This is a genomic window from Ochrobactrum sp. BTU2, assembly GCF_024539785.1.
Lineage (GTDB): Bacteria > Pseudomonadota > Alphaproteobacteria > Rhizobiales > Rhizobiaceae > Brucella > Brucella anthropi.
Genome location: NZ_JAHWRG010000002.1, coordinates 285,085 through 342,197 on the forward strand (window position 1 = coordinate 285,085; position 57,113 = coordinate 342,197).

Genomic DNA, 57,113 nt, shown 5'->3' on the forward strand with positions numbered 1-57,113 from the left:
AAATCGGTTTTGGCGGCGGTGAGCACCTGCACCATGAGACAGGCCGTTATCCGCAAACGGGTTTCATTGGCGTCGAGCCTTTCATCAACGGCATGGCCAAGATGCTGGCGGCATTGGATGGCGAACCGCGATCGAACCTGCGTCTCTACGACGAGGATGCAACAGCGGTTTTGGACTGGCTACCGGATGCTTCCTTGTCGGGTATCGATCTCTTCTATCCCGATCCATGGCACAAGCGTCGCCACTGGAAGCGCCGTTTCGTCAGCGATGCCAATCTCGACCGCTTCGCCCGTGTCCTGAAACCCGGCGCAAAATTCAGGTTTGCTTCCGACATTGAACATTATGTCAACTGGACGCTCCAGCATTGTCGCCGTCATCCTGCATTCGACTGGCAGGCAGAAGGCCCGTCCGACTGGAACCACGCCTATGAAGGCTGGCCTGGCACGCGCTATGAGGCAAAGGCTTTTCGCGAAGGACGCCGTGCAGCCTATCTGACCTTCATCCGTCGTTGAAGCTACCAGCAGCGAACGGAATGAATCGAACAGCAGAAGCGGTCTTGAAAAAATCCGCTTCCGCTGGTATATAAGTCTCAAATTCTTGGTCGTTTGAACAAGAGTGGGTCCACCCGGTCCCGCTCTTTTTTGTTACTTACGGCTAACTTGAAGAGGCTTTCCAGCCTTTTGAAAGGTTTTTAGGTTGACGGAACAGGTTCAGGCAAACGAAGCGGAAGTGCTCGCAACAGGCGCGGATGAGCGCATCATTCGCGAGACGGGTATCGATGCGAAAGTGGCTTCCATTATCGAGCCCGTCATCAATACGCTGGGCTTCCGGCTGGTGCGCGTGCGTCTCTCGGGACTGAACGGCCAGACCCTGCAGATCATGGCTGAACGCCCCGATGGCACGATGACCGTCGATGATTGCGAACTGGTCAGCCGTACAGTTGCGCCGGTTCTCGACGTGGAAGACCCGATCAACGGAAAATACCATCTGGAGATTTCGTCTCCCGGTATCGACCGCCCGTTGGTTCGCAAGTCGGACTTTGCCGATTGGGCCGGTCACATCGCAAAGGTGGAAACCTCCGTCGTGCACGAAGGCCGCAAGAAATTCCGCGGCCGCATCGTCCTGGGGGATGCGGAATCGGTCGTGATCGAAAGCGACCAGATTTCCTACGGCAGCGAACCTGTCGTGCGCATTCCATTCGATCTGATTTCTGATGCACGCCTCGTGCTGACCGATGACCTGATCCGCGATGCGTTGCGCAAGGACAAGGCTCTGCGCGAAGGCCGCATTCCCGGTGACGACCTCGGTAGCGAAGAAGCGGGCGAGCAGTCCGATGAAACCGCATCGGGCGAAGCTGAAGATAAAGAATAAGTTTCTGGCGTCCGGCATCTAGAGGAGCCGGGTGCGACACCAAGGAGAGTCCAATGGCAGTCAGTGCTAACAGGCTGGAGCTTCTGCAGATCGCCGATGCGGTCGCACGCGAGAAGTCGATCGACCGCGAGATCGTTCTTGCGGCCATGGCCGATGCGATCCAGAAGGCGGCGCGTTCGCGTTACGGCCAGGAAAGCAACATCCGCGCGGACATTAACGCGAAGTCCGGCGAGATCAAGCTGCAGCGCCTGCTCGAAGTCGTCGAGCATGTCGAGGATTATGCGACGCAGATTTCGCTCTTCACCGCACGCGATCGTAACCCGGACGCACAGGTCGGCGACTTCATCGCCGATCAGCTGCCGCCGATGGATTTCGGCCGTATTGCTGCCCAGTCGGCAAAGCAGGTCATCGTGCAGAAAGTGCGCGAAGCCGAGCGTGACCGCCAGTATGACGAATACAAGGATCGCGTTGGTGAGATCGTCAACGGCACCGTCAAGCGCGTCGAATATGGCAATGTGATTGTCGATCTCGGTCGTGGCGAAGCCATCGTGCGCCGCGATGAGCTGATCCCGCGTGAAGCTTTCCGTTATGGTGACCGCATCCGCGCCTATGTCTACGACGTGCGCCGCGAACAGCGCGGCCCGCAGATTTTCCTGTCGCGTACCCATCCGTCCTTCATGGCGAAGCTCTTCACCATGGAAGTGCCGGAAATCTATGACGGCATCATCGAAATCAAGTCGGTTGCCCGCGATCCGGGTTCCCGCGCCAAGATTGCCGTCGTGTCACGTGATGCGTCCATCGATCCGGTCGGCGCCTGCGTCGGTATGCGTGGCTCCCGCGTTCAGGCCGTTGTGGGCGAACTGCAGGGTGAAAAGATCGACATCATTCCGTGGTCGCCGGACGCTGCTTCCTTCATCGTCAACGCGCTTCAGCCAGCTGAAGTTGCCAAGGTTGTTCTCGATGAAGATGCTGAACGTATTGAAGTTGTCGTTCCGAATGACCAACTATCACTTGCAATCGGTCGTCGTGGTCAGAACGTGCGCCTTGCTTCCCAGCTCACTGGCTGGGACATTGACATCCTGACGGAAGACGAAGAATCCGAACGTCGCCAGAAGGAATTCACCGAGCGTTCGACGCTCTTCATGGATGCCCTCAACGTTGACGAGATGGTTGGTCAGGTTCTGGCCTCCGAAGGTTTCGCATCTGTTGAAGAACTGGCCTATGTCGAGCCGGGCGAAATCGCCTCCATCGATGGTTTCGATGAGGATACGGCTGGCGAAATCCAGGAACGTGCCCGCGAATATCTGGATCGCATCGAGAGCGAACAGGATGATCGCCGCAAGGAACTGGGCGTCGAAGACGAACTGCGCGAACTGCCGGGTATCACCACGGCAATGCTCGTGGCTGTCGGTGAAGACGGCGTCAAGACGATGGAAGACTTTGCCGGCTATGCCGTCGATGATCTGGTCGGCTGGCGTGAACGCAAGGACGGTGAAACCGTCGCTCATAGCGGTATCTTCTCTTCCTTCGATGTTTCGCGCGTCGATGCGGAACAGATGGTCCTGACTGCGCGTTTGAAGGCAGGATGGATCACGGAAGAAGAACTGGCATCGGCTCAGGAAGAAGAAGCCGAAGTCGGTGAAGAGGAAGCTGCTTCCTAAGAAGCGGCCGGAATAAAAAGAGCCGCATGGCTTCTTACGTCTGGTGTAATTCAGGCGTAAGCTATGCGGCTCTTGCAATTCATCCCTGAAAAATGGTCGTCATTCATTCGAATTGATTGGCCAGTTCAGGTTTCGGACATGTTCCGGGTTGTGGTGGGGCTTATGCTCTGGTACAGCGCCCGCGTTACGTCCGACGTGCGGGCAGACCGCAATATGGCAAGACTGGAGTTCGCGTGGAGCAGGATATGAATGACAGAACCTGTATCGTCACGCGCGAAAGCGGTTCTGCCGATGATCTGATCCGTTTCGTGGCCGGTCCCGACGGTTCCGTGGTGCCGGACTTGAAAAGAACTCTGCCGGGCAGGGGGTGCTGGGTCAAGGCCGAGCGCCGTCTGGTGGATGAAGCGGTCAAGCGCAAGCTTTTTGCGCGGGCGCTGAAGGAAGGTGTAACGCCGCAGGCGGATCTTGGCGCGCTGGTGGACCAGTTGCTGACGAAATCTGCCCTTGGCAGCCTCGCGCTGGCTCGCAAGGCCGGGGCTGTGGTATCTGGCTCGACCAAGGTGGATCAGGCGATCCGCACCGGGACAGCCGCCATGGTGTTGCACGCAAAGGAAGCCGCCGCCGATGGCGTACGCAAGCTCGATCAGGCTCGCCGTGCCGTGGTGCATCTGGATGGTCCGGAAATCCCTTCTTTCACTCTTTTTACGGGGGAAGAAATGGATTTGGCATTTGGGGGCGGAAATGTGATACATGCAGCCGTACTTGAAGGAAAGGCGGCGGCCGGGTTCGTAAAGCGGGCGCTTATGTTGCATCGCTATCGCGGTGAAAGCGCATCGGACCTGGATTAGAGCGCAACTCTGGAGGGGCCTGGCAGACCCCGGATCGGATTGTGCGTTGAGGCGGATGACTGGAGTTTTATCCAACATGACCCGGTCACGTTGGATAAAGCTCGAGTAGAGCGGCCGGAGCCGCGAAGGAAACGGAAACGTAATGAGCGATAAAACGAACGACGACAAGACGCTGAGCGTTAATACGAAGAAGACGCTGACCATGAAGCGGCCGGGCGTCGAGCAGAGCACCGTGCGCCAGAATTTCAGCCACGGCCGCACGAAGGCTGTCGTCGTTGAAACGAAAAAGCGCAAATTCTCGCGGCCTGACGAGAAGCCGGAAGTCGAGGCAGCGGCGCCGAAGCCAGCAGCTCCGGCACCTGCTGCTCCCGCGCCTGCGGCATCTACTCCTGCACCGGCACAAGCCGCGCAGCCGGCACAAGCCGCGCCGGTAGTGCGTGCGCCAGCACCAGCCGCCCCGGCACCGAAGCCAGCAGCCCCTGCTGCTCCGGTAACGAAGCCGCATGTCGCACAACAGCGCCCGGCACAGCAGCGTCCCGGCGGCCAGCAGGCACAGCGTCCGCGCCCGTCCGACCGCTCCGGCATGGTGTTGAACACGCTGTCGCGCTCCGAAATGGATGCACGTCGCCGTGCGCTCGAAGAAGCGCAGGTCCGTGAAGTTGAGGAACGCGCACGCGCTGTCGAGGAGGCCAAGCGTCGCGCCGAGGAAGATGCCCGCCGCGCCAAGGAACGTGAAGAATCTGCCCGTCGTCAGGCGGAAGAGGAAGCTCGCCTCAAGGCCGAGGCCGATGCCCGCCGCAAGGCCGAGGAAGAGGCTGCCAAGCGTATGCCGCAGCCGGAAGCCCGTACCGAGCGTCGCGACGATGCGCGCCCGGCACCGCAGGGCAATCGCCCGCAGCAGGCCGGTCGTCCTCAGGGCAATCGTCCGCCGCAAGGTGGCCGTCCGCAGCAGGGTGGTCCGCGCCCGGCTGCGCCAAGCCTTGCCGACGCTGCCCCGATCCCGGGCAAGCCGCTTCCGCAGAGCCAGCTTCGCAAGACTGTTGCATCTGATGATGACGACCGTCGTGGCGGTGGCCTGACTGCTGCCCGTCGCGGTGCTCCGGCCAAGCCGGAAGTTCGCGCGCCAAAAGTAGTCAAGACCGAAGATGATCGCCGTCGTGGCAAGCTGACCATCTCCAGCAATCTTGAGGATGAAGGTCGTTCGCGTTCGCTTTCGGCGATGCGTCGTCGTCAGGAAAAGTTCAAGCGTTCGCAGATGCAGGAAACACGCGAAAAAATTTCGCGTGAAGTGACCATTCCTGAAACCATTACGCTTCAGGAACTTGCACAGCGCATGACCGAACGTTCGGTCGATATCATCAAGTACCTGATGAAGCAGGGCCAGATGATGAAGCCGGGCGACGTGATTGATGCCGATATGGCGCAGCTCATTGCTGAAGAATTCGGCCATACCGTCAAGCGCGTTGCGGAATCGGACGTTGAAGAAGGCATCTTCGGTGTTGCCGACAACGAGGCTGCGCTGGTTTCCCGTCCTCCGGTCGTGACCATTATGGGTCACGTCGATCACGGCAAGACCTCGCTGCTTGATGCGATCCGTCACGCCAATGTTGTTTCGGGCGAAGCCGGTGGCATCACCCAGCATATCGGTGCTTATCAGGTCGAGCAGAACGGCCAGAAGATCACCTTCATCGATACGCCGGGCCACGCTGCCTTTACTGCAATGCGTGCCCGTGGTGCGCAGGCGACCGACATTGCCATCCTCGTGGTGGCTGCCGATGACAGCGTGATGCCGCAGACGATTGAATCGATCAATCATGCCAAGGCGGCAGGTGTTCCGATCATCGTGGCGATCAACAAGATCGACAAGCCGGCTGCCGATCCGCAGAAGGTTCGCACTGCTCTGTTGCAGCATGACGTCTTTGTGGAATCGATGGGCGGTGAAGTTCTCGACGTCGAAGTGTCGGCCAAGAACAAGCTCAACCTCGACAAACTGCTTGAAGCAATTCTGTTGCAGGCTGAAATTCTTGATCTCAAGGCTGATCCATCGCGTACGGCTGAAGGCGTTGTCGTCGAAGCCCAGCTCGATCGTGGCCGTGGTTCGGTTGCAACCGTTCTGGTTCAGACGGGTACGCTGCATCCGGGTGACATCCTCGTCGCCGGTAGCGAATGGGGCCGCGTGCGCGCACTGGTCAACGACCGTGGCGAGCATGTGAAGGAAGCCGGTCCTGCGATGCCAGTGGAAGTCCTCGGCCTTCAGGGCACGCCGCAGGCCGGTGACCGCTTTGCCGTGGTTGCCAACGAAGCCAAGGCACGCGAAATTGCCGAGTACCGTCAGCGTCTGGCACGCGACAAGGCTGTAGCCCGCCAGTCCGGCGCGCGCGGCTCGCTTGAGCAGATGATGAACCAGCTCCAGGTGTCGGGCACGAAGGAATTCCCACTCGTCATCAAGGGCGACGTGCAGGGTTCTATCGAAGCCATCACCAATGCACTGGACAAGCTCGGCACCGACGAAGTGCGTGCACGTATCGTGCATTCGGGCGCCGGTGGTATCACGGAAAGCGACGTGTCGCTGGCCGAAGCCTCCAACGCTGCGATCATCGGCTTCAACGTCCGCGCCAACAAGCAGGCACGTGACGCAGCCGATCAGCAGGGCATCGAAATCCGCTACTACAACATCATCTATGATTTGATTGATGACGTTAAGGCAGCGATGTCGGGTCTCCTGTCGCCGGAACGCCGCGAAACCTTCCTCGGCAATGCCGAGATTCTCGAAGTCTTCAACATCACCAAGGTCGGCAAGGTTGCCGGTTGCCGTGTCACCGAAGGCAAGGTCGAGCGTGGTGCAGGCGTCCGCCTCATCCGCGACAACGTGGTTATCCACGAAGGCAAGCTCAAGACGCTCAAGCGCTTCAAGGACGAAGTGTCGGAAGTTCCGGCCGGTCAGGAATGCGGTATGGCGTTCGAGAACTACGACGACATTCGCGCAGGCGACGTTATCGAAGCCTTCCGCGTCGAACACGTTTCGCGCACGCTTTAAGTACTATCCCGCCGGGCTGCCGAGAGGTGGCCCGGCTTTTCATTATCCGGTCCAGAGGGTCTGACTCCCAGCTGGATTGTGGTAAGTTGCGTATTATTACGCCTGCCAATTTGTAGTCATGTTGTCGGACAGTCCTTCGCGGCTGGATGCCGATTGGCGGCTGTTTATCGAGGATATAGCCATGGCACGTTCTCCAGATCCAAAAGGCTCAGGTGGCCTTTCCCAGCGCCAGCTTCGCGTGGGCGAGCAGGTGCGTCACGCATTGGCGCAGGTGCTTCAGCGCGGCGAAATTCGCGACGATCTTATCGCCCATACCGTGATTTCCGTCTCGGAAGTGCGTATGTCGCCCGATCTCAAGATTGCGACCTGTTTCATCACTCCGCTTGGTAACGCCGACACGCAAGCGGTTATCAAGGCGCTGGCTGCAAACGCAAAGTTCATTCGTGGTCGCATGGCGCCAAGCCTCAGCCAGATGAAATACATGCCGGAATTCCGCTTCCGGGCCGATACGAGCTTTGACAATTTTTCCAAGATCGATGCGCTGCTCCGCTCGCCGGAAGTCGCCCGCGATCTTGGGCATGACGATGAAGAAGACCGGGAGGCAGACAAGGCTTCCCGCAATGGAGACGAATAAAGCATGGCAAGACGGGGCAAGAAAAAAGGTCGTCCGATATCCGGCTGGGTTATTTTCGATAAGCCGAAAGGGATGGGATCGACCGAGGCGGTCTCGAAGATCAAGTGGCTGTTCAACGCCGAAAAAGCCGGTCATGCCGGTACACTTGATCCGCTTGCTTCCGGCATGTTGCCCATAGCGTTGGGTGAGGCCACCAAAACCGTGCCTTATGTCATGGATGGAACCAAGATCTACCGTTTCACGGTAAGCTGGGGCGAGGAACGCTCAACGGACGATCTGGAAGGTGTTGCCACCAAGACCTCGGATAATCGCCCGTCGCGCGCCGATGTCGAGGCATTGCTGCCGAACTACACCGGTGTCATTTCGCAGGTTCCACCGCAGTTTTCCGCCATCAAGATCGATGGCGAGCGCGCTTACGATCTTGCCCGCGAAGGCGAGACGGTCGAGATACCTTCCCGTGAAGTCGAGATTGACCGTCTGGAGATTGTTGGTATTCCGGATGCTGATCGCACCGAGTTTGAGGTCGAATGCTCCAAGGGCACCTATGTGCGCTCTCTCGCACGCGATATGGGCCGGGATCTCGGTTGCTACGGACACATTTCAGAGCTGCGCCGCATCGAAGTTGCGCCGTTCACGGAAGAAGACGCTGTAACACTGGCAGAACTTGAACAGGCTTGGCCGCCGCTTCCGCCCAAGGATGAGGATGGCAATGTCGTAGAGCCCACTCCGCGTCGCGACTTTTCGGCGATTGATGCATTGGTCATCGATACGGGAGCTGCTCTCGACTGTCTGCCGCAGGTGCCGCTTACCGACGATCAGGCGCAACGCGTGCGTCTTGGCAATCCGGTGATCCTGCGCGGACGTGATGCGCCTCTGGAAGCAGACGAAGCGTGTGTCACGACACGCGGAAAACTGCTCGCCATCGGTTACATCGAGCACGGACAGTTCAAACCGAAGCGCGTTTTCACAACGGGCTGACGTTTCGTCAGAAGACCGCGATAAGGCGGCAAATTGAATTGAGACTGGCGTTCCCGCCAATTTTGCACTATATGCCCCTTCATCGATCATGCGTAAAAGCATGTCAGATCGTGTAAATGGCCCGTGCTGGACGACATCCCGGCCCGGGCGTCTGGTTTTCCTCTCATCTAGAAAGGGTGTTACGATGTCGATTACTGCTGAGCGCAAGCAAGCACTTATCAAGGAATACGCCACCAAGGAAGGCGACACCGGTTCTCCTGAAGTACAGGTTGCCGTTCTTTCCGAGCGTATCGCCAACCTCACCGAACACTTCAAGGGCCACAAGAATGACAATCATTCGCGTCGCGGCCTCCTGAAGCTGGTTTCGCAGCGTCGTCGCCTTCTTGACTACGTCAAGGGCATCGACCAGGCACGTTACCAGGCGCTGATCGGCCGTCTCGGCCTGCGCCGCTAACGGTAAAATCGGGCGACGTCTCAAAACGTCGCCCATTTGATTTATTCGGCATTTTGTCGTGCGGATAGCCGCTTACAGATAAAATGCGACACTTGAACATGTCTCCCAAAAGTGGGAACCGGTTTTGGGACAAAGACATGTGTAAAACCAAACAGATAGAGCGGAAGCGCGAACATATGTGAGCGCATCCGTTCTATCGGGCGAATGCCCGCTGGCATGAAACGACGCACCGGGTGCATTCCGTCATGCCGATGAAGAGCCAAAAGGCTCATGACCTGGACCAGTCATGGGGCAGGATTGCAGGCAGTTCGTGTCAGAGGATATTCGGGAGCGAATGTTCTGACACATAACGAACTTCCCGTTGTCTTGCCCGTGGCCCGTCCGCCAACCGAGGCGATGCCTTCAGGCGCTTTTGCGCGGCATCACCACATGAGGACAAGATATGTTCAATACCCATAAAGTAGAAATCGAATGGGGCGGCCGTCCGCTCACACTCGAAACCGGCAAGATCGCCCGTCAGGCCGACGGTGCAGTTCTCGCAACCTATGGCGAAACCGTCGTTCTGGCGACTGTCGTTTCTGCCAAGGAGCCGAAGCCGGGTCAGGATTTCTTCCCGCTGACGGTCAATTATCAGGAAAAGACCTACGCTGCCGGCAAGATCCCTGGTGGCTACTTCAAGCGTGAAGGTCGCCCGAGCGAAAACGAAACCCTCGTTTCGCGTCTGATCGACCGTCCGATCCGTCCGCTCTTCGTTGAAGGCTACAAGAACGACACGCAGGTTGTCCTGACTGTTGTTCAGCACGACCTCGAAAACAACCCCGACGTTCTGTCGATGGTTGCAGCTTCCGCAGCGCTGACCATTTCCGGCGTTCCTTTCATGGGGCCGATCGGTGGTGCGCGCGTTGGTTACATCAACGGCGAATACGTCCTGAACCCGAATATCGACGAAATGCCGGAATCGAAGCTCGATCTGGTTGTTGCCGGTACCGCCGATGCTGTACTGATGGTTGAATCGGAAGCGCAGGAGCTTTCTGAAGAAGTCATGCTGGGCGCCGTCGTTTTCGGCCAGAAGGGCTTCCAGCCGGTCATCGACGCGATCATCAAGCTTGCTGAAGTTGCTGCCAAGGAACCGCGCGACTTCCAGCCGGAAGATCTTTCGGACCTCGAAGCCAAGATGCTGGCCGTTGTCGAAAGCGACCTGCGCGATGCATACAAGATCACCGAAAAGCAGGCTCGTTACGTTGCTGTTGACGCTGCAAAGGCCAAGGCGAAGGCTCACTTCTTCCCGGAAGGCGTGGAAGAGCCGGAATTCTCGGCTGAAAAATTTGCGACCGTCTTCAAGCATCTGCAGGCCAAGATCGTTCGCTGGAATATTCTCGACACCGGCAGCCGCATTGATGGCCGTGATCTGAAGACCGTTCGTGCAATCGTTTCGGAAGTTGGCCTTCTGCCGCGCACCCACGGTTCGGCGCTGTTCACCCGCGGCGAAACACAGGCGATCGTTGTTGCCACGCTGGGCACCGGCGAAGACGAGCAGATGATCGATGCCCTGACCGGCACGTACAAAGAATCCTTCATGCTGCATTACAACTTCCCGCCATATTCGGTCGGTGAAACCGGTCGTATGGGTTCGCCGGGCCGTCGTGAAGTTGGTCATGGCAAGCTCGCATGGCGCGCTATCCATCCGATGTTGCCTGCTGCCGACCAGTTCCCGTACACGATCCGTTCGGTTTCCGAGATCACCGAATCCAACGGTTCTTCCTCGATGGCGACCGTTTGCGGCACCTCGCTTGCTCTGATGGACGCAGGCGTTCCGCTTGCACGTCCGGTTGCCGGTATCGCCATGGGCCTGATCAAGGAAGGCGAACGCTTCGCCGTTCTCTCCGACATCCTTGGCGATGAAGATCACCTCGGCGACATGGACTTCAAGGTTGCCGGTACTGACAACGGCATCACCGCACTTCAGATGGACATCAAGATCGACGGTATCACCGAAGAGATCATGAAGGTCGCTCTGGAGCAGGCCAAGGGCGGTCGCGTTCACATCCTCGGCGAAATGGCGAAGGCTCTGTCCACGTCGCGTGAAGAACTCGGCGAATTCGCTCCGCGCATCGAAGTGATGAACATCCCGACGGACAAGATTCGTGATGTTATCGGTTCGGGCGGCAAGGTCATCCGCGAAATCGTGGAAAAGACCGGCGCCAAGATCAACATCGAAGACGACGGCACGGTGAAGATCGCTTCGTCGAACGGCAAGGAAATCGAAGCCGCCAAGAAGTGGATTCACTCGATTGTTGCCGAACCGGAAGTTGGCGAAATCTACGAAGGTACGGTCGTGAAGACTGCTGACTTCGGCGCTTTCGTAAACTTCTTTGGTCCACGAGACGGTCTGGTTCACATTTCGCAGCTGGCTTCCGACCGCGTTGCCAAGACTACCGATGTGGTCAAGGAAGGCCAGAAGGTCTGGGTCAAGCTCATGGGCTTTGACGAACGTGGCAAGGTTCGCCTGTCGATGAAGGTTGTCGATCAGGAAACCGGCAAGGAAGTTGTTGCTGAAAAGAAGGCAGAAGCCGACGCTGAATAAGCGTTTCTGCTACTGTAAATCAATCGAAAGCGCGCTCTTGTGGCGCGCTTTTTTGTTGCATGGGAATCAATTCAAGACCATGGATGAGTCATGATTACACCGGCACAACAGACACTCTTTCTCCCCTTCGATCAGGACATTCTGGATATGCCCGAAGAGGGGCAATCCTTTCTTGCGTGTGGTCTTTCTGCGGATCGGCGTCTTGAGGACGAATGGAAACAGGCGCTGACCTTCCTGCAGCCCTGGCGCCCCGATTGGCTGGTGCTGGAAAAGGAGGGCTTCAAGACAGTTCCCAGATTGGGCGAGGAGAAGCGTTTTTCCGGCGGGCTACTGCTGCTCGGAAAACATCGCGGGCGCAATGAGGCGTGGTTTGCGGAGCTTCTGGCGCGTGTTGAGCCGGGTGGGTGGATTGCCGTATCAGGCGACAAGAAGCTCGGCATTGACAGTTTTCGAAAATGGGCCAGCAATATCGCCGAGATGAGCGACCGCATGTCGAAGAACCACGCCGTGGCGTTCTGGCTCAGACGACCAGCCGACCTCACCGATGAATTCATCGCGGCTCTGAAGCCGCTTGCGACTGATATTGACGATGTGTTCCGCACAGAACCCGGCATGTTCTCGCACGGTGTTATCGATAAGGGTTCGGCGCTGCTCGTGCCGCATATGGAAAAGATTGTTTTCGGTAACGTCGCCGATCTTGGCGCCGGTTGGGGCTATCTTGCGGCGCAATGCTTGAAGTTTGCGGATCGCATCAAGTCTATCGATCTCTATGAAGCCGATTATGAGGCGCTGGAAGCGGCGCGCGGCAATCTGGAGCGGCTTGGTGCATCAGTGCCGATCAGCTTCAACTGGTTCGATGTGACGAGTGAAAAGATGGCAGGCATCTACGACACCGTGATTATGAACCCACCGTTCCATGAGGGGCGGGTGACGGATGTTTCGCTTGGTCAGGCGTTCATTGCCGCTGCCGCGTCACGCCTGAAGCCGGGCGGGCGTCTGCTTATGGTCGCAAACCGGCAATTGCCTTATGAGACGACGCTCAAAGGACTGTTCAAGAATGTGACTCTTCTCGAAGAGGCGAACGGTTTCAAAATCTTCGATGCGAAGAAATAAATAAAAAGGCCGCCCAGAAGGCGGCCTTTTTACAAAATGGCTTGGCTTATTCACCGCGCTCCGCGTCAGAGCTTTTCAGCTCTTCAAGCGTCGGCATGGAGACGATGTTGTAGCCGGAATCCACATAGTGGACTTCACCGGTGACACCGCTCGAAAGATCGGACAGCAGATAGACTGCCGATTTGCCGACATCATCAATGTCGACGGTGCGACGCAGCGGCGAGTTACGGCGCTGATAACTGAAGATTGCGCGTGCGTCGCCAATACCGGCACCGGCAAGCGTACGCACCGGACCGGCCGAAATGGCGTTGACGCGGATGCCCTGCGGACCGTAATCGGCAGCAAGATAACGCACCATGGCTTCAAGCGCGGCTTTGGCAACGCCCATGACGTTATAGTTCGGGATGGTGCGCGTGGAACCGCCATAGGTCAGCGTCAGGATCGAGCCGCCGTCCTTCATGAGTTTTTCAGCGCGCTGTGCCATTTCCGTGAAGGAGTAGGCGGAAATCACCATTGTGCGGCTGAAATTTTCGCGCGTGGTGACGTCTGCGTAGCGACCCTTCAGTTCGGTCTTGTCGGAGAAGCCGATGGCGTGAACGATGAAATCGAGCTTGCCCCACTTCTTTTCGACTTCGGCAAAGACCGCATCGACCGACTCGATATCTTCAACATCGCAAGGCAGTACGAAATCAGAGCCGACCTGTTCGGCCAGCGGCTTTACGCGCTTGCCGAGTGCATCACCTTGATAGGTGAAGGCCAGTTCAGCGCCCTGTGCTGCGAGTTGCTTTGAAATTCCCCAAGCGAGTGAGTGATTATTCGCGACCCCCATGATGAGGCCGCGTTTGCCTTTCATCAAACCTTCCATATTTTCCCTCTCCCTCAGCCCTGGTAACGCTGGAAAACCAGCGTCGCATTGGTGCCGCCAAATCCGAAGGAGTTGGAGAGCACGGTATTGAGCTGAGCGTTGTCAATGCGCTTGCGAACGATAGGCATGTCCGCGAAGGCAGGGTCCAGTTCTTCGATATGTGCGCTTTCGCAAATGAAATTGTTGTGCATCATCAAAAGCGAGTAGATCGCTTCCTGCACACCGGTTGCACCGAGCGAGTGGCCGGTCAGCGACTTGGTCGCAGCAATCGGCGGGCAGGCGTCGCCTGAGCCGAAGACCTGACGGATCGCATCGATTTCCGGGGCGTCGCCAGCTGGCGTCGAGGTGGCGTGTGGATTGATATAGTCGATTTTGCCCTTGACGGTCGAAAGGGCCATCTTCATGCAGCGGATTGCGCCTTCGCCGGATGGGGCGACCATGTCGTAACCGTCAGACGTCGCGCCATAGCCGACGATTTCGCCGTAAATCTTGGCGCCGCGGGCCAGTGCGGTTTCGAGGTCTTCCAGCACCAGCACGCCAGCACCGCCAGCAATGACGAAGCCGTCGCGGTTCTTGTCATAGGCACGCGATGCAGTGGATGGCGTGTCGTTATACTTGCTCGACATGGCGCCCATGGCGTCGAACAGGACCGAAAGCGTCCAGTCGAGGTCTTCGCAGCCGCCTGCGAACATGCGGTCCTGCTTGCCATACTGGATCATTTCGAACGCATTGCCGATGCAATGGTTGGAAGTCGCGCAGGCCGAAGAAATCGAATAGTTGATGCCCTTGATCTTGAAGAAGGTCGCAAGCGTCGCGGAAGCCGTCGAGCTCATGGCTTTTGGCACGGCAAACGGGCCGACGCGCTTTGGGCCTTTTTCGCGGGTGATGTCGGCAGAATCGACAATGGTGCGGGTCGAAGGACCGCCGGAACCCATGATGATGCCGGTGCGGTCGTTGGAGACTTCCTCTTCGGAAAGCCCCGCATCCGCAATGGCCTGATCCATCGCAATATGGTTCCAGGCCGTGCCACGGCCATGGAAGCGCATCGCGCGACGATCGACCAGTGCTTCGACGTCGATATTCGGAGCGCCGTGCACCTGACAACGGAAGCCGAGCTCGGCATATTCCTCAGCGCGGGAGATGCCGGACTTTGCTTCACGCAGCGAAGCCGTGACCTCTTCGGTGTTGTTACCAATCGAGGATACGATCCCCATACCCGTTACGACCACACGCCGCATCGCGTTCTCCTTTACACCTGATCCGTGAGCGACGTGTCCATCATGCGGACTGCCGCCTGTTCGCGGTTACATAGGTGCGATCTTCGCATGTTTTGAGCGCGGCCGCATGAAAACTGTTCACTTTTTGCAGTCGCGCTCGTGGATGATGGTGATTGAGGCGCCTTACTGGCCCTCGCTGTCCTTCGACAGGCCGACGCGCAGGTCAGACGCCCGGTAGATGGTTTCGCCATCGGCTTTCAGCCAGCCGTCAGCCGTGCCGAGCACGAGGCGGCCACGCATGACGCGCTTGAAATCGATGCCATATTCGAGAAGCTTGGTATGCGGACGCACCATGCCCTTGAACTTCACTTCACCGGTGGAGAGAGCCATACCGCGACCCGGCTCGCCGAGCCAGCCGAGGAAGAAACCGGTCAGCTGCCACATGCCATCAAGACCGAGGCAGCCCGGCATGATCGGATTGCCCATGAAATGACACGGGAAATACCAGTCATCGGGGCGCACATCATACTCGGCGCGGATATAGCCCTTGTCGAACTCACCACCGGTTTCGGAAATATCGGTGATGCGATGGACCATCAGCATCGGAGGCAGGGGAAGCTGAGCATTGCCGGGGCCGAACATCTCGCCGCGTGCGCAGGCCAGGAGTTCTTCATACCCATAGCTTGATTTCTGTTCTGCCATTACGCCTCCCTTGAGGTTCATTCTGTATCGACCGGCAATCCGGCCCGGTTGTAGGTTTCACCGGAACATCCCTACCACAGACTGTTTCCGGCAGTAAAATCATGCATTGAGTTATTTGGGGGTTTATCCGAAAAACCGGCCAATTCCCAAGCCTATTGATACTTATTTCGCAACGGCATATATCAATGTCAGTATGCAATGGGCAACAGCCCGTTTGACGATTGATGATTTTGCAACAAGCTTGTGACGGAACCAACGGTGAATATGCAGTCTTCACATACCCACTCGACGGTCTCGATGGAAGAGCAGCTCCGCCGCGCGGGTCTGCGTCCGACGCGGCAGCGCGTTGCGCTTGCGAGCCTGATCTTCGCCCAGGGCGATCGCCATCTGTCTGCAGAAGACCTGCACGAAGAGGCCGTGATGGCCGACGTGCCGGTGTCTCTGGCGACGGTTTACAACACGCTGCACCAGTTCACGGAAGCCGGTATGCTGCGTATCATCGCGGTTGAGGGCTCGAAGACCTATTTCGATACGAATATCTCGGATCACCAGCATTTCTTCCTCGAAGGGGAAAATGTCGTGTTCGATATTCCACACGGCGAAAGAGGTCAGCCTACGGTTGCCAACATGCCGGATGCGCCGCATGGCATGGAAATCGTGAACGTGGATATTATCGTTCGCCTGCGCCGCAAGAGCCAGTAACGAGCGCTTCTTTTAGTTGGACATGAAAAGAAAGCGGCCATGGCCGCTTTTTTGTTGCCTATTGGACCGTATGGGGCTGAAAAGGGATAAAGTTCTGCACCCCCGGCTGAATCGCCTCCCAAGCTTCAGCCGTACACATTCCAAGGAGATATCATGCGTAAGCTACTTGTCGCCGCGACCATTCTCGCCGTGTTCACCGCTGGCAGCGCCTTTGCAAAGACCGTCCGGATCGGAGTGACGCCGGGGCCGCACGCTCAGATCATGGAGAAGGTGAAGGAAGTCGCCGAGAAGAACGGTCTTGAAATCGATATTCAGGAATTCTCGGATTATGTCATCCCGAACATGGCGCTAGCGGATGGCGCACTGGAAGCCAACTCCTTCCAGCATAAGCCCTATCTCGATAATCAGGTTGCCGATCGTGGCTTCGACATTGTGAGCGTTGCCGAGACGGTCAACTTTCCGATGGGGCTGTATTCAAAGAAGCTGAAGAATATTTCGGAGTTGGCCGACGGCGCGACAATTGCGATCCCCAATGATCCGACCAATGGTGGTCGCGCTTTGCTGGTTCTTGCTGAAAACGGCATCATAAAAATCGACCCGGCCAAGGGGCTGAAGGTCAGTGCCCTCGATATCGTTGAAAACCCGAAGAACCTCAAATTCGTTGAACTCGATGCGGCACAGCTTCCGCGTTCGATGGAAGACGTCGATGCGGCCGTCATCAACACCAACTATGCCATGGAAGCTGGCTTGAACCCGGCAACCGATCCGCTGGTGCGGGAAGGCGAGAAAGCGCCTTACATCAATATTCTCGTCGTTCGCACCGCCGATAAGGATGCCGACTGGGTGAAAACCCTGATCTCATCCTACCACAGCGATGAAGTGAAGGAATTCATCGCCACGACGTTCAAGGGATCGGTGGCGCCTGCCTGGTGATATTCCGAGGTGGAGGCGGGGCGATTTTTCGCCCCGCTCGCTTATCAGCCTTTCAGTTCCATCCGGATGTTGCGAAAGGGAAGGCCTTCATCGTCTTCCGATCGCTGACTGGTTATCTTGAAGCCGAGACGGCTGTAGAAACGACATGCCCGCTCATTGTCGGCATAAACTTCAAGCGATAGCTCGCCTTTCAATGCCAAGGCATGGCGGATCAGAATTCGCCCTGTTCCGCAGCCTTGAACGTCAGGATCGACAAACAGCCCACCGATAAAGCTATCCAGCAGGCCGATAAAGCCAATGGGCCTGTCATTGATCGTGGCAACCCATGTTTCTGCCTTCTCGAGATAGACGTCTTCGATGAGTTTGCGCTGGTCTTGAAGTCGATCTCCTCCGAGAAAGGAATGGGCCTCCAGGGAGGCGCGATACCAGATGGACGATAAGGATGGCTTATCCGATGCCCGATAGGCGCGGATTATCACGTCATGATTTTTCATGGTCTTCCAGAGTTTTGAATATGCACAACAGTTCCGCCGCACGGGCGGGTTCAAATCCGTTAGAACGGTCGCGATGAACGTCTGCGCATAAAACTCCTTTGAAACTCAATTCAGAGCGCACTTCGATCTGATTGAATGAGATCGACGCTCTGATCGCAATATCGGTTCGTGTCTGGCGAAGTCAAGCTTGCCCGGTTCTCTTATCCCACTCCGTGAGAGCGAAGTCAGTCGAAGACTTCGCCCGGATAAACACCCCACAGGTCCGATTGCTTGATCCAGCCGCGTACGCCGCCCATGTCCACCCGACACCATTGACCAGTGCATTCGCGTACGGTGCCGACTACACCCGGTTCGATTTCGGCAGCAAGTCCCGATGTGTCGGCGGCATCGCGGCGCATATTGATCATCGAACCCTGATTATTCTTGAGCCAGGGAGCTGTGATGGCAGTTCGCTTTCCGGAAAGCAGCGACTGGTAGACCCAGCCTTCCGTGCCGTCCGCATCGCGGATACGGCGCCAGTTGTCATATTCCTGGATGATCTCGACCGGCAGTCCCGCCTTCATGAAAAGCCATGAAACCGCATAGTCGCGCCCCGGTCCGATGCGCAGATTGACGCGTGCGGGTTTAAGGCTGACGAAACGTGGCACGGGAAGTCCGCTTGCGCCGACAGTTGTGCCCGCGGGCTCTGCGGCCCGTGCGGCATGCCTGTGTGAAGCGCCAAGCGGCGCCAGTATGAAAAAAAATGCCAGAAAGCCTAGCGTGGCTATCCAAAAGCGTTGCGAAAGTACTCTGTACAAACTGCGACCTCTCGCCGTCCTGTCACGACAGAACGGTAGTAGCTTCAGCAGTTTACGGGGGCTGCGAGGCGACGTTGCCGTCCTGTTTTCAGATCGCACATCTGTCTGTGTGGAACAGATCGAAAGCAATCTAATTGTTTGATTTTAAATGTATCTTTTCAGAAAATCGATGTGGACTTTCCAAGAGACACCTGAAGTTTCCGGTTTTTCTTTGTCTTTGCCGCTTCGCCTTGATAGAGATGTTCAGCCGAAGCAATATCCCATATTGCACCGCCTTGGTTAAGGAGGTCTCAACATGAAGCTTCGGTTAACGCATTTTCGGGAAAAGTGGGAGTCGGTTTTCCGCTGGAAATGTGCAGGAAATTTCTTGGAGCGTGCCCTGCCAGTTGGTTACAATACGGGCTGTTCCGGGGGCTTTGCTCAACGATGGGGTGGAGATGTCGAACAAGAAGAAACCGCTGGTCGTTCTTACGCGAAAATTGCCGGACCCAGTGGAAACCCGAATGCGGGAACTGTTTGATGCGCGTCTGAATATAGACGACCACCGCATGAATCAGCCGGAAATCATCGCTGCGATGAAAGAAGCCGACGTTCTGGTGCCTTGCATCACGGATGTGATTGATGCGGCTGCAATCGAACAGGCTGGTCCCAACCTCAAGCTCATCGCAAATTTCGGCAATGGCGTGGACAATATCGACGTCGCAGCCGCTGCAAAGCGCGGTATCACGGTCACCAATACACCGAATGTTCTCACCGAAGACACTGCCGACATGACCTTGGCGCTGCTGCTGTCAGTGCCGAGACGTCTGGTGGAAGGCGCAAATGTGCTGGGCGAGCGCCATGGACAATGGCCAGGCTGGTCGCCGACATGGATGCTCGGGCGCCGCATCTGGGGCAAGCGTCTTGGTATTGTCGGCATGGGGCGTATCGGTACGGCGGTCGCCCGCCGCGCCAAGGCTTTCGGGCTTTCCATTCACTATCACAACCGCAAGCGCGTCAATCCCGAAGTCGAGGAAGAACTGGAAGCGACCTATTGGGATAGCCTCGACCAGATGCTGGCCCGGATGGATATCATCTCGGTCAACTGCCCTTCGACCCCTGCCACATTCCATCTGCTGTCCGCACGCCGCATCGCGCTGATGCAGCCGACCGCCTATATGGTCAACACAGCACGCGGCCAGATCATTGACGAGAATGCCCTGATCGAGCTGATCGAACAAGGCAAGCTTGCCGGGGCGGGGCTGGATGTTTTCGAGAACGAGCCGGCGGTCAATCCGCGGCTGCTGGCGCTTGCCGAAAAGGGCAAGGTCGTCCTGCTGCCGCATATGGGATCGGCCACTATGGAAGGCCGCATCGATATGGGCGACAAAGTCATCATCAATATCAAGGCTTTTGTCGACGGGCACCGCCCGCCCGATCGCGTATTGCCGAACCGGGTTTAATTTTTCCGGCTCGCGGTCTTCGTTTCTTCGGCGTTTTTGCCGTCAATGAAACGAAGCACCGTATGCGCATAGAGACGCGGATTTTCGACCGGGACGCCGTGCCCGGCATCGGGCAGAATGATCAATTCAGCACCCGGTATCTGGCTGGCGATGAACTCCGTATGTTCGCGTGTGATGGCCGTGTCGCGGTCTCCGATCACAATCGCCGTGCGCACGCTGATGCCGGACAAGTCCTCGTCCGTAAAGTTCGGCTCGTTCGCCCACAGCGCGTGGATTTCCTTGTCGATGCTCTCATAGTGGCGCAGTTCCGGTATCGGTTTTCCTTCGGCGCGGGCCTCGGCATAACCGGTGTTGCCGTCAGGCGTGACGTTTGCCGCCTGCGCAAACAGGCTTGTCAGCCGTTCAGGATAGCGCATGGCGATGTCGAGGCCGATAATGCCGCCATCGCTCCAGCCGACGAGATCGACCTTGTCGATGTGGAGAAAGTCGAGCAGCGCCACATAGTCGTCGGCCATCAGTCCATAGGTGATCGGATCATCGGTGCGGGTGGAGCGTCCCTGTCCGCGACTGTCGGCAACGATTACGGTGTGGTCGCGCGCAAGGATCGGAAGCTGTGCATCCCATACATGCTGGTCGGACAGGCCGCCGGGAATAAGCAGGATTGGCGAGCCTTCGCCGACGATCCGGTAATACATTTCTATGCCGTTGACTTCGGCAAAGGCGGCAGGCGACGCGGGAATGGTCATGCGTGCAATTCTCTCAGGTGAAACGGGGGATGGAAAAGACAAAACAAAGCCGATCAGCAAAGCGGCTATCGTCAATGTGGTCTTTCCCTTCATGGATCCCCGGTCTCATTTTCAGGGTCTGCGAATAAGCGTCGGCAGATCGTAGAGATAGGCAATGCGCTTGATGGCGTCCTGCAGCGGTTCCAGCGTGACGGTCATCGTATGACCGCTCGCATGGATCAGCATGTCAGGCGAGGCACAGATGGCGACGTGGCCCTTCCAGAAGACCAGATCGCCGCGCTTCAAATTCGAATAGGTCGCATCGGATTCGATGATTTCGCCGAGCGTATCCTGCTGCATGTCGGAATCGCGCAGAACCTTGCGGCCTGTCACCCACATGCACAATTGCACAAGGCCGGAGCAGTCGATGCCGAAGCCCGATGTGCCGCCCCACAGATAAGGCGTATGAAGAAGGGTTTCGGCGACCGCCACATAGTCGGCTGCATGTTCACCGACTGGCGCAAGGTGGCTTGCGATCAGCGCCTCGCCGCTTTCCAGCAGTGCATATTTCGTACCGCGCGTTTCGGCTGCGCCGACGATGCGCACGCGCGAGCCGAGCGACAGCGCCTTGGTGTGCGGGAAACGCAGATCAGAGCCGGGATAGACGAAAGTACGCGGCACAATGACCAGATGTGTTTCGGCGCCAGCGGTCTGCTCCAGCGCGGCAGAGGAGACATAACCCGTATAGCCGTCGCGTTCTGCCTGGACCCACGACCAGCCGTCCATCTCCTCGAAGACACGAACGGGATCGCCGAAAATCATCTGTGTCTGCGGACCGCTATCCATACGCGGTTCGGCGCGCAGATCGACAACGGATGCGGAAACCTGCATTGGTGCTCCGGCGGTAAAACGCGCCGCTTCCACCTGACCGGTCAGCCGTTCGTCGGCGAGGTCGGGGCGATAAGCGTTGAGGCGGCGGTCGAGCATGGTCAAAGTGGTAACTCCCTGGCTTTGGCGATCACCAGATCGCCCAGTCTTTCAACATAAAGTGCACCGGCGACCGTCCTCTTTACTAGCACATTTCGCCGGTCTTTTTCATCACGATGCCGGGAGACGAGTTCAAGCGCGCCCATCGTGTCGAGCGCGCGGGTAATCACCGGCTTGGTGACATTCAGTTTTGCTGCAAGTCCCCGCACGGTATGCGGCGGGGGCTCCAGATAGATGGTCAGGAGAATGGCTGCCTGTCGCGTGGTGAGATCGGGCATCTCATCACGTACCTGTTCCAGCGACAGGGTTCTCAGCAATGTCAGCGCCTGCAACGGCTTCAGCTCAATTGGCATCCGGTTCCACCCAAATGGGGATTGTTTCGGAACCGTTTTATTCAATCCGTTTTCGGCGTTGCAGGCAAGTGGATTCAGCGCGCCGGGTAACGCTCCTTCAAAAGTTGGTAAAGAGCGCGAATGGCTTGCGCTTCGCCGCCGACCGGGGAAGCGGGTTTTTCGACCGGCACCCAACCGAAAATGTCGAAATGCGCCCATGCTTGAGCTTTTTCGACAAATTTGCTGAGGAAGAGCGCAGCCGTGACCGATCCGGCAAAGCCGTCGGTGGTGACATTGTTGATATCAGCGATCCGCGAGGAGAGTTTTTGCGCGTAGGGCTTCCAGAGAGGCATGCGCCATAGCGGGTCTGCCGTAGCATCAGCACTTTGCGCAATCGAAGCGGCAAGTCCGTCATCATGCGTGTAGAATGGCGGCAGATCGGGGCCCAGCGCGACACGCGCAGCCCCTGTCAGCGTCGCCATGTCGATCAGAAGTGCAGGTTCTTCTTCATCGGCAAGCGCAAGCGCGTCGGCAAGAACCAACCGGCCTTCCGCATCGGTATTGCCGATTTCGACGGTCAGGCCCTTGCGGCTTTGCAAGACATCGCCCGGACGGAAGGCATTACCGGCAATCGAATTCTCCACCGCTGGTATCAGCACGCGCAGCCGCACCGGCAATTGCGCATCCATAATCATGGAGGCGAGGCCCAGCACATTGGCGGCTCCGCCCATGTCCTTCTTCATCAGGAGCATGCCGCTCGCCGGTTTGATGTCGAGACCGCCGGTGTCGAAGCAGACGCCTTTGCCCACCAGCGTGATTTTCGGGTCGCTTGCCTTGCCCCAGCTAAGATCGATCAGGCGTGGCGCAATAGCACCGGCGCGACCGACCGCATGGATCATCGGAAAATTCTTCTCCAGAAGCGCATCGCCTTCGGTAACGGCAATTTCGGCCTTGTATCTCTTTGCCAGTTCACGAGCGGCATTTTCGAGTGCATCCGGCCCCATATCGTTGGTCGGTGTGTTGATGAGATCGCGCACCAGTGTGACCGCATCGGCGATGCGGCGGATTTCCGCTTCGTCCACACCATTGGGCAGGGCGATACGGATCGCCTTGCCGTTTGCCTTGCGATAACGCGTAAAACTATAGCCGCCCATCAGGAAGCCCAGAACGGCAAGCGCAGCTTCGTCTATCGCGCCGTAAATGTGCCAGTTTCCTTCGGGAAGATTGCGTGCAAGCTTTCCGGCCAGAAGTTGCGACTGGCTGCCCTTTTCCTGGTCCCCGGTTCCAAAAAGCGCGCCCGACACCGATCCGCCTGCACCGGGAAGGATGAGGACACGTCCGGCTTCACCGTCAAAGCCATTGGCCTTCGCCCATGCAATTGCATCGGCGGGAAGGCCGGAGATTTCCAGCCCGCTTTTTGGCGTAAACCAGATCGGGCGGCTTTGTTCGGATTTTCGGGAAAGAAGTTCGACAGACATGATGCTCTTTCTGACCAGTAAGCGATGTCCGGCAAAAGCACTGGCATTTTGTCGGAAGTTCATAAAACAAACAGATACCGCGCCTCCCGAAAAGTGTGAAACGGTTTTCGGATAAGATGCGCGCTAAAACAAACAGATAGCGTGATTATTGCCGCGCGGAAACAGAAACCGCAATCGCTATATTAACCAATCGTTAGGGTTAACAGATTATTGATTTAGCAGAAATTGGGCTTGAGGGTGAAAACCAGAGACTAAAGCATGTTGGATGCGCGACGCGCTTTAGCAGGAGAGGCGGGATGCTGAACATCGTTCGAAAAGACGTTATCGCAACACGTCTTGGTTTCGCCTGTATTCTTTCAGCATTGGTTATTTCCGGCTGCACATCCGTCGACCGGACCACGACCGGTTCGGTCCGCCGCGCGGCGACTGTCGCCACTTTCGATCACATGAACGACGCGCAGCTTGCTGCGATGGCCGGGCGGCTCGGCGCGCAATACGAGCGCAATCCGAAGGACCGTCAGACGGCGCTCAACTATGCCAATGTGCTGGCGCGCCTTGGCCGCAACGATCAGGCGCTGGCCGTCATGCGGGCACTCGCCATTGTCTATCCGAAAGATCAGGCTGTTCTTTCGGCTTATGGCAAGGCGCTTGCGGGTGCAGGCCAGTTTGAAGGCGCACTTGATGCCGTTCGCCGCGCACAGAACCCGGCCTATCCCGACTGGAAACTGGTTTCCGCAGAAGGCGCCATTCTCGACCAGATGGGCAGGAAGGAAGAAGCGCGCGCGACTTATCAGAAGGCGCTGCAGCTTCAGCCGAATGAACCGTCGATCATCTCCAATATGGGGATGTCCTATCTTCTGGCAGGCGATGCACGAACTGCCGAAACCTATTTCAAGCAGGCCGCTGCCGCTCCGGGCGCCGACAGCCGCGTGCGTCAGAACCTCGCGCTGTCAGTCGGTTTGCAAGGCCGCTTTCAGGAGGCGGAAGCGATTGCCGCGCGCGAGATTTCTCCGCAACAGGCTAAGGCCAATACGGATTATCTTCGTTCCATGCTGGCCCAGCAGAACTCCTGGAACATGCTCAAGGACAAGCCGAAGGGCTGAGGCCTCTCTTAGTTTTCGTCATGTCTGAATGAACGGTTGTCAGTTACCGCCAAACAATCCGCCCTGCGCCGAAATCTGGATGAAGGCCGGGCCGAGGATGACGATAAAGAGTACCGGCAGGAAGAAAACGATCATCGGCACGGTCAGCTTTGGCGGCAGGGCCGCAGCCTTCTTTTCGGCGTCCAGCAGACGTAAATCGCGGCTTTCCTGAGAAAGCGTGCGAAGCGCCTGCGACACCGGGGTGCCGTAACGCTCGGCTTGAATCAGTGCCTGCGTCACGGACTTCACCGGATCCAGCCCCGTGCGATTGGCGAGGTTTTCATAGGCCTGACGGCGCTCCGGCAGGAAGGAAAGCTCAGCATTGGTCAGCATCAGTTCTTCGGCAAGCTCGACGGATTGAATACCGATTTCATCGGCCACCCGGCGAAAGGCAGCTTCCGTGGACATGCCCGATTCGACGCAGATGAGCATCAGGTCGAGCGCGTCCGGCCATGCGCGACGGATGGATTGCTTGCGCTTGGTTGCCCTGTTGGAGACGTAAAGGTTCGGCGCATAGAAACCGGCATAGCCAGCGAAAATGCAGACGAGCAAACGAACGAAGAAGGTTTGATCGGCAAGCACACCGAGCATAAAAATGTAGATGGCGGCAATCAACATGGCGCCGAAAGGCAGCACAAAGCGCAGAAACAGAAAGATGTTGAGAGGGTTTTGCCCCCGGAAGCCTGCTTGTCTGAGCGAAGCGATCGTCTTTTCGTCGGCAAGCGCGCGCTTGAGATCAAGCCTTTCGACGAATTCGCGGATGCCCTGTTTCTGCTGATGCCGCAGGCTGTTGCGGCGGTCGCTTTCTGCTGCAAGACGGGCGCGCTCCCGTGAGCGAATGGCTTCGCGCTCGGTGGCGACCGATTTCATGCGTGATTTGAGCGCGCTGCCGCTCAGAACCGGCATGAGGATCGTTACTACAGTTGCAAAAACCGCAACCGTGATCAAAGCGCCGATGAGAAACTGCGGGTCGGTCAATTTTTGTGTGAGGAGAGAAAACATGTCCGGTGCCTCACATATCGAAATTGATCATATTTTTCATGATGAAGATGCCGGTCAGCATCAAAACGGCTGCAATGCCCAGGAGCATATGGCCGGTGGATGACGTGAAAAGCAGCGTCATATATTGCGGGCTCGTCAGATAGACGAGAACCATAACGATGAAAGGCAGCGCGCCGATGATCGCAGCCGAAGCCTTGGCTTCCATGGAAAGCGCATCGACCTTGGCCTTCATCTTCTTCCGGTCGCGCAGAACCTTTGAAAGATTATTGAGCGCTTCGGAAAGATTACCGCCTGCCTGCGCCTGTATCTGGATGACGATGGCGAAGAAGTTGGTTTCCGGGCAGGGCATGGAATCGGGCATCTTGCCGACCGCTTCAGGGATAGAAAGGCCGATCTGCTGTGCCTCGACCACCTTCTTGAACTCGCTCTTGACCGGTTCAACTGCCTCACTCGCAATAAGTCTCAGACCGTCATTAAGCGGCAGTCCCGCCCGGGTTGCGCGCACAATGACATCAAGCGCGTTGGGAAATTCTTCAAGGAATTTCTTCAGCCGACGTTTGCGCTTCTGCAGCACGAACCAGCGCGGCAAACCGAAAAAACCGGCAATTGCGATACCTGGCAGGAAAAGCAGCGGCGCGCCGAAAATCAGTGCAATGAATGTTGCGAGAAACGCTGCCACGCCGGAATAGATGTAGAATTTCTGCAACGTGAGGCTCAGCCCCGCCTGCGCCAGAAGAATGCGCAGGGGCGGATATTTCTGGTTCTTCTCGCGCTGCTTCTGCCGCGCTTCCAGATCCTTGATATTATCCTGCAACTGCTTGCGGCGCTTTTGGATGTCGGCGTTTCTGTCGCGTTCGCTACGCGTTATCGCCCGTTCTGAACCGCTGTTGCGCACGGTTTCAAAGCGCCGTGCTGCGTGGTCCTTCTTGCCGAGCTTTTCATAAAAGAGCGCATAGAACAAAGCCGCGCAGGCGACAACGGCGAGCACGATGAACATCACAATGCTGGCACCGGACCCTGTCATGTGTTTGCCCTTTCCATGCTGTCGAGCACAGAAGCAAGGCGGTTATCCTCATTATAATAGCGGGCGCGTTCCCAGAAGGCAGGTCGCCCGATGCCGGTCGAACTATGGTTGCCAAGAATACGGCCAGAGGCATCTTCTCCCTTGATATCGTAGAGAACGAGATCCTGAGTGGTGATGACGTCGCCTTCCAGCCCCACCACTTCGGTGATGTGGGTAATGCGGCGTGTGCCGTCGCGCAGACGTGCGGCCTGAATGATGATATCGACAGAACCGACGATGATCTCGCGCACGGTCTTTTGTGGCAGCACATAGCCGCCCATGGCGATCATGGCTTCCATACGGTTGAGGCATTCACGCGGACTGTTGGCATGGATCGTGCCCATCGAACCGTCGTGGCCGGTGTTCATGGCCTGCAAAAGATCGAACACTTCGGATCCGCGCACTTCACCGACAATAATGCGTTCGGGACGCATACGCAGACAGTTCTTAACCAGATCGCGCATGGTGACTTCGCCTTCGCCTTCCAGATTGGGAGGGCGGGTTTCCAGACGCACCACGTGCGGCTGCTGCAATTGCAGTTCAGCCGAATCTTCGCAGGTGATGATGCGTTCATGCGTGTCGATATAGCGTGTCAGACAGTTCAGAAGCGTGGTTTTGCCCGAACCGGTGCCGCCGGAAATAATGACATTGCAGCGCACCCGGCTGATGATCTGCAGCAGTTCCGCCCCGGCATTCGATATGGCGCCGAATCGCACCAGCTGGTCGAGTGTCAGCTTGTCCTTGCGGAACTTGCGGATGGTCAGGGTGGGGCCGTCGAGCGACAGCGGTGGCGCGATGACGTTGACGCGCGAGCCGTCGGGCAGGCGCGCATCGCAGATCGGGCTCGATTCGTCGACCCGGCGTCCGACCTGGCTCACGATACGCTGGCAGATGTTCAGAAGCTGCTGGTTATCGCGGAAACGAATGCCGGTTTCCTGCAGCAGACCGTCCACTTCGATATAGGTGCGGCGCGAACCGTTGACCATGATATCGGCGATGTCGTCGCGAGAAAGAAGCGGCTCCAGCGGGCCGTAGCCCAGAACATCGTTGCAGATATCATCGAGCAGTTCCTCCTGCTCGGCAATCGACATGACGAAGTTCTTGATGGCGATGATGTCGTTGACGATGTCGCGGATTTCCTCACGCGCGGCATCCGGCGCCATGCGGGAAAGCTGCGACAGGTCGATTGTGTCGATGAGTGCCGAGAAGACCTGCGATTTGGTGTCGTAATAGCTTTCGGTCTTCTCGCGCCCTTGCGTACCCGTCTGGGTATGGGATTTCGCCGGAGTACTTGGTACGGCTGCCTGCATGCGGGACTGTTGCACGACAGGCTGGGTCGGAGCAGGCATCGCAGCGGAACTGGCAGGTTTCGGCATAGCCGGTCGCGTTCCGCTTTCCGGCTTGTTTCCCGTATCGTTGCCTCTTCTGCCGAACATGATTTCCTGCCGTTACTTGGTCTTGCGTGCAAATTTGCCGAGAAGGCTCGAAATGCTGCTCTTCTTGCGCGGCTGCACATCGGCCCTGCCAGTCACGACATGCGCAATATGGCTGATGGCTTCGGCAATCGGACTTTCCGGATTGGTTTCTGCGATCATCCGGCCGTTGTTGGCTGCATTGCCGAAAAGCTGCGGATCGAAGTCTATAGTCGCGACAGGGTCGATGCCGAGCGGCTCGGCAAAATCTGCGAGCGCAATTTCCGGCCGTTTGGGAATGCCCATCTGGTTGAGGACGAGATGCGGTTTCACATCGTTCGGTCGCAGTTGCGCCAGCGTGTCGAGAAGGTTCTTCGTGTTGCGCAGATTGGCGAGATCGGGTGTTGCAACGATCACGACCTCATCGGCGCGCATCAATGTGGTCCGCGTCCATCCGCTCCAGCCATGTGCCACATCCAGCACAATCAGCGGAGAATTGCGTTGGGCAACATCGATCATTTCGGCAAAGGCGTCTTCGCCGAAATCGAATGTCCGCTCCAGGCTCGACGGTGCAGCGAGGATTGAAAGGTGATCGTCATATTGAACCAGCAACCGGTCGAGATAGACCTCATCGATCCGCTCAGGCGAGAAAACGGCATCGGCGATGCCGAGCGTCGGGTCCTGATCGAAATTGATGTTTGCTGTGCCAAAGGGCAGGTCCATGTCTGCCAGCACGACATCGTGCCGAAACAGGTCGGAGATCGACCAGGCGACATTGTGGGCGATTGTCGAAGCACCAACGCCACCTTTCGCACCGATAAAGGCGATGGAACGACCCAGCGGTTCTGCACCGGGATCGAGAAAAATCGAGGAAACGATGGCCAGAATGTCTGCGAGCGAGACAGGCGCCACGATATATTCTGAAACGCCGCGCCGCAGCAATTCGCGATAAAGCCAGACCTCGTTGGAATGACCAATCACCATAACTTTTGAACCGGGATCGCATACCTCCGACAATTGCTGCAGTTCTTCTAGCAGCACATTGGGTTCGGACGCCGATTCGACAATGATCAGATTCGGCGTGGAGGCGGTCTGATAAAACTCGGTAGCCGCTGCAATGCCGCCCATCATGACTTTCAGATGGGTTTTGGCCATGCGCCGGTCGCCGCCGGCGCGCTCGATTGGAATGGCGACGCTTTCGTTCACGCAGAAGGCCTGGATCGAAATGCGTGGAATGGGGCGCACATTTTCGAGCATGATCGGCGCGCGGCCCGTCTCGGGGCCTTGTTCTTCTTCCGCTGGTTCGAAAGCGAAGTTGCTCATGGCGCCCTCTTAATACTCGGCTTGCTTGCTGCGGGGTTCTTGCCAGTTGTCCGTCTGTGCCGGCGACATTTTCACGTAGCCCTGATCGCCGTTGAGGCGTTCGGTCGTGCGGTCCGAATCGATTGGCGACATGACGCGTGGTCCCAGAAGATCGGCCGGATTGGCGACCTGAGCGGCAAGATTGTTCTGCGAGGCACAGCCAAAATTGGCGTAATGCTTGTTTTCAGGCGTGCTGGCGAGATCGTCCGGCCAGCGACCGCATGGCGTCGTGCCCGCGGTCATCGCATAATAGCTGATCCTGATGGGCGCTGCCGCTTCCGGGTTTTCAACGGGATAGTTTTCGATGGCGATATTGTTTGCCTTGATGCCGCCGCGCCGGAGCATAGCCGACACTTCGGTGCTTAACCGATAGGCCGCCGCCTGATTGGAGGTGCCTGAAGGCACCAGCACATAGAGCATGCCTGAGCCACCACGCCGGTAATTGGCGATGGCACCTTGAACGATGCCACGCTGCATTGGGCTCAGCTTCTGGTCGGCTTGTGCAACCGGAATATCGGTGACCTGCTCCCGCTCCGCAATCGTGATCGGATGATTGGTACGATAATCATCCGGCAAAGCGCCAACGGTTACGTGCTGGCGGTTCGCACAACCTGCCAGAAGGGCCAGTGACAGAGCGACAAGCGCTGGTCGGGTGGAAATCCTGCAAAAGCCTCTGACTGAATATGTCATGATCTGTCCCCGCTCACTTGTAGATATAACCGACGACGCCGTTGTAGCGACCGGGCGGCAGTTTGGTTTCCATCGTGCCGTAAACGCGATTGACCTTGCCAAGGATGTATCCCGCGCCATCGCTGGCCGGATTGAGATTGTCGTCGGGTCGCGCAAGCTGCTGGCGGGCAACGGGGCGTGCCAGATAAGGTGTGACGATCACCACCAGTTCGGATTCGTTGCGGATGAAATCCTTGCTGCGGAACAGCGCGCCGAGGACCGGAATCTTGGTAAGGCCTGGAAAGCCGGAAACCGACTGGCGCACTTCATCGCGGATCAACCCACCGATCATCATGGAACCGCCGGACGGAAGTTCGACCGTGGTATCGGCGACACGCTTGCGCAGCGATAGAACACTTGCGCCAACGCCATCCATCTTGTTGGTGGTGCCTGCGCCTTCTGTCGTCGGCTCAGAGACGGAGGTTCTGATTTTCAGGCTGATGCGTCCCGGCCCCAGCACGGTCGGCATGAATTCGAGACCAATGCCGTAGTTGATCTTGGCCAGTTCATTGGTGCGCTTTCCGTCATCATCATATTTGACGCTGTTGATGACATTATATTCGCCGCCGACATTGAAGGCCGCTTTTTCGCCGGAGATTGCGGTCAGGGTCGGCTCGGCGAGCGTCTTCATGACGCCTGCCGATTCCATTGCCCGCAGATAGGCGGAAAAATTGCTTGTCGCGAGGCCGAATCCGGTATCGGACAGGTTGTTGCCAATGGCTCCGGCAATACTCTCGGAAATTCCCCCATAGGAAATGCCGTTCGAAACACCGCTGCCTGCCATATTGACGCCAAGCTGCTTCATAACCGAGCGGCTGACTTCCGCGACGGTGACTTTCAATGTCACCTGATCCTCACCGACGATAGTCAGCATATTGACGATGGCGCTCGCGCGGCGGTTCCGGTCGGGATTGTTGATAGCAACGCCGCCGCCATCTGTTGGCGCGGACGCAGTCGTGGTGAACTGACCGGTTGTTGCTTCGCCACCGGAAACGAAAAGGCCTGCAAGCTTTGCGGCCTGTGCAGAATCCTGTGGGGTCTGCACCGTTCCGGTCAGCACCACATTGTCGTTGATCAGTTCGACGCGAATATCGGAACCGGGAATGAGGCGCTTCAGCTGGGATGAAATCCCGCTCACATCGCGCTCGATTTCGACATTGATGGATGCGACCTGTTCGCCATTGGGACCGAAAACGAAAATATTGGTCTGTCCGACCTGCTTGCCGAAAAGATAGATGCGTCGCGACGTACGCGTCACCGCATCGGCGATTGTCGGGTTGGAGACGAGAACGTCATAAGCATCCTGCGGAAGATCGAGCACGACCGACTTGTTGAGGCCAAGCTTGATCGTCTGCGAACGCTGCTGGCTGCCGACCTTGACGATGCCGGCCGCCGCCATGGCGGACATATCGGTGAGTGGTAGTGAGAAGGCGGCAAGCGCGCTGGTTAAAAGTGCGACTTTTGCGGAATATGGGCGCACGCGTTTTGTCTTTCTCATGAGCGCGGTCCTATTTCTGTAACGCTGCCGGACTTGATGACTTTGACCGTTCCGCTGCGGGTCGGCGAGGAAACCAGATAGTCGGCCTGCTTGATATCCTTGTCCTCGACATCCTGTGTCGAGCGAAGTGCCAGCGTCAGGCGGTCTGCCATCTGCTGGGCGACGGTGATGATTTCGGCCTGTTCCGGCGTGACTTCGAGCGTCGCGGTCTGGCCGACCATGACCTTGCGGCCCTGTTCGTCTTCCTGAATGGCCTGATCGATGGCCAGAACACGCACATTCTGCAACACGGTTTCTGTGGTGAATGGCGTCAGCGATTTATCGCCATTGTCCGGCTTGCGGCGGGTCATGATGACATCGACGAAGTCATTGGGAAGAATGAAGCCGCCTGCCGAGCTTTCGGCATTGATCTGTGTCGCGACGGCGCGCATGCCGGGTGGCAGGATCGACGACATGAAGCTCTGTCCCGGACCGATGAGCTTGGTCTTGCGGATCGGTTCGCCCGTGAAGAACTGCAGGCGCACGGTTGCGCCACTCAACTGATTGATGGCGTCGGGTTCGCTTGCGCGGGTGATATAGCCGTCGCTGACAGCTTCGGCAGGCCAGGGCTGCCAGCGCATCTGCGATGTAAGCTCTGCGCCGACACCGAGATTTTCGGTGGCAACCAGCACGTCTTCCAGCTTCATCTGCGGCGTTTCAGGCGCGACGACAACGGGAGCAGGCGGCGGTGCGGCGAGGTTCATGGCAATATAGCCAGCGCCACCTGCCGCAAGAACGGCCACTCCTAAAATGAGCAGTCGAGCTGATTTCATGATGTGCCCCGCGCAAATCCCCACGTCTTGATGACGTGTTCCAAAATTGCACTGGGAATCGTGTAATTATGGTTAATATAATCTTATTCGAATAAAGAAAGATTGGGAGTACACGCGAACGTTGCGCATAAATGCGCTTAAAATGCCCCTGCCATATAGGTTTTCATCGTTTCCCCGACTGGCGACAGTGGAAATGTCCAGAGACCGGCAGCGCCAAGTGCAATGCCGTAGGGAATGCCCACATCCTTGCGGGCGAGTGTTCCCAAGAAGGCATAGCGATCCGCCAGAAGCGGACGGGGGATCATCCTGTAGAGGATGATCGTGAGTGTCAGCACGCCGCCCAGGATCGAAACCATCACAATATAATCCATGAGGCTGGCATTGGGACCGAACCACAAGGCCGTCGCCGCAATGAGCTTGGCGTCACCACCACCCATGGCGCGCAGGCAAAAGAGCGAAAAGGTGATGATGAGTACGATACCGCCGACAGCCAGATGCCAGCCATAGTCTGCGAGGGAAATTCCGCAGAACGGTGCGAGCAGGACAAAGCCCAGGGTCAGTCCGATGGAAACGCGGTTGCGGATGGTCATCGAGGTCAAGTCGGTGATCATGGCCGTCACCATTGCCAGAGCAAAGATTGCCGTCATGGCTGCTGCTGTCATTGCCGATCCCCCCGCGTCGCCTGTCATCCCATCATTTGGTCACCGTTTGCACGGAGTTGCGCTTTGATGATTAGCGGTTCGTCGCCTGTTCGAACTGTATGGCCGTGTCATTGAATTTTTCGCCGACATTACCGGCCACGAGCGCGACACCGCTGATGATCATTATGGAAACGAGTGTGCCGATCAGCGCATATTCGATTGCTGTCGAACCGGCCCTGTTCTTCATGAAGCGCGTCATCAATGTCGGCATCACATGCTCCTCGCTGTTCCGATCGCGCTGGTTTTTGGAAACGCGCTCTAGTTTCGGATGAGCTGAAGCATAAGAGAGAGGAATTGTGGCCCTCTTAACAATCAGGGTTAATGAAGTGTAACGGCGCTTTCCGGATCACTGCAATCGCACGATTGGTTAATCTTTGGCGAATTGTGAACGCGGTCTGCACGGAAGGGTAGCGACTTAATTCTTCCTTCACCAATCCCCTTCATTCTTTGCTCATTATATTGATGGGGTTCCATTCGCTGAGCCCACTATATCTGCGGGGGAATGTCGCGTGACGCGTCGATTGTTTGCTTTGGGTGGCTTCGGCATGGTGTCCGCCATGGGCCTTGCGTTCATGACGGTCTTTGCGGCCATACCGGCGTCTGCGGAAGACTACATTGCTCTTGAAACAAGCCAGGCGCGCATCTTGCGGCTCGCGCGGCCAGCCGACAGTGTCGTGATCGGAAATCCGTCGATTGCCGATGCCGTCGTTCAGGATGCACAGACTATTGTTCTGACTGGCAAGGATTTTGGCGTCACCAATATTGTCGTCATGGACAAGCAGGGCGAACCGATCCTCGACCGTGAGCTGGTGGTTTCCCGCAATGCACGCGGCACGACGCGAATTTACCGGCAGGCCGAAGTGCAAACGCTTTCCTGTACGCCTTACTGCGAAAAAGCCTCAACGAAGAACGGCTTCGACGACAAGTAACGCTATTCAGTCGTGAGTCCCTGTTCCGTTAATACTCTTTCAGGTTGTCCTGTTGTAACGATACTCCCAATGGAATTCATGTGAAGTTGGGTGGGGTTATGACTTTCCGGATTTTGGCGCTTGGCCTTGCAGGGGTGAGCGCGAACTTACGCCGTTTTGCCCGTGCACAACATGGTGTGGCGGCGGTGGAGTTCGCGTTGCTCATCGTTCCGTTCCTGATCATCATCTTTGCGACGATCGAAATCGGTATGAGTTTTGTGGCGCGTCAGGTCATATCCAATGCGACAGAGACTGTTGCACGCCGATTGCAGACGGGGCAGATCAGAGGGGCTCAAATCAGCGAAGGAACCCTGCGCACCGAACTCTGTCAGCAGATGCAGTTTATGGTCGCGCAAGGCTGTCCCAATCTTTCGCTCAATCTGGGAACCTACGAAGGCTTCGACAAGGTTCCGATTGACCAGATTCTCGACGGTGAGGGCAAGCTCACGCGGACAGGTATTATCGGGACCAGTGGAACCTCGACGATCAATCAGCTCAACGTGGTTTATGCGTGGCCCGTGCTGACAAACATCCTTTATCTGATCGAAAATCCACATGCTGCAGGGGGCACCATGCCGCTCTTTGCGACCCTCACCTGGCAGAACGAACCCTTCCCGAACTAAAACAACTGATGTGCGTTCCGAAAATCGCCTCGCACTTTTCGGAATGCATTCTGGAGCGATCGATTGCCATGCGTACTTGTCTTCGAAAATTCCTGAATGATAGACGCGGATTGGGTGCGGTTGAATTCGCACTGATCGCGCCCGTCCTGCTTCTGATTTATCTGGGCTCTGTTGATCTGGCTGACGGGGTCGACACGAACAAGAAAGTGTCGCGCTCGGCGAGCAGCCTCGCTGATCTGGTTGCCCGCCAATTGTCGGTCACGAAGAATGATCTGAACGATATGTTCAACATCAGTCGCGCGTCACTGCTGCCCTATGGTCGGAGCACACCGAAGATAAGGATCACCGCAATCAGGATTGACGGAACGGCGAGGGCCAGCAACCTGACACCGGAGGTCGATTGGTCCTATGCCAACATTGCGGATTTTGCCGCCAAGAAGGGGGATGTCGGCGATATTCCGTCAAGCCTTCTGGATGAAGGATCGTATTTCATCAAAGTCGACGTCGAACTCGACTACAGGCCGCTCAATGCATGGATTTCCACGAGCATTCCGATGAGCGAAACCTATTATCTGGCGCCCCGCTATACGAACACGCTTCCCTGTACCAATTGCTGAACATCTTGGCATTGCGGACAAAACTGAACATATAAGGGCAAAGCCAATGCATGGCTCTTGTTCAGGATCAGTTTTCTATGCCCGAATTGCCAGAAGTCGAAACGGTTCGCCGTGGTCTGCAGCCCGTCATGGAGGGCGCGACCGTCAGCCAAGTCGAACAACGACGCCCGGACTTGCGCTTTCCCTTTCCCGACCACTTTGTCGAACGGCTTTCCGGTCGGCGCATTTCGGCGCTTGGACGTCGCGCGAAATATCTGACGATCCATCTCGATGACGGCCTATCCGTCATCAGCCATCTTGGCATGTCGGGTTCGTTTCGCATCGAGACTGATGATGACGGCGGCACGCCCGGCGAATTCCATCATGAGCGCTCCAAGCTGAGTGCGCATGACCATGTCGTGTTTCATCTTCTGCGGGCCGATGGCGCTCCGGCCCGTATCGTCTACAACGATCCGCGTCGCTTCGGCTTCATGCTTTTTGCGGAAGAAGGCACGCTCGATAGTCACCCGCTGCTGGCAAGCCTCGGCATAGAGCCGACAGGCAATCTGCTCTCGGGCACCATTCTGGCCGAACTCTTCAAGGGGCGTCGGACGCCGCTCAAGGCGGCGCTGCTCGATCAGCGGCTGATAGCTGGTCTTGGTAATATCTATGTTTGCGAGGCGCTCTGGCGTAGCCACCTGTCGCCCATGCAGACAGCCGGGTCTGTTGCGCAGAATCCCGCAATCATGGAGCAATTGGCTGCCGATATCCGCACAGTGATCGCGGAAGCCATTGCCGCAGGCGGTTCAACCCTCAAGGACTATATTCAGGCAGATGGCGCGCTTGGCTATTTCCAACACTCCTTCTCCGTCTATGGGCGCGAGGGCGAGCCATGCAAAAACCCTGCCTGCAACGGCATTGTGGAACGGGCGGTACAGTCGGGACGTTCAACTTTTTTCTGTGCCTCCTGCCAGCAATGAGGCCTTGAAAAAGAAGTGACGCCGGTCCACTTTGCCCGCCAACCAGCGAGAGCGCATCCCGAAAAGTGTGAAACGGTTTTCGGACAAGATGCGCGGTTCAAACCGAAAAGATAGAGCATTTCCCGTGATTCAGGAAAAACAGGAAACGCTTGATCTGCCCGAAGGAGGAGTTCAATCCATGGCCTATGAAACGATCATCGTCGAGACACGTGGCGGCGTTGGCCTCATCCGCCTCAACCGCCCGCAGGCGCTCAATGCCTTGAACCGCAAGGTTCTCGACGAATTGACGGAAGCTCTCGGCGCTTTCGATACGGACGGCAAGATCGGCGCTATCGTCCTCACCGGTTCCGAAAAGGCCTTCGCTGCCGGTGCCGACATCAAGGAAATGCAGCCGATCGATTTCGTGGATGCCTATCTTCAGGACATGTTTGCTGACTGGCAGAAAGTGGATCGGGTCCGCAAGCCGATCATCGCGGCGGTTTCGGGCTATGCGCTGGGCGGCGGCTGCGAACTCGCCATGATGTGCGATTTCATCATCGCGGGCAGCAACGCAAAATTCGGCCAGCCGGAAATCACGCTCGGCGTCATGCCCGGCATGGGCGGCTCGCAGCGTCTCACGCGCTATGTCGGCAAGTCCAAGGCGATGGATATGTGCCTCACCGGGCGCATGATGGATGCGGCGGAAGCAGAACGCAGCGGTCTCGTCTCGCGCGTCGTTGCGCCGGAAGAGCTTCTTGACGAAGCGCTGAAGGCGGCAGAACGCATTGCATCCTTCTCACGTCCGTCTGTGCTGATGGTCAAGGAAGCGGTCAATCGTACCTACGAAATGACGCTGAGCGAAGGACTCCGCTTCGAGCGGCGCCAGTTCCATTCGCTGTTTGCGACGGAAGACCAGAAGGAAGGCATGGCAGCCTTCATCGACAAGCGTACGCCGTCGTTCAAGAATCGCTAAAGCTTGTCTCCCTAAAGTGGGAACCGGTTTCGGGATAAAGACATGCTTGAAAAGACAAATAGATAGAGCAGTTTCAATGACTCGGTTTTAGTCGGAACCGCCCCAATTGATCGGCTGGTGGTCGAGTGACTGCCCTGACAAGAGCATCATGGAAGCCTTCCGGTCGCTTTCGGCAGGCTTTCAGGCCGGGTTTGCGGCTTTTTGATCGAGCTTTGGGGCAGAATCCACGTTGACGCCGCGCCAAAGCTGATCTATAAGCCCGCCACGGATCGGCGGCCCCCAGGGATCTTCAAGGGATTTTCTCGGCTGCCCTAGAGGTTTTGTGCCCGGCGGTTTTTGCCCCTGGCTAGCTGACAGAAAAAAGAGAGGCATTTATGGCCAATACTCCTTCGGCCAAGAAGGCAGTGCGCAAGATCGCTGCCCGCACCGAAATCAACAAGTCCCGCCGTTCGCGCGTTCGTACCTTCGTGCGCAAGCTGGAAGACGCTCTGCTGAGCGGCGACAAGCAGGCTGCAGAAGTCGCATTCAAGGCTGCTGAGCCTGAACTGATGCGCGCTGCTTCCAAGGGCGTGATGCACAAGAATACCGCCTCGCGTAAGGTGTCTCGCCTTGCTCAGCGCGTTAAGGCTCTGAACGCCTAAGCATTCATCCATTTTTATGGAATGTTTTCGAAACCCGGCTCATTGTTAGCCGGGTTTTCTTTTTTGAGCGTTTCTCAGAACACTGGCATTCTTTCATACCACCCTGAATTGTAGAGATTTTTCAATGCCTAGCTGGAATATTTCAGAGAGCGGTTAATCTCGCATGAGGCTATTTAAGTAGTATTTTCAAATGGTTGTGGATTATTATCCACTGTTATCCACAGGCGGGTTTAGGGACTCGGAAGGGGGTTTGAGTCAAGGAATATTTTTAAATTTATTTTTAGGAAGAACATATCAAGATCACCTAAAAATTGCCCCACGAAAACACATTGAATCCAAAGGTGTTATTTCGCTGGCGTCCGATTCCCTACTTTTGTCGAGTCCCCCTGCAAGGGCTTTCAGCAAAAAAATGTGGCTTTCTGAGGCTTGCCCTTTGCTGCGAGGCTTCGCTAAAGTCAGGGCATAAGAGGGGTGGGCCACCGGCCCGGAGTTAGCATCAAATAGCGAGTTTGTCGGCGTGGGCATCACAGCCCGCGGGTGTTATATTCTGGTCGTAAGGTCCTGTTCCTCATGGTTGTTTGCTTACCGTTCGTTAACCGGAATGCCGTTTTAGGCATGTCCCCGACAATTGAATGGTTGTGGCGGATTTCTTTCCGGGCAATCAGCCTCCGGTAAAAGTGTTGTGAGTCGTAAAAAGGTCGCCGGGAAGGAGTATCCGGGTGTTGGTCCTGATGGGACCGTTTGAGTTTGTGTTTGGCCCAGAGCTGTAGAGCCGGGCTTTATGAGTGAGTACCTACCAGGCCAGACGGATAAAAAATCCGCGGTTCGGACAGGAAAAAATGACAAGCGCCAAAAAACGGCGCGTACGAATGTGAAGGCAGGCGAGACGATGGCAATGATGACCGGCAAATCGACGGCAACGATGGGTGATGATGCACATGCGAACCGTATCCATGGATCTTCTGCTACCGGAAATGAAAAGAGCCTGGTCGAGTTGAGCGGCAATGCAGGTGACGAGGTTTTCGAGCGCCTTACGGCAAAGCTGAAAGCCCGCGTCGGCACCGAGATTTATTCCAGCTGGTTCGGTCGTCTGAAGCTCGACGATATCTCCAAGAGCATTGTCCGCCTGTCGGTTCCGACAGCATTTTTGCGCTCCTGGATCAACAATCACTATTCTGAACTGCTGACCGAGCTGTGGCAGGAAGAAAACCCGCAAATCCTGAAAGTTGAAGTCGTGGTTCGCGGTGTAAGCCGCGTGGTGCGCAGCGCAGCTCCAGTGGAAGCCTGCGAAGCAGTTGAAACCAAGCCTGCTGTGGCTCCGCGCGAAAAGATGGTGTTTCCCGTTGGACAGTCGCTCGGTGAGAAGCGCGGTTCTGCAGTCGTTGCAGAATCGGCATCGGGTTCCGTTCTGGGTTCGCCGCTCGACCCGCGCTATACGTTCGACAGCTTTGTCGATGGCGCATCGAATCGCGTGGCCCTTGCCGCCGCCCGCACCATTGCGGAAGCCGGTTCCAGCGCGGTGCGTTTCAATCCGCTTTTCATCCATGCTTCCGTCGGCCTCGGCAAGACGCATCTTCTTCAGGCCATTGCCGCGGCAGCGTTGCAGCGTCAGGAAAAGGCCCGCGTTGTCTATCTGACAGCTGAGTATTTCATGTGGCGCTTTGCCACCGCGATCCGCGACAACAATGCGCTGTCCTTCAAGGAACAGCTGCGCGATATCGACCTTCTCGTCATCGACGACATGCAGTTCCTGCAGGGCAAGTCGATCCAGCATGAGTTCTGCCACCTCCTGAACACGCTGCTCGACAGCGCCAAGCAGGTCGTTGTCGCTGCTGACCGTGCGCCGTCCGAACTGGAATCGCTCGATGTGCGCGTTCGTTCGCGTCTTCAGGGTGGCGTTGCGCTCGAAGTGGCGGCCCCTGATTACGACATGCGTGTCGAGATGCTGCGCCGTCGTCTCGCCGTCGCGCAGGCAGAAGATTCGAGCCTGAACATTGGTGAAGAGATTCTCTCCCACGTTGCCCGCACGGTCACCGGATCGGGCCGCGAACTGGAAGGTGCTTTCAACCAGCTTCTGTTCCGTCAGTCCTTCGAGCCGAACATCTCCATCGACCGCGTCGATGAGCTGCTCGGTCATCTGACCCGCGTTGGCGAACCGAAGCGTATCCGCATCGAGGAAATCCAGCGCATCGTGGCGCGTCACTACAATGTCTCGAAGCAGGACCTGCTGTCGAACCGCCGCACGCGCACCATCGTCAAGCCGCGTCAGGTGGCAATGTATCTCGCCAAGATGATGACGCCGCGTTCTCTGCCGGAAATCGGCCGCCGCTTCGGCGGACGCGATCATACGACCGTGCTGCACGCCGTGCGCAAGATCGAAGATCTGGTTGGCGCCGACACCAAGCTGGCGCAGGAACTGGAGCTTCTGAAGCGCCTCATCAACGATCAGGCGGCCTGATTACAGTAGCTTCCCCGCTATCAATCGCGGTTATCAACAAAAAGCCCGGGCCCTGTCGCTTTCCGACATGGCGCGGGCTTGCTTTTCTCCTTAAAAATCTGCCACTTTAACGGACCTTCTGGCGCCCCTGGCGCCTTATCGACAGGGGCCGCCTGCCTGCCCGTCAGATGCAGTTGTCCTGTCCCAGCGAGCGAGTGCGTTTGAACATGCGTGTTACCCTAGAGCGATCGAACCTTCTCAAATCTCTCAACCACGTCCATCGCGTCGTGGAGCGTCGCAACACGATACCGATTTTGTCGAACGTGCTTTTGCAGGCTGAGGGCGCAAGTCTCGCACTCAAGGCGACCGACCTTGATCTTGAGGTCAACGAAGCGACAGCCGCCATGGTGGAACAGGCAGGCGCTACGACGGTTCCGGCACATCTTCTCTATGACATCGTCCGCAAGCTGCCGGATGGCGCTGAAGTCATGCTGTCGACCAATCCGGATGGTGGTTCCATTTCGGTCATTTCCGGCAAGTCGTCTTTCCGCCTCCAGTGCCTGCCGCAGTCCGATTTCCCGGAACTGACCGCTGGGGCATTTACCCATTCCTTCCGGATCGAGGCGCAGGCTCTGAAGCGTCTCATTGACCGCACGCAGTTTGCGATTTCGACGGAAGAAACCCGCTATTACCTCAATGGCATTTTCTTTCACGCCATCGAAAGCGAGGGTGCCCTGAAGCTGCGCGCTGTCGCGACCGACGGTCACCGTCTGGCGCGCGCCGAGCTGGAAGCACCGTCCGGCACGGAAGGCATGCCGGGCATCATCATCCCGCGCAAAACGGTTGCCGAACTGCAGAAGCTGGTCGATGTGCCGGATGTGGTCGTTACTGTTGAACTGTCGGACGCCAAGATTCGCTTCACGGTTGGATCGGTGGTCCTCACCTCGAAGCTGATCGACGGAACCTTCCCGGATTACCAGCGCGTGATTCCGTCTGGCAACGACAAGAAGCTCACCATCGGACGCCAGGAATTTGCGGCCTCCGTGGATCGTGTCTCGACCATTTCGAGCGAACGTGGCCGCGCGGTGAAGCTTTCAATCGCCGATGGCCAACTGACGCTCACCGTCAACAATCCCGATTCCGGCAGTGCAACTGACGAGCTTGCGGCGGACTATGACGCCGATCCGCTCGATATCGGGTTCAACTCGAAATACCTGCTCGACATTACGAGCCAGCTTTCGGGTTCGGACGCGGTCTTCATGCTGGCCGATGCAGGTTCGCCGACGCTGGTGCGCGACACCGGCGATGAAGACGTATTGTACGTCCTGATGCCTATGCGTGTTTAAAGAACAGAAAAGTGAATACGCCTGAGCCTAATCAAAGCCGCCCGGAACGTGTTTCGATCCGGCGGCTCAAGCTTGTGAATTTCCGCAATTATGCGGAACTATCACTGCCGCTTGGGCCCGGCCATGTCGTGCTGACTGGCGAAAATGGTTCCGGCAAGACCAATCTGATCGAAGCAATTTCCTTTCTGTCGCCGGGACGCGGCCTGCGCCGTGCTGCTTATGACGATGTTGCCCGCGCAAATTCGCTTGATGGCTTTGCCATTCATGCCGCGCTTGACTGTATGATCTATGGCGAAGCTGAAATCGGCACCGGCACAGCAGGCGGCGGCGAGGGGGGGCGCAAGGTACGTATCAACGGGATTGCGGGTTCCGGCGACGACATGCTCGACTATGCGCGCATCCTTTGGGTGGTGCCGTCGATGGATGGGCTTTTCACCGGAGGCGCTTCTGATCGCCGGCGTTTCCTCGACCGTATGGTGCTTGCTATCGATACCGCTCACGGCAAGCGCGTGCTCGATTACGAAAAAGCGATGCGCAGCCGCAACCGCTTGCTGAACGATGGCAGTAATGACGACCAATGGCTGGATGCGATCGAAAGCCAGATGGCGGAGCTAGGCACGGCCATTGCTGCTGCGCGCGCCGAAGCCATGCGCCTGATTGCGGCGATGATCGAACGGCTGCCTGTCGAAGGACCGTTTCCAAAGGCCGATTGCTTTCTGGAAGGGACATTGGAGCAGAGAATCAATGTCGAGGCGGCGCTTGATCTCGAAGAAGACTTTCGCCGTACCCTGCGCGATGGCCGCGCGAGAGACCGGGCGGCAGGCCGCACGCTTGAAGGCCCGCATCGTACCGATCTGATCGTCCAGCACAGACCCAAATCCATGCCAGCCGCGCTCTGTTCCACGGGCGAACAAAAGGCGCTTTTGATCGGTCTCGTGCTTGCCCATGCCCGACTGACGGCAGAGCTTTCCGGTATGGCTCCGATTCTCCTGCTCGATGAAATCGCCGCGCATCTCGATACAGGTCGCCGCGCCGCGCTCTTTGGCATCCTTGATGAGCTTGGCGGACAGGCCTTCATGACGGGCACGGATCGCGCGCTTTTTGAAGCGCTTGAAGGGGAAGCGCAATTCTTCAATGTCTCTGCCGGTCATCTCACCAGGCTGTCTGACACCTGATCCGAACCGGTTCCATTTTGGGGATCGTGCCGTGAGGCAAAATATCCGCTGACAGCGCCTTGGGAGAGGCATATGTTCGGGGGTATGAATGCACCATCCAGACCATTTTCGTCCGAAGAACTTGAACGCTATGCGCGCCATATCGTGCTGCCAGAAATCGGCGGTCCGGGCCAGCAGAAGCTGAAGGCCGCGCGCGTGCTGATCGTTGGCGCAGGCGGTCTTGGCGCGCCTGTGCTGCAATATCTGGCAGCTGCCGGTGTCGGCACGCTCGGCATTGTCGATGACGACACTGTTTCGCTATCGAACCTGCAACGGCAGGTCATTCACGATACGGAAAGTGTGGGCCAGCCAAAGGTGGAAAGCGCGCTTGCCACCATTGCCCGGATCAATCCACATGTGAAGGTCGAGGGACACCAGCTTCGCCTCGATGCGGACAACGTCGAAACGTTGATCGGCAATTATGACGTCCTGGTGGATGGCTCGGACAATTTCACCACGCGTTATATTCTGGCCGATGCTGCTGCCAGGGTGGAAAAACCGCTCGTGACGGGCGCCATGGGTCGTTTTGATGGCACGGTCACCGTGCTGATGCCTTATACGACCGGGCCGGATGGTACGCAGAACCCATCTTATCGCGATCTCTTTCCAGAAGCGCCGCCACCCGGAACGGTGCCAACCTGTGCCGAAGCCGGTGTGCTTGGCGTCCTGCCGGGTGTGATCGGCAGCCTGCAGGCAATGGAAGTCATCAAGCTCATCACCGGTATCGGCGAACCCTTGGTGGGCCGTCTGCTGCTCTACAATGCCTTGAATGTCCGCTTCGAAACCATTCGTTATAAGGCACGCAAACCGAAATGACGGCTCTGCGTGTCGAGGCTATTGGCGAGAATTTCGGGCAGTGGGAAGAACTGCTCGGCATGATCCGCGACAGCTTCGCCTATATGGACGGCGTGATCGATCCGCCCTCATCGGCAGGTTTGCTGACGGCGGAAAATCTGCGGCAGAAGGCACAGGAAGAAACCGGTTTTGCGGCCTTTCTGGATGACAGACTTGTCGGCTGTGTCTTCATACGGGAAAAGGCCGAGGGCTTTTATCTCGGCAAACTTGCCGTCGCACCCGCCTTTGAGGGAAGAGGCATTGGGCGATTGCTAATGCAAAAGGCGGAAGATGTTGCGGTTGCAAAAGACAAACCATCAATTGAGTTGCAGGTGCGTATCGAGCTTACGCGCAATCGGGCGGTGTTTGAAAAGCTTGGATATCGCAAGATCGCGGAGACCGCGCATCCAGGCTATAGCCGCCCCACATCCATAACCATGCGCAAGGAGATCACGCGTGGCACTGACATTAACGCATGAAGAACGGTCGATAGCCGCAGGCGATCTGGGGGAGGGCGCTGCGATGGCCATGCGCATTGTGGCTGATACCGCGAGGCTGATGGGTGCGCCGCGTCTTATTCCAGTTGCATCGGCACATATTGACGGTGCGCTTTATCACGGCGATAGCGGAACGCTTTTCGCAGAAAAGCTAGTTGAGGGTGGTGCAAAGGTCAAAGTCCGCTCGACGCTCAATGTCGGCTCTATCGATCTGACGGGTTGCTCGCGTAATCTTTTGCCGGCTCACGAAGCTGATATGGCCAAGCGCATGATGCGCGCCTATATCAAGCTTGGCTGCGAGCCGACCTGGACCTGCGCTCCGTATCAGGCGGGACACAGGCCAGCAAAGGGCACAGATGTCGCCTGGGGTGAATCCAATGCAGTCGTGTTCTGTAATTCAGTTCTGGGTGCGCGTACCAATCGTTATGGCGATTTCCTCGATATTGCCTGTGCTATTGCTGGCCGCGCGCCCGATTATGGTCTGCATCGCAGCGAAAACCGTCGCGCTACGGTGGTGATCGATATTTCAGGGCTGGACCCGGCGTTCCTGTCTTCGGAAGTGGCCTGGCCCATTCTCGGCAATCTGTTTGGTCGCAGTGTTGGCACGAATATCGGTGTCGTTGCAGGCAGTCCCGTCCATCCCGATGAAGACGATCTCAAAGCTTTCGGCGCGGCATCGGCATCGGTTGGAGCAGTCGGTCTATTCCATGTTGCTGGTGTCACGCCCGAAGCGCCCGATCTTGAAACGGCTTTGCAGCACCAGAAGCCGGAAGGCGTCATCCGCGTCACACGAGAAATGATCGAGGCGACGCGCAAGCGTCTTTCGACAGTCGAGCAGGTCGATCATATCGATGCGGTTGCCATTGGCAGTCCGCATCTTTCGAGAACCGAATTCGACCGTCTGGAGCGCGCCATAGCGGAACGCAAGCTCGCGGTGCCGCTTTATGCCTGCACGGGCCGTCATGCACTGGTTGAGCTGGAGAAAGACGGACGCAGGCAGGCGCTTGAAAAAGCAGGCGTCGTGATTGTCGCCGACACATGCGTGGTTGTTACACCAATTTTGCCAGCTAAGGATGATGCCATCCTTATGACGAATTCCGGCAAGTTCGCGCATTATGCACCTGGCAACACCGGCTATGGCGTGCTTTACGGTTCGTTGGAAGAATGCGTGGAAAGCGCGGTTGCGGGCAGGCCGGTTTTCGGGAGGCAGGCGGCATGAGCATCGGGGAAAGCACTGTACTCGTTGCAGGAAAAGGGGCAGATGCTGAGGCGCTGGTTCTCTCCGCGCCGATTAGCTTCTGGGGCGGTGTCGATCCGAAGAGCGGGCGGATTGCCGATGTGCGCCATCCGGAACATGGGCGGAGCATCGCCGGGCGTGTGTTGTGCCTGCCCGGAACCATCGGCTCGTCATCCGCAGCAGCCGTTCTTCTGGAGCTGGTCCATAGTGGTCATGCGCCTGCGGCCATTGTCCTGCATGAACCGGATGCGATCCTGCTCCTTGGCCTCATCGTGGCTCGTGAAATGGGGCATGACGTGCCTATCGCCATTGAACTTGACCGCGAGGCGCAAAAGCAACTCGCCGGCCATCGGGTGGCGGTCGGCGAGGATGGGGCAATCGGGATGCGCGTAAAAACAAATGATTGGAGCGCCGATCTGATCCAATCAGATCGAAACGCGCTCTAGTATTGGGTTGAACGATCCACGATATGTTCCAGCGTCCCGTCCCGCTCGAAGGCTTCGATCTGCCGGATGATCTGCGGCACAAGGGCGGTTGCAGATGAGCTTGCTGCCGCGTGCGGAGTGATCGTCACGCGCGGGTGATCCCAGAGAGGGCTGCTGGTTGGCAACGGTTCCTGATTGAACACGTCGAGCGAAGCTGCCGAAAGAAGCCCGCGATCGAGCGCGGCCAGAATATCGGCCTCGTTCTGCAGACCGCCGCGTCCGGCATTGATCAGCACCGGCGCGCCGAGCGGCCCGTCGCTCTTCAGTTGCGCGAACATCGACATGGAGAGGATACCCTTGGTGTCGGGCGTCAGCGGCAGCAGACAGACGAAGATGTCGGTAGTCTTGAGGAATTTCCCAAAGCCGTCCTTGCCGTGATAGGTCTGCACGCCATCGATCTCTTGCGGGCGTCGGCTCCAGCCGGTGACATTGAAGCCGAGCAACTTCAGCTTTTCAGCCGCATCGCGCCCGAGCACACCGAGGCCCATGATGCCGACAGTGACTTCATGAGCCGCAGGTTGGCGGCGATCCTCATGCCAGACATGATTCTGCTGCTGCTTGCGATAACGCTGTCCGAGACGGTGATGGTCCAGCACCTGCCAGACGACATATTCGGTCATGCGCATGGTAAGATCGTCGGAGATGATGCGCACCAGCGGTACATCGGGAATCCGGTCATCGCGGAAGACGTGATCGACGCCTGCGCCCAGCGAGAAGATCACCTTCAGATTGGGCAGGTTCTCAAGCGAGCCCGGCTTCTGCTTCCAGACGAGCGCATATTTGACGGACGGATCTTTTTCCGTGCGATCCGTCACCACCGGACGATCCGGCGCGTGATCCCGAAACGTCTTCAGCCAGATTTCAGGGTCCCAGTCGGTGATCGCCAAAAGGATGTTGCCCTTGGTTTCGCTCATTGTCTTGCTCCTCCCTCTGTTGCCTCCATCCGGAAGGCTGCCGCCATCAACGCCTTGGTATAGTCGGTCTGCGGGTTGGCGAAAACATCCTTCGCCGCGCCATATTCGACCGCCTTGCCGTTGCGCATCACCAGCACGTCATTTGCCAGCGCCCGCACCACTTTCAGATCGTGGCTGATAAAAAGATAGGCGAGATCATGCTTCTTCTGCAATGCGCGTAACAGATCGACCACCTGCGCCTGCACGCTCATATCGAGTGCGGAGGTCGGTTCGTCCAGCATAACGAATTTCGGGTTCAGCACCATGGCACGTGCAATGGCGACGCGCTGGCGCTGGCCACCTGAAAATTCGTGCGGATAGCGGAAGCGGGTTTCCGGATCGAGATTGACTTCGTTGAGCGCGGCAACGACACGCGCATCGCGTTCGTCTGCCGACAGTTTAGGCTCATGCACCAGAAGCCCTTCGGCGATGATGTCCGCGATGGTCATGCGCGGTGAGAGCGAGCCGAATGGGTCTTGAAACACGATTTGCATCTCGCGGCGCAGCGGGCGCATATCACTGAAACTGAATTTCGCAATATCGCGGCCGTCGAACCTGATCTCGCCCTTGGATGAAATCATGCGCGACAGTGCGAGGCCAAGCGTCGTCTTGCCGGAGCCCGATTCGCCGACGACGCCGAGCGTCTGTCCGGCGCGTAAGTTTACGTCGATGCCGTCCACCGCCTTCACATGGTCGACGGTCTTGCGCATGAACCCCTTCTTGATCGGGAACCAGACACGGATATCCTTGCCTTCCATCACCGTTTTTGCTGCTGGATCGGCGGCAGGCGGCTCGCCCTTCGGTTCAGCCGCAAGCAGGTGCTTGGTGTAAGGATGCTGCGGGTTTTCGAAAATCTCTTTGGTCGGCCCGGCCTCGACGATCTTGCCCTTGCTCATCACGCAGACCTTGTCGGCGATCTTGCGCACAATGCCGAGGTCGTGGGTGATGAAGAGCATCGACATGCCCTGTGCGGCTTTAAGCTCGGCCAGCAGCTTCAAGATTTGGGCCTGCACGGTGACATCGAGCGCTGTGGTCGGCTCGTCGGCAATCAGCAGCTTCGGCTTGTTGGCAAGCGCCATGGCGATCATGACGCGCTGGCGCTGTCCGCCGGAAAGCTGGTGCGGGAAGGCCGACAGGCGCTTTTCCGGTTCGCGAATGCCGACTTCGTTCAGAAGTTCCAGCGTCCGCGCCCGTGCGGCCTGCTCCCCCATGCCTTGGTGCATTTTCAGGATTTCACCGATCTGCCGCTCCACACTGTGCAGCGGATTGAGCGATGTCATCGGCTCCTGAAAGATCATGGTGATGTCGTTGCCGCGCACACGGCGCAGTTCCGGCTCCGAAGCCTTCATCAAATCCTTGCCATTGAAAAGAATTTCTCCGGAAGGATGGCTGGCAGACGGATAAGGCAGCAGCTTCAGGATGGACAAGGCCGAGACGGATTTGCCTGATCCCGATTCGCCGACAAGGGCGACCGTTTCGCCTTCGGCAATGTCGAAGGATACGCGGTCGACGGAAATGCGTTCCTCGCCATTCTGGCGGAATGCGACGGACAGATCGCGAACGGACAGCAGGATTTTGTTCCCTGATTCGATCATAGACCCGCTCATTGGCCCACTCATTGAAATGCCTTTCGCGGATCGAAGGCGTCGCGTGTTGCCTCACCGATGAAGATCAGAAGCGACAGCATCAGCGAGATGACCACAAAGCCGGTAATGCCGAGCCAGGGTGCCTGCAGGTTGTTCTTGCCTTGTGCGAGCAGTTCGCCCAGCGAAGCCGAACCGGGGGGCAGGCCGAAACCGAGGAAGTCGAGCGAGGTGAGGGTGGTGATCGAGCCGTTCAGGATGAAAGGCAGGAAGGTCAGTGTCGCGACCATGGCGTTGGGCAGGAGATGCCGCCACATGATGGTGCCGTTCTTCACGCCGAGCGCACGCGCCGCGTTCACATATTCGAAGTTTCGCGCCCGCAGAAATTCCGCGCGCACGACGCCGACGAAAGCCACCCATGAAAACAACAACATGATGCCCAGAAGCACCCAGAAGCCGGGCGGCAATATCGCCGCGATAATCAGCAACAGGTAGAGAACCGGGATCGAGGACCAGATTTCGATGAAGCGCTGGAACAGAAGATCGACCCAGCCGCCGAAATAGCCCTGAACCGCGCCTGCCGTCACTCCGATTATTGCCGAGAAGAAGGTGAGAATCAGGCCGAACAGCACCGAAATACGGAAGCCGTAGAGTGCGCGTGCGAATACATCGCGCGCCTGATCGTCGGTGCCGAGCAGATTGAAATTGCCGAAGCGACAATTGGGATCGCTCACGCCTTGCGGATAGCGCTGGCAGCGCTCTTCCGCCGAATAGAGCCAGAACGGTTTCGAAGGCGCGGCTTCCGGTATCTCGTTGTTCACGGTGTTGTAGGAATAGCGGATCGGTGGCCAGATGGCCCAGCCATTGTTGTTAATCTCATCCTGTATCATCGGGTCGCGATAGTCGGTGACGGCATAAAAGCCGCCGAATTTTTCTTCCGGATAATCCACGAAAACCGGCATCAGCAACTCGCCCTTGTAGGAAACGAGAATGGGCCGGTCATTTGCGATGAACTCGGAACAAAGCGCTGCGATGAGCAGGAACAGGAAGATCCACAGCGACCAGTAACCGCGCTTGTTGGCCTTGAAGTTCTGCCAGCGGCGCTTGTTGAGTGGTGAAAGAAACGGGCGCTTTACCGGTTGCACGACAGGGGTGAGGGTGGTGTCGGTCATCACACGTCCCTCCGGTCAAAGTCGATGCGCGGATCGATCCACGTATAGGTGAGATCGGACAGGAGACCGACCAGAAGGCCGATCAGCGAGAAGATGAAGAGATTGGCGAAGACCACGGGATAATCGCGGTTGATGACCGACTGGTAGCCCAGCAGGCCAAGTCCGTCGAGCGAGAAGATGGTTTCGATCAGAAGCGAACCGGTGAAGAATGCCGAGATGAAAGCGCCCGGAAAACCGGCGATCACGATCAGCATCGCATTGCGGAAGACATGACGATAGAGAACCTGATTCTCGGTCAGTCCCTTGGCGCGCGCCGTGGTTACATATTGCTTGCGGATTTCTTCCAGAAACGAATTCTTGGTCAGCAATGTCGTGGTGGCGAAGGCGGAAAGCACGAGTGCAGTCACCGGCAGCACCATATGCCACAGATAGTCGCCGATCTTGCCCCAGAACGACATCTGCGCGAAATCGGGCGAGGTGAGGCCGCGCAACGGGAACCAGTCGAAGAACGAGCCGCCCGCAAACAGTACGATCAGCAGGATTGCAAACAGGAAGCTTGGAATGGCGTAGCCGACGATGATGACGGCGCTGGTCCAGGTGTCGAAGCGCGAACCGTCCTTGATTGCCTTGCGAATGCCGAGTGGAATCGAGATCATGTAGGACAGAAAAGTCAGCCACAGGCCGAGCGAGATTGAAACCGGCATCTTTTCCTTGATGAGGTCGATCACGCTGATATCGCGAAAATAGCTGCGGCCGAAATCGAAGCGCAGATAGTTCCACAGCATCTGGCCGAACCGTTCCAGCGGCGGCTTGTCGAAACCGAACTGCTTTTCCAAATCGGCAATGAATTGCGGGTCGAGCCCCTGCGCGCCGCGATATTTGGAATTGACCGAGCCGCTGTCGACGGCACTTTGCCCGAAATCGCCACCACCGCCGGAAAGGCGGTCGAGAGCGTCGCCGCCCTGGCCTGAAAGCTGCGCAATCACGCGCTCGACCGGACCGCCGGGGGCGAACTGAACCACAGCGAAGGAAATAGCCATGATGCCGAGTATCGTCGGAATCATCAGAAGCAGACGGCGGAGAATATATGCGCCCATCAGCCCGGTTTTCTCCGCAGGTTCAGGTTTATCTTATGGCTTGCCAACAGCTTCTGCCTTTTCATTATAGAGCGTGATGTCGAAAACCGGTTTCGGTTTCGCGAAATCACGCCTTGATCCACCACAGCGTCTCGACGGGAAAGCCGTAATCGGGCTTCGGCTCCTTGAAACCGAACCGGTCCCAATAGGCCGCGAGATGATTCGCTGTCGTCCAATTTGGAATCCAGTCGCGCCGGATACGCAAGTACCGATCGAGCACCCGCATCGTGGCGACGAGTTCTTCGCGGGTCGAAACCTTGCCGATATCCGCAATCAGCGCATCGATCAACGGGTCTTCCGTACCGGGAAGATTATAGCTGCCCGGCACCTTGGCCGATTCGGAACCCAACATCCCGGCAAGCGATTCTTGCGTCGGCGTGGGGCTGAACTGCAACGCCATACCCACCATGTCGAACTGGAAGTCCTGCATCCGTACCTGATACTGGCTTGCATCGACAAGCCGCAGGCTGGCGTCAATGCCGATGGCGCGCAGTTTCTGCACGAACGGATTGTAGACCCGGGTGAAGGCTTCGGAATTGGAAAGAATCTCCAGCGCGAACTTTGATCCGTCCCTGTCGTGGAACTGGCCGTTCTTGCGCTCGAAACCTGCTTCCTCCAACAGCTTGATGGCCTGTGCGAACTGCGCGCGGTCGCGGCCTGTTCCGTCCGATACCGGCATTAGAACGGCTTCACTGAAAACCTCATCCGGCAGTTTTCCGCGATAACGTTCAAGAACTTTAAGTTCATCAGGCGTCGGCATGCCGCTCGCCTGAAAATCCGATCCGTTGAAGCACGACTGCGAGCGGGCATAGACCTTGTAGAAAAGGTTCTCATTCGTCCATTCGAAGTCGAAGCAGAGCGCAATTGCTTCGCGCACGCGCGGATCGCGGAACCGTTCGCGGCGCTGGTTCAGCGCCCATGCCTGCATCAGCGGGCGTTTCTCTTTCGGAAAAGTACGCTTGATGACCTTTCCCTGCTGGATGGCCGGGAAGTCATAGGCCGTCGCCCAGTTCTTGGAGACGGTCTCCTCGCGGTAGTCGATACTGCCTTTCTTGAAGGCTTCGAATTGCGGCTGGCGGTCGCGGAAAAACTCGATACGGATGCGGTCGAAATGATTGAAGCCCTTCTGCACCGGCAGATCTTTCGCCCAATAATCCTCGACGCGCTCATACTCGATGAACTGACCGGCGGCGAAATTGCCGACCTTGTAAGCGCCTGAGCCCAGCACCGGCTCCATGGTCGTGGCTTCGAAATCGCGATCCTTGAACCAGCTTTCCGACAGGATCGGCACGGCCACGGCATCAAGGATAGCGTTCGGTCCGCGCCCTTCGACGAAGCGCATGCGCACTTCTCTGTTGCCGGTTGCCTCCACCTTTTCGACGCCTGCCAGATACTGGCGCAGCGTTGGATGGCCTTTCTGCTTGATGGTCGCATAGGTGAACAACACGTCTTTCGCCTCAATAGGCGAGCCGTCGTGAAAACGCGCCTCCTTGCGAAGCTTGAACGTGCAACTGCGGCGATCTTTCGAAAGCGTCGCACTTTCCGCGATCAGGCCGTAGACAGAATCCGGCTCGTCCAGCGCCGAAGCCATCAGCGTATCAAAGGTCAGTTCCATGCGCGGCGGCGCATCACCCTTGAACGTGAAGGTATTGAGCGTGTTGAACGTGTCGGTATTCTGGTTCCAGACCCAGCTCGACGGCGCGAAATTGAACGTGCCGCCCTTCGGTGCTTCGGGGCTGGCATAGTCGAAATGTGGAAAATCGGGACCGTATTTCAGGTCACCGAAAGCCGAAAGCCCATGCAGCGCCTTGCCTGTCGGGATGTCGGCAAAGGCCCTTGGCGGCAGGAAGGCTGCAACGGCGGCACTTCCCGAAAGCCCCAGAAAATGGCGGCGGTTCATGCGAAGGATTGTCATTCTCGCTCCGCCCTCATTCACTGCCGGTTTTGAGCTTGGCTTCCTTCGCAGGGTCTATCCACCAGGAGAACGGGTCAATCCCAAGATAGTCCGGCTGCTTTTCAGGCATTCCGAATTTATTCCAATAGGCCACATTGATGTGGTCTGAGTACCATTGTGGAATGACGTAATAGTTCCACAAGAGCGCCCGGTCGAGCGCATGGGTCGAGGCGACCAGCTCCTCACGATCCTTGGCATAGATGACATGGTCGATCAGCTTGTCGATGGCCGGGTTCTTGATACCGGCATAGTTGCGGCTGCCTTTGAAGTCGGCGGCCTTGGAACCCCACATGTCGCGCTGCTCATTGCCGGGTGAACTGCTCTGCGGGATGACGGAGGTGACCACATCATAGTCAAAATCATTGACGCGGGCCTGATATTGCGCCGTGTCGACGATACGCACGGTCGCGTTGATGCCGATCTTGCGCAGGCTTGCTGCGAACGGATTGTAAATACGCTCGTCCGTCGGGTCCTTGCCGAGAAATTCGATGGTGAACGGATTGCCCTTGGCATCGACGAGCTTGTTGCCCTGCACTGTCCAGCCGGCTTCCGAAAAGAGTTTCAGCGCGGTGCGCAGATTTTCGCGGGTGGCTTGCGGTGTGTCATAGACCGGCAGCTTGAATTCCTTCGTCAGTGCATCAGCAGGAAGCGAATCCTTCACCGTTTCCAGAATGGCTTGTTCCTCGGGTGTCGGCGGGCCGCTCAGCTCCAGCTCGTTGCCTGCGAAATAGCTGTTGATGCGCTTGTACTGGTTGAAGAACAACAGGCGGTTCATCGATTCGAAGTCGAAGGCGTAGGTCAGCGCCTGACGCACTTTCGGGTCTTTGAACTTGTCGCGGCGCGTGTTCAGGAAATAGCCCTGCATACGTCCGGCGGCATGGAAGGGAAACGAAGCCTTCACGACATCGCCGCGCTGCACTGCTGGGAAATTATACTGTTCAGCCCAGCGCTGGGCACGATTCTCGTTGCGATAATCGTACTGTCCGCCCTTCTTGAAGGCTTCCCAGGTTGCATCCTCGTTGAAATAGTACTCGTAGCGCAGGCGGTCGAAATTATTGCGCCCGACATTGACGCCCAAATCCTTGCCCCAATAGTCATCGACGCGCGCCCAGGTGATGGAGCGTCCGGGCGTCATGCTGTCGATCTTGTAGGCGGAAGAGCCGAGCGGGATTTCAAGCATCGGACGGGTAATGTCGCGCTGCTTGCCCTGTGCATCCTTGCCTTCCCACCAGTGCTTGGGCAGAACGGCAAGCTGTCCCAGAATCTGCGGCAATTCGCGATTGCCCTTTTGGCTGAAGGTGAATTTCACCTCATGTTCGCCAGTCTTTTCCGCCTTCTCCACGTCGCCATAATATTTGTTGTACATCGGCGACTGCTTCTTCAGCACATCGAACGACCAGATCACGTCATCGACGGTGATCGGCTGGCCATCGTGCCATTTCGCTTTTGGATTGAGCTTGAACTTAACCCAGGAGAAATCATCGGGATATTGCAGGGCTTCGGCAATGAGCGGGTATTGCGTCGATCCCTGATCGAGCGAATCCGTCATCAGCGTGTCGTAGAGAAGACCGCCGCCGAAATCGGACAGGCCAGCGGCTGCGACCCCCTGCACCACAAACGGATTGAGACTGTCGAAGGTGCCAACGGCGACCATGTTCAGCGTGCCGCCTTTCGGCGCATCGGGATTCACATAGTCGTAGTGCTTGAAATCAGCAGGATATTTGGGCTCGCCAAGCAGGCTGGAGGAATATCGCCATTGGGGTTCCGCGTCATTTGCGCGACCAATTGAAACCGTGCTCGCAAGCATGGCCACCGCAAATGCACCCGCCCAAAAAGCTCTCATCCAGCCTCTCCGTTCCTGTTTCGGATATATTCGAACGAGTTTTATGGGTTTTTGCGGAGGAAGAAAGGCATGCGGGCAAGAAATTTAATGCGGGCACGAAAAAAGCCCGGCGAACCGGGCTTTGATCATGTTTCTATCCTGCAGGCTTAATTGGCGGGTGCCGGTTCCGCAGGCTTCTGTTCGCCGCCTGCCGCAGGCTTTTCGCCTTCGGCTGGCTTGGCTTCGCCGCCCTCAGCCGGCTTTGCATCGCCACCAGCGGCAGGTGCCGCATCAGCGGTCGGCAGCGGAGCCGGATTGTCGGACAGTGTGCGCAGATAAGCGATCAGATCAGCGCGTTCATTGTCCTTCTTGTCGCCAGCAAAGCCCATGGCGGTGCCCTTGATGAAACCCTTCGGCGAGGTCAGGAACTTGTTGAGATGTTCAAAATCCCACTTGTTGCCCGCAGCACCGAACTCCTTCATGGGAGCTGAATAGCCGAAACCTTCAACAGAGGCAGCCGGACGGTTCACGACATCCCACAGATGCGGACCGACCTTGTTGGCGCCACCCTTTTCACCGGTATGGCATGCAGCGCAACGCTTGAAGACGGTTTCACCGCGCGCCGGATCAGCAGACTGCAGCAACGTCGCAATGGAAACTTCTTCCTTGGCCGGTGCAGCGCCCCCTTCACCGGTCGAGGCTTCCGCCGCTTCGATGATAAAGCCCGGCTTTTCGGGCGCAGGCGAGTGAAACAGCGAATCGGACAGGATGCCCGTCGTCATGACAACGAAAACCGTTGCCAGAAAAGCCATGATAAACTTGTTAGTCCGGGTTGAATTCATCGCCGGTCAGCGCTCCCTCTACCAAAACGCTCTCCCCGAGAACGCTCTCCTAGCCGGCATGCAAACCTTCAATAAAGGTCGCAATTCTCTCCCCGGCATCGGGCGGAAACTAGGTCTTTTACCAGGGCGATGCAACACCTATAACGGTAACTAGACCCGTGACTTTTTGACACTTTTGATGCATTTCCAGCGCCTCGAAAGCGGTTTAAAAGACGTCCGCGACCTTATCGATCTCAAGAGGCGATGATGCTTCAGACATTAAAGACACTCACTCTTATCCCGGCACGCATGGCGTCCACGCGGCTACCGAACAAGCCGCTCGCCGATATTTGCGGCAAGCCGATGATCGTGCATGTGGCCGATCGTGCAGCGGCTGCAAAGCTGGGCCGGACGGTGGTTGCAACCGATAGCGAAGAGATTTTTGCAATCGTTACCGCGCACGGCCATGAAGCCATCATGACGCGGGAGGATCACGAATCCGGCTCCGACCGCATCTATGAAGCATTGATGAAAGTCGATCCGGCGGGCGAGTTTGATGCCGTGGTGAACGTTCAGGGCGACCTGCCGACCATCGATCCCGATATCATCCGCCGTGCGCTTCTGCCGTTGGAAGACGGACCTGCCGACATTGCAACGCTCGGCGTCGAAATCGAGGAAGAGTCGGAGAAGACCAATCCGAGTGTGGTGAAGATCGTCGGCTCCCCGCTTGCCGGCAACAGCCGCCTGCGCGCACTTTATTTCACCCGCGCAACCGCGCCCTACGGTGAAGGCCCACTTTATCACCATATCGGCCTTTACGCCTATCGCCGCTCAGCGCTTGAACGCTTTGTGAAGCTTGGGCCGTCTCCCTTGGAGAAGCGCGAAAAACTCGAGCAATTGAGGGCTCTTGAAGCCGGAATGCGTATTGATGTGGAACTTGTGAGGACGGTGCCGCTCGGCGTTGATACGCAGGCCGATCTTGACCGCGCGCGCATTCTTGTAGCACAGGGTATCTAACGGGCCACCGATGAGTGGCATTTAAGAAAGCATGGTACGATGAAAACCAACAGGATTTCCTTTCAGGGTGAAGCGGGCGCGAATTCCGATACGGCGTGCCGCAACATGTTTCCCGATATGGAGCCTTTGCCGTGCCCGACTTTCGAGGATGCCTTCAATGCGGTTGAAACCGGCGCTGCCGACCTCGCCATGATCCCGATCGAGAACACTCTGGCCGGCCGCGTCGCCGATATTCATTATCTGCTGCCGCTCGCCGACATGCATATCATTGGCGAATATTTCCTGCCGATCCATTTCCAGCTGATGGTGCTTCCGGGCGTCAAGCGCGAGGAAATCAAGACGGTACACAGCCATGTCCATGCGCTTGGCCAGTGCCGCAACGTCATCCGCCAGAATGGCTGGAAGGGCGTCATCGCAGGCGATACGGCGGGAGCCGCTCGCCTCGTCGCCGATATGAAAGATCGTTCCATGGCGGCCTTGGCACCAAGCCTTGCCGCCGAGCTCTATGGTCTCGATATTCTGGAAGAAAATGTCGAGGATTCGGAAGATAACGTGACCCGCTTCGTTGTTCTGTCCAAGAACAAGCAATGGGCACAGCGTCCCGAAAATGGCGAACGCATCGTGACGACTTTTGTCTTCCGCGTGCGCAACGTCCCGGCTGCGCTCTACAAGGCGCTGGGCGGCTTTGCCACCAATGGCATCAACATGACGAAGCTCGAAAGCTATCAGATCGGCGGGCGTTTCATCGCCACGCAGTTCTATGCCGATGT

At 57.3% G+C, this 57,113-nt stretch carries 54 protein-coding genes (2 of these 54 only partly in view); 29 read left to right on the plus strand and 25 right to left on the minus strand.

Annotated elements, in window-relative coordinates:
- The 10 genes from KWJ32_RS06060 to KWJ32_RS06105 form a co-directional block, all read left to right on the plus strand.
- A protein-coding gene (locus KWJ32_RS06060) for a tRNA (guanine(46)-N(7))-methyltransferase TrmB (protein WP_012090995.1) crosses the window boundary here: on the plus strand, positions 1–512 show its 3' portion. Its footprint begins 190 nt before the window's first position; the window shows 512 of its 702 coding nt (coding positions 191–702); its start codon lies off the left edge, out of view; it ends in the stop codon at positions 510–512.
- 184 nt (positions 513–696) lie between these two features.
- Positions 697–1,371, plus strand: coding sequence for a ribosome maturation factor RimP (gene rimP / locus KWJ32_RS06065; RefSeq protein ID WP_151609665.1), 675 nt, complete (start codon positions 697–699; stop codon positions 1,369–1,371).
- A 53-nt stretch (positions 1,372–1,424) separates the two neighbouring features.
- Positions 1,425–3,032: a transcription termination factor NusA gene (gene nusA / locus KWJ32_RS06070; protein ID WP_012090993.1), complete on the plus strand. Its 1,608-nt coding sequence runs from the start codon at positions 1,425–1,427 to the stop codon at positions 3,030–3,032.
- 233 nt (positions 3,033–3,265) lie between these two features.
- Positions 3,266–3,880, plus strand: a complete 615-nt coding sequence (locus KWJ32_RS06075; RefSeq protein ID WP_255446968.1) for an RNA-binding protein — start codon at positions 3,266–3,268, stop codon at positions 3,878–3,880.
- Between the two features lie 142 nt (positions 3,881–4,022).
- Positions 4,023–6,917, plus strand: a complete 2,895-nt coding sequence (gene infB, locus KWJ32_RS06080) for a translation initiation factor IF-2 (RefSeq protein WP_010657776.1) — start codon at positions 4,023–4,025, stop codon at positions 6,915–6,917.
- Between the two features lie 181 nt (positions 6,918–7,098).
- Positions 7,099–7,551: a 30S ribosome-binding factor RbfA gene (gene rbfA / locus KWJ32_RS06085; protein WP_010657777.1), complete on the plus strand. Its 453-nt coding sequence runs from the start codon at positions 7,099–7,101 to the stop codon at positions 7,549–7,551.
- A gap of 3 nt (positions 7,552–7,554) precedes the next feature.
- On the plus strand, positions 7,555–8,529 hold the full coding sequence (gene truB / locus KWJ32_RS06090; RefSeq protein WP_012090990.1) for a tRNA pseudouridine(55) synthase TruB: 975 nt from the start codon (positions 7,555–7,557) through the stop codon (positions 8,527–8,529).
- A gap of 184 nt (positions 8,530–8,713) precedes the next feature.
- Complete coding sequence (rpsO, locus tag KWJ32_RS06095) at positions 8,714–8,983, plus strand: 30S ribosomal protein S15 (RefSeq protein WP_010657779.1); 270 nt, start codon at positions 8,714–8,716, stop codon at positions 8,981–8,983.
- Positions 8,984–9,425: 442 nt separating this feature from the next.
- The gene (pnp, locus tag KWJ32_RS06100) at positions 9,426–11,567 is read left to right on the plus strand and encodes a polyribonucleotide nucleotidyltransferase (protein WP_125300457.1); all 2,142 of its coding nucleotides are present in this window, start codon (positions 9,426–9,428) and stop codon (positions 11,565–11,567) included.
- A gap of 90 nt (positions 11,568–11,657) precedes the next feature.
- Entirely contained in the window at positions 11,658–12,680 is a 1,023-nt protein-coding gene (locus KWJ32_RS06105) for a class I SAM-dependent methyltransferase (protein WP_151609669.1), read from the plus strand.
- Between the two features lie 46 nt (positions 12,681–12,726).
- On the opposite strand, the gene fabI is transcribed toward KWJ32_RS06105, so the two are convergent.
- The 3 genes from fabI to fabA all read right to left on the minus strand — a co-directional run bounded on the left by fabI (position 12,727) and on the right by fabA (position 15,464).
- A complete protein-coding gene (gene fabI, locus KWJ32_RS06110; RefSeq protein ID WP_010657782.1) occupies positions 12,727–13,545 on the minus strand; it encodes an enoyl-ACP reductase FabI in 819 nt (272 codons plus the stop codon).
- 14 nt (positions 13,546–13,559) lie between these two features.
- Positions 13,560–14,783 (minus strand): beta-ketoacyl-ACP synthase I, encoded by a 1,224-nt coding sequence (fabB, locus tag KWJ32_RS06115; RefSeq protein WP_012090986.1) that lies wholly within the window; start codon positions 14,781–14,783, stop codon positions 13,560–13,562.
- Between the two features lie 162 nt (positions 14,784–14,945).
- On the minus strand, positions 14,946–15,464 hold the full coding sequence (gene fabA, locus KWJ32_RS06120) for a 3-hydroxyacyl-[acyl-carrier-protein] dehydratase FabA (RefSeq protein ID WP_010657784.1): 519 nt from the start codon (positions 15,462–15,464) through the stop codon (positions 14,946–14,948).
- Between the two features lie 264 nt (positions 15,465–15,728).
- Between fabA and irrA the strand changes: the two genes are divergently transcribed.
- Together irrA and KWJ32_RS06130 are read left to right on the plus strand one after the other, a co-directional pair.
- Entirely contained in the window at positions 15,729–16,166 is a 438-nt protein-coding gene (gene irrA, locus KWJ32_RS06125) for an iron response transcriptional regulator IrrA (RefSeq protein ID WP_012090985.1), read from the plus strand.
- 153 nt (positions 16,167–16,319) lie between these two features.
- Positions 16,320–17,099 (plus strand): MetQ/NlpA family ABC transporter substrate-binding protein, encoded by a 780-nt coding sequence (locus KWJ32_RS06130; RefSeq protein ID WP_012090984.1) that lies wholly within the window; start codon positions 16,320–16,322, stop codon positions 17,097–17,099.
- A 44-nt stretch (positions 17,100–17,143) separates the two neighbouring features.
- Here KWJ32_RS06130 and KWJ32_RS06135 read toward each other — a convergent pair whose 3' ends face one another.
- Both KWJ32_RS06135 and KWJ32_RS06140 read right to left on the minus strand, forming a co-directional pair.
- Positions 17,144–17,593: a GNAT family N-acetyltransferase gene (locus tag KWJ32_RS06135; protein WP_094514570.1), complete on the minus strand. Its 450-nt coding sequence runs from the start codon at positions 17,591–17,593 to the stop codon at positions 17,144–17,146.
- Positions 17,594–17,817: 224 nt separating this feature from the next.
- Positions 17,818–18,390: an SH3 domain-containing protein gene (locus tag KWJ32_RS06140; protein WP_012090982.1), complete on the minus strand. Its 573-nt coding sequence runs from the start codon at positions 18,388–18,390 to the stop codon at positions 17,818–17,820.
- 437 nt (positions 18,391–18,827) lie between these two features.
- Here KWJ32_RS06140 and KWJ32_RS06145 point away from each other — a divergent pair, with 437 nt between their 5' ends.
- Positions 18,828–19,832 carry a D-glycerate dehydrogenase gene (locus KWJ32_RS06145; RefSeq protein WP_010657789.1) on the plus strand — a complete coding sequence of 335 codons (1,005 nt, stop codon included), beginning with the start codon at positions 18,828–18,830 and terminating at the stop codon, positions 19,830–19,832.
- Here KWJ32_RS06145 and KWJ32_RS06150 read toward each other — a convergent pair.
- From KWJ32_RS06150 to KWJ32_RS06165, 4 genes are all read right to left on the minus strand, one after another.
- Entirely contained in the window at positions 19,829–20,671 is an 843-nt protein-coding gene (locus tag KWJ32_RS06150) for an alpha/beta fold hydrolase (protein WP_012090981.1), read from the minus strand. The two genes, KWJ32_RS06145 and KWJ32_RS06150, sit on opposite strands and share 4 nt — an antisense overlap.
- 18 nt (positions 20,672–20,689) lie before the next feature.
- Entirely contained in the window at positions 20,690–21,544 is an 855-nt protein-coding gene (locus tag KWJ32_RS06155; protein WP_192799832.1) for an NlpC/P60 family protein, read from the minus strand.
- 2 nt (positions 21,545–21,546) lie between these two features.
- Complete coding sequence (locus KWJ32_RS06160) at positions 21,547–21,897, minus strand: MarR family transcriptional regulator (protein ID WP_010657792.1); 351 nt, start codon at positions 21,895–21,897, stop codon at positions 21,547–21,549.
- A gap of 74 nt (positions 21,898–21,971) precedes the next feature.
- On the minus strand, positions 21,972–23,354 hold the full coding sequence (locus tag KWJ32_RS06165) for a leucyl aminopeptidase family protein (protein WP_151609672.1): 1,383 nt from the start codon (positions 23,352–23,354) through the stop codon (positions 21,972–21,974).
- Between the two features lie 296 nt (positions 23,355–23,650).
- On the opposite strand from KWJ32_RS06165, the gene KWJ32_RS06170 reads away from it, so the two are divergent.
- Positions 23,651–24,457, plus strand: coding sequence for a tetratricopeptide repeat protein (locus KWJ32_RS06170; RefSeq protein ID WP_012090978.1), 807 nt, complete (start codon positions 23,651–23,653; stop codon positions 24,455–24,457).
- 39 nt (positions 24,458–24,496) lie between these two features.
- Here the strand turns inward: KWJ32_RS06170 and KWJ32_RS06175 are convergent, their stop codons facing one another.
- From KWJ32_RS06175 to KWJ32_RS06215, 9 genes are all read right to left on the minus strand, one after another.
- Positions 24,497–25,498: a type II secretion system F family protein gene (locus KWJ32_RS06175; protein WP_012090977.1), complete on the minus strand. Its 1,002-nt coding sequence runs from the start codon at positions 25,496–25,498 to the stop codon at positions 24,497–24,499.
- A gap of 10 nt (positions 25,499–25,508) precedes the next feature.
- Entirely contained in the window at positions 25,509–26,522 is a 1,014-nt protein-coding gene (locus KWJ32_RS06180) for a type II secretion system F family protein (protein ID WP_010657796.1), read from the minus strand.
- Positions 26,519–27,997, minus strand: coding sequence for a CpaF family protein (locus KWJ32_RS06185; RefSeq protein ID WP_094514575.1), 1,479 nt, complete (start codon positions 27,995–27,997; stop codon positions 26,519–26,521). Before KWJ32_RS06185 ends, KWJ32_RS06180 begins: the two co-directional genes overlap by 4 nt.
- Positions 27,998–28,009: 12 nt before the next feature.
- Positions 28,010–29,296 carry a CpaE family protein gene (locus KWJ32_RS06190; protein ID WP_029926132.1) on the minus strand — a complete coding sequence of 429 codons (1,287 nt, stop codon included), beginning with the start codon at positions 29,294–29,296 and terminating at the stop codon, positions 28,010–28,012.
- 9 nt (positions 29,297–29,305) lie between these two features.
- Positions 29,306–30,025, minus strand: a complete 720-nt coding sequence (locus tag KWJ32_RS06195; protein WP_012090974.1) for a CpaD family pilus assembly protein — start codon at positions 30,023–30,025, stop codon at positions 29,306–29,308.
- A 13-nt stretch (positions 30,026–30,038) separates the two neighbouring features.
- Positions 30,039–31,562, minus strand: coding sequence for a type II and III secretion system protein family protein (locus KWJ32_RS06200; RefSeq protein WP_094514576.1), 1,524 nt, complete (start codon positions 31,560–31,562; stop codon positions 30,039–30,041).
- Positions 31,559–32,374, minus strand: coding sequence for a Flp pilus assembly protein CpaB (gene cpaB, locus KWJ32_RS06205; RefSeq protein WP_010657801.1), 816 nt, complete (start codon positions 32,372–32,374; stop codon positions 31,559–31,561). The genes KWJ32_RS06200 and cpaB overlap by 4 nt, the downstream gene beginning before the upstream one ends.
- 137 nt (positions 32,375–32,511) lie before the next feature.
- On the minus strand, positions 32,512–33,036 hold the full coding sequence (locus KWJ32_RS06210; protein WP_012090972.1) for a prepilin peptidase: 525 nt from the start codon (positions 33,034–33,036) through the stop codon (positions 32,512–32,514).
- A gap of 70 nt (positions 33,037–33,106) precedes the next feature.
- The gene (locus tag KWJ32_RS06215; protein WP_010657803.1) at positions 33,107–33,286 is read right to left on the minus strand and encodes a Flp family type IVb pilin; all 180 of its coding nucleotides are present in this window, start codon (positions 33,284–33,286) and stop codon (positions 33,107–33,109) included.
- 298 nt (positions 33,287–33,584) lie between these two features.
- On the opposite strand from KWJ32_RS06215, the gene KWJ32_RS06220 reads away from it, so the two are divergent.
- From KWJ32_RS06220 to KWJ32_RS06280, 13 genes are all read left to right on the plus strand, one after another.
- Positions 33,585–34,004 (plus strand): pilus assembly protein N-terminal domain-containing protein, encoded by a 420-nt coding sequence (locus tag KWJ32_RS06220; RefSeq protein ID WP_012090970.1) that lies wholly within the window; start codon positions 33,585–33,587, stop codon positions 34,002–34,004.
- Positions 34,005–34,102: 98 nt separating this feature from the next.
- On the plus strand, positions 34,103–34,666 hold the full coding sequence (locus tag KWJ32_RS06225) for a TadE/TadG family type IV pilus assembly protein (protein ID WP_012090969.1): 564 nt from the start codon (positions 34,103–34,105) through the stop codon (positions 34,664–34,666).
- A 68-nt stretch (positions 34,667–34,734) separates the two neighbouring features.
- Positions 34,735–35,283, plus strand: a complete 549-nt coding sequence (locus KWJ32_RS06230) for a TadE/TadG family type IV pilus assembly protein (RefSeq protein ID WP_012090968.1) — start codon at positions 34,735–34,737, stop codon at positions 35,281–35,283.
- A 77-nt stretch (positions 35,284–35,360) separates the two neighbouring features.
- The gene (gene mutM / locus KWJ32_RS06235) at positions 35,361–36,242 is read left to right on the plus strand and encodes a bifunctional DNA-formamidopyrimidine glycosylase/DNA-(apurinic or apyrimidinic site) lyase (RefSeq protein ID WP_040130028.1); all 882 of its coding nucleotides are present in this window, start codon (positions 35,361–35,363) and stop codon (positions 36,240–36,242) included.
- Between the two features lie 178 nt (positions 36,243–36,420).
- Positions 36,421–37,194, plus strand: a complete 774-nt coding sequence (locus KWJ32_RS06240; RefSeq protein ID WP_010657808.1) for an enoyl-CoA hydratase — start codon at positions 36,421–36,423, stop codon at positions 37,192–37,194.
- Positions 37,195–37,568: 374 nt separating this feature from the next.
- The gene (gene rpsT / locus KWJ32_RS06245; protein WP_010657809.1) at positions 37,569–37,835 is read left to right on the plus strand and encodes a 30S ribosomal protein S20; all 267 of its coding nucleotides are present in this window, start codon (positions 37,569–37,571) and stop codon (positions 37,833–37,835) included.
- A gap of 895 nt (positions 37,836–38,730) precedes the next feature.
- On the plus strand, positions 38,731–40,293 hold the full coding sequence (dnaA, locus tag KWJ32_RS06250) for a chromosomal replication initiator protein DnaA (RefSeq protein ID WP_011982245.1): 1,563 nt from the start codon (positions 38,731–38,733) through the stop codon (positions 40,291–40,293).
- Between the two features lie 206 nt (positions 40,294–40,499).
- The gene (dnaN, locus tag KWJ32_RS06255; RefSeq protein WP_040129048.1) at positions 40,500–41,618 is read left to right on the plus strand and encodes a DNA polymerase III subunit beta; all 1,119 of its coding nucleotides are present in this window, start codon (positions 40,500–40,502) and stop codon (positions 41,616–41,618) included.
- Positions 41,619–41,629: 11 nt separating this feature from the next.
- Positions 41,630–42,793 carry a DNA replication/repair protein RecF gene (gene recF, locus KWJ32_RS06260; protein WP_011982247.1) on the plus strand — a complete coding sequence of 388 codons (1,164 nt, stop codon included), beginning with the start codon at positions 41,630–41,632 and terminating at the stop codon, positions 42,791–42,793.
- Positions 42,794–42,865: 72 nt separating this feature from the next.
- Entirely contained in the window at positions 42,866–43,648 is a 783-nt protein-coding gene (locus tag KWJ32_RS06265; RefSeq protein ID WP_181834082.1) for a molybdopterin-synthase adenylyltransferase MoeB, read from the plus strand.
- On the plus strand, positions 43,645–44,145 hold the full coding sequence (locus KWJ32_RS06270; protein WP_011982249.1) for a GNAT family N-acetyltransferase: 501 nt from the start codon (positions 43,645–43,647) through the stop codon (positions 44,143–44,145). The genes KWJ32_RS06265 and KWJ32_RS06270 overlap by 4 nt, the downstream gene beginning before the upstream one ends.
- On the plus strand, positions 44,123–45,382 hold the full coding sequence (locus tag KWJ32_RS06275) for an aconitase X catalytic domain-containing protein (RefSeq protein WP_011982250.1): 1,260 nt from the start codon (positions 44,123–44,125) through the stop codon (positions 45,380–45,382). Before KWJ32_RS06270 ends, KWJ32_RS06275 begins: the two co-directional genes overlap by 23 nt.
- Positions 45,379–45,846: a DUF126 domain-containing protein gene (locus KWJ32_RS06280; RefSeq protein ID WP_011982251.1), complete on the plus strand. Its 468-nt coding sequence runs from the start codon at positions 45,379–45,381 to the stop codon at positions 45,844–45,846. Before KWJ32_RS06275 ends, KWJ32_RS06280 begins: the two co-directional genes overlap by 4 nt.
- Here the strand turns inward: KWJ32_RS06280 and KWJ32_RS06285 are convergent.
- The 7 genes from KWJ32_RS06285 to KWJ32_RS06315 form a co-directional block, all read right to left on the minus strand.
- Positions 45,843–46,799 carry a glyoxylate/hydroxypyruvate reductase A gene (locus KWJ32_RS06285; protein WP_011982252.1) on the minus strand — a complete coding sequence of 319 codons (957 nt, stop codon included), beginning with the start codon at positions 46,797–46,799 and terminating at the stop codon, positions 45,843–45,845. The two genes, KWJ32_RS06280 and KWJ32_RS06285, sit on opposite strands and share 4 nt — an antisense overlap.
- Positions 46,796–48,457 carry an ABC transporter ATP-binding protein gene (locus KWJ32_RS06290; RefSeq protein ID WP_011982253.1) on the minus strand — a complete coding sequence of 554 codons (1,662 nt, stop codon included), beginning with the start codon at positions 48,455–48,457 and terminating at the stop codon, positions 46,796–46,798. The genes KWJ32_RS06285 and KWJ32_RS06290 overlap by 4 nt, the downstream gene beginning before the upstream one ends.
- A complete protein-coding gene (locus KWJ32_RS06295; RefSeq protein WP_011982254.1) occupies positions 48,454–49,593 on the minus strand; it encodes an ABC transporter permease in 1,140 nt (379 codons plus the stop codon). Before KWJ32_RS06295 ends, KWJ32_RS06290 begins: the two co-directional genes overlap by 4 nt.
- The gene (locus tag KWJ32_RS06300) at positions 49,593–50,690 is read right to left on the minus strand and encodes a microcin C ABC transporter permease YejB (RefSeq protein WP_010657819.1); all 1,098 of its coding nucleotides are present in this window, start codon (positions 50,688–50,690) and stop codon (positions 49,593–49,595) included. Before KWJ32_RS06300 ends, KWJ32_RS06295 begins: the two co-directional genes overlap by 1 nt.
- Before the next feature lie 106 nt (positions 50,691–50,796).
- Entirely contained in the window at positions 50,797–52,644 is a 1,848-nt protein-coding gene (locus KWJ32_RS06305; RefSeq protein ID WP_011982255.1) for an extracellular solute-binding protein, read from the minus strand.
- Between the two features lie 13 nt (positions 52,645–52,657).
- On the minus strand, positions 52,658–54,526 hold the full coding sequence (locus KWJ32_RS06310; protein ID WP_011982256.1) for an extracellular solute-binding protein: 1,869 nt from the start codon (positions 54,524–54,526) through the stop codon (positions 52,658–52,660).
- A 146-nt stretch (positions 54,527–54,672) separates the two neighbouring features.
- Positions 54,673–55,347, minus strand: a complete 675-nt coding sequence (locus KWJ32_RS06315) for a cytochrome c family protein (protein ID WP_011982257.1) — start codon at positions 55,345–55,347, stop codon at positions 54,673–54,675.
- A gap of 246 nt (positions 55,348–55,593) precedes the next feature.
- Here KWJ32_RS06315 and KWJ32_RS06320 point away from each other — a divergent pair, with 246 nt between their 5' ends.
- Both KWJ32_RS06320 and KWJ32_RS06325 read left to right on the plus strand, forming a co-directional pair.
- Complete coding sequence (locus KWJ32_RS06320; RefSeq protein ID WP_011982258.1) at positions 55,594–56,343, plus strand: 3-deoxy-manno-octulosonate cytidylyltransferase; 750 nt, start codon at positions 55,594–55,596, stop codon at positions 56,341–56,343.
- A 39-nt stretch (positions 56,344–56,382) separates the two neighbouring features.
- Positions 56,383–57,113: the 5' portion of a prephenate dehydratase gene (locus tag KWJ32_RS06325; protein ID WP_011982259.1), read on the plus strand. The gene runs 133 nt beyond the window's last position; 731 of the gene's 864 nt are visible here — the first part of the coding sequence; its start codon is at positions 56,383–56,385; its stop codon lies beyond the right edge, outside the window.

Excerpts from the sequence above, each read along its gene's own strand:
- nusA (WP_012090993.1), top strand. The coding sequence starts at position 1,425 with ATGGCAGTCAGTGCTAACAGGCTGGAGCTTCTGCAGATCGCCGATGCG.
- infB (WP_010657776.1), top strand. The coding sequence starts at position 4,023 with ATGAGCGATAAAACGAACGACGACAAGACGCTGAGCGTTAATACGAAG.
- rbfA (WP_010657777.1), top strand. The coding sequence starts at position 7,099 with ATGGCACGTTCTCCAGATCCAAAAGGCTCAGGTGGCCTTTCCCAGCGC.
- truB (WP_012090990.1), top strand. The coding sequence starts at position 7,555 with ATGGCAAGACGGGGCAAGAAAAAAGGTCGTCCGATATCCGGCTGGGTT.
- rpsO (WP_010657779.1), top strand. The coding sequence starts at position 8,714 with ATGTCGATTACTGCTGAGCGCAAGCAAGCACTTATCAAGGAATACGCC.
- pnp (WP_125300457.1), top strand. The coding sequence starts at position 9,426 with ATGTTCAATACCCATAAAGTAGAAATCGAATGGGGCGGCCGTCCGCTC.
- KWJ32_RS06105 (WP_151609669.1), top strand. The coding sequence starts at position 11,658 with ATGATTACACCGGCACAACAGACACTCTTTCTCCCCTTCGATCAGGAC.
- fabI (WP_010657782.1), bottom strand. The coding sequence starts at position 13,545 with ATGGAAGGTTTGATGAAAGGCAAACGCGGCCTCATCATGGGGGTCGCG.
- fabB (WP_012090986.1), bottom strand. The coding sequence starts at position 14,783 with ATGCGGCGTGTGGTCGTAACGGGTATGGGGATCGTATCCTCGATTGGT.
- fabA (WP_010657784.1), bottom strand. The coding sequence starts at position 15,464 with ATGGCAGAACAGAAATCAAGCTATGGGTATGAAGAACTCCTGGCCTGC.
- irrA (WP_012090985.1), top strand. The coding sequence starts at position 15,729 with ATGCAGTCTTCACATACCCACTCGACGGTCTCGATGGAAGAGCAGCTC.
- KWJ32_RS06130 (WP_012090984.1), top strand. The coding sequence starts at position 16,320 with ATGCGTAAGCTACTTGTCGCCGCGACCATTCTCGCCGTGTTCACCGCT.
- KWJ32_RS06135 (WP_094514570.1), bottom strand. The coding sequence starts at position 17,593 with ATGAAAAATCATGACGTGATAATCCGCGCCTATCGGGCATCGGATAAG.
- KWJ32_RS06145 (WP_010657789.1), top strand. The coding sequence starts at position 18,828 with ATGTCGAACAAGAAGAAACCGCTGGTCGTTCTTACGCGAAAATTGCCG.
- KWJ32_RS06150 (WP_012090981.1), bottom strand. The coding sequence starts at position 20,671 with ATGAAGGGAAAGACCACATTGACGATAGCCGCTTTGCTGATCGGCTTT.
- KWJ32_RS06155 (WP_192799832.1), bottom strand. The coding sequence starts at position 21,544 with ATGCTCGACCGCCGCCTCAACGCTTATCGCCCCGACCTCGCCGACGAA.
- KWJ32_RS06160 (WP_010657792.1), bottom strand. The coding sequence starts at position 21,897 with ATGCCAATTGAGCTGAAGCCGTTGCAGGCGCTGACATTGCTGAGAACC.
- KWJ32_RS06165 (WP_151609672.1), bottom strand. The coding sequence starts at position 23,354 with ATGTCTGTCGAACTTCTTTCCCGAAAATCCGAACAAAGCCGCCCGATC.
- KWJ32_RS06170 (WP_012090978.1), top strand. The coding sequence starts at position 23,651 with ATGCTGAACATCGTTCGAAAAGACGTTATCGCAACACGTCTTGGTTTC.
- KWJ32_RS06175 (WP_012090977.1), bottom strand. The coding sequence starts at position 25,498 with ATGTTTTCTCTCCTCACACAAAAATTGACCGACCCGCAGTTTCTCATC.
- KWJ32_RS06180 (WP_010657796.1), bottom strand. The coding sequence starts at position 26,522 with ATGACAGGGTCCGGTGCCAGCATTGTGATGTTCATCGTGCTCGCCGTT.
- KWJ32_RS06185 (WP_094514575.1), bottom strand. The coding sequence starts at position 27,997 with ATGTTCGGCAGAAGAGGCAACGATACGGGAAACAAGCCGGAAAGCGGA.
- KWJ32_RS06190 (WP_029926132.1), bottom strand. The coding sequence starts at position 29,296 with ATGAGCAACTTCGCTTTCGAACCAGCGGAAGAAGAACAAGGCCCCGAG.
- KWJ32_RS06195 (WP_012090974.1), bottom strand. The coding sequence starts at position 30,025 with ATGACATATTCAGTCAGAGGCTTTTGCAGGATTTCCACCCGACCAGCG.
- KWJ32_RS06200 (WP_094514576.1), bottom strand. The coding sequence starts at position 31,562 with ATGAGAAAGACAAAACGCGTGCGCCCATATTCCGCAAAAGTCGCACTT.
- cpaB (WP_010657801.1), bottom strand. The coding sequence starts at position 32,374 with ATGAAATCAGCTCGACTGCTCATTTTAGGAGTGGCCGTTCTTGCGGCA.
- KWJ32_RS06210 (WP_012090972.1), bottom strand. The coding sequence starts at position 33,036 with ATGACAGCAGCAGCCATGACGGCAATCTTTGCTCTGGCAATGGTGACG.
- KWJ32_RS06215 (WP_010657803.1), bottom strand. The coding sequence starts at position 33,286 with ATGCCGACATTGATGACGCGCTTCATGAAGAACAGGGCCGGTTCGACA.
- KWJ32_RS06225 (WP_012090969.1), top strand. The coding sequence starts at position 34,103 with ATGACTTTCCGGATTTTGGCGCTTGGCCTTGCAGGGGTGAGCGCGAAC.
- KWJ32_RS06230 (WP_012090968.1), top strand. The coding sequence starts at position 34,735 with ATGCGTACTTGTCTTCGAAAATTCCTGAATGATAGACGCGGATTGGGT.
- mutM (WP_040130028.1), top strand. The coding sequence starts at position 35,361 with ATGCCCGAATTGCCAGAAGTCGAAACGGTTCGCCGTGGTCTGCAGCCC.
- KWJ32_RS06240 (WP_010657808.1), top strand. The coding sequence starts at position 36,421 with ATGGCCTATGAAACGATCATCGTCGAGACACGTGGCGGCGTTGGCCTC.
- rpsT (WP_010657809.1), top strand. The coding sequence starts at position 37,569 with ATGGCCAATACTCCTTCGGCCAAGAAGGCAGTGCGCAAGATCGCTGCC.
- dnaA (WP_011982245.1), top strand. The coding sequence starts at position 38,731 with ATGATGACCGGCAAATCGACGGCAACGATGGGTGATGATGCACATGCG.
- dnaN (WP_040129048.1), top strand. The coding sequence starts at position 40,500 with ATGCGTGTTACCCTAGAGCGATCGAACCTTCTCAAATCTCTCAACCAC.
- KWJ32_RS06265 (WP_181834082.1), top strand. The coding sequence starts at position 42,866 with ATGTTCGGGGGTATGAATGCACCATCCAGACCATTTTCGTCCGAAGAA.
- KWJ32_RS06270 (WP_011982249.1), top strand. The coding sequence starts at position 43,645 with ATGACGGCTCTGCGTGTCGAGGCTATTGGCGAGAATTTCGGGCAGTGG.
- KWJ32_RS06280 (WP_011982251.1), top strand. The coding sequence starts at position 45,379 with ATGAGCATCGGGGAAAGCACTGTACTCGTTGCAGGAAAAGGGGCAGAT.
- KWJ32_RS06285 (WP_011982252.1), bottom strand. The coding sequence starts at position 46,799 with ATGAGCGAAACCAAGGGCAACATCCTTTTGGCGATCACCGACTGGGAC.
- KWJ32_RS06290 (WP_011982253.1), bottom strand. The coding sequence starts at position 48,457 with ATGAGTGGGCCAATGAGCGGGTCTATGATCGAATCAGGGAACAAAATC.
- KWJ32_RS06295 (WP_011982254.1), bottom strand. The coding sequence starts at position 49,593 with ATGACCGACACCACCCTCACCCCTGTCGTGCAACCGGTAAAGCGCCCG.
- KWJ32_RS06300 (WP_010657819.1), bottom strand. The coding sequence starts at position 50,690 with ATGGGCGCATATATTCTCCGCCGTCTGCTTCTGATGATTCCGACGATA.
- KWJ32_RS06305 (WP_011982255.1), bottom strand. The coding sequence starts at position 52,644 with ATGACAATCCTTCGCATGAACCGCCGCCATTTTCTGGGGCTTTCGGGA.
- KWJ32_RS06310 (WP_011982256.1), bottom strand. The coding sequence starts at position 54,526 with ATGAGAGCTTTTTGGGCGGGTGCATTTGCGGTGGCCATGCTTGCGAGC.
- KWJ32_RS06315 (WP_011982257.1), bottom strand. The coding sequence starts at position 55,347 with ATGAATTCAACCCGGACTAACAAGTTTATCATGGCTTTTCTGGCAACG.
- KWJ32_RS06320 (WP_011982258.1), top strand. The coding sequence starts at position 55,594 with ATGCTTCAGACATTAAAGACACTCACTCTTATCCCGGCACGCATGGCG.